Raw genomic sequence first — 57671 nt, 5'->3', positions numbered from 1 at the left:
CGACTCCACGGCGCCGGAGCGGATGGTGCCGGTCGCGGCGATCGCCGCCGCCGCCTCCAGCGGGACCCCGTTCTGCACGCGGCGCCTGTCGGGGCGCAGCGCGGTCATCAGCAGGACGGCGTTGCCGCGCCAATTGCCGTGGTGAATCACCTCCGGTACAGCAAAGGCAGTCGGCCGATGACGGGCCAGGGCCAGCAGCGTGCTGTGCTCATGGTCCACCAGCGCGTTCGTCAAGTCGTTAAGCCCCACCTTGGCGAACCCGATTTCCCGCCCCTCTGCCGTGTGGACGTTCAGGACCGGCTTCCGGTTCGCCCTCGCCGAGCCTACGGAGAGGGACAGCATCACCGGGGCGCCCACGACGTCGGCCAAGTAGTCGCTGATGGAGCCGGACCCGGGAGTGACGTTCAGCCCGTGCGGCATCAGCGCCCCGCCCACCGGCGACGCCAGCAGCTTGGCGAGCAGCCACCGCTGGGCCGAACGGCCGAACGAGTCGTTGGCGCTGGGCCGGTCGACGGCATCTGCCGCCGCCGCCCCGCAGCGGGCCGGGACCAGCAGGCGCGGCCGTCGCGGTCCGGGCACCAGGCGGAAGGCATGCCGTCCGGGGCCGGCGGGGCCGGCGCTGACGCGTGAATCCGGGAACAGTCGCTCCACGGTGGCCATCAGGTCCTCTAGGGGCGGGCTGTTGCTGATCGTCTTCATGAGACCGGCTCCTTCAATCGCTGCTTCCGGTGGCTCGCCCCGGGGTGGGGCGGATGCTGCTCCAGTTCCCGCCGCCACAGCAAGCCGACGCCTATCATCAGCGTCATCAGCGGGGCGGCGATGGTGTCGTAGAACGGCAGCACGCAGAAGAAAAAGAGGAAGACGTAGAGCATGGCGGCCGACTCCCGGTCCCGCGTCCGCAGCGCCGGCAGATACCTCCGGACAACGAACCACAGGAAGAAGAGCGTACCGAGTACGCCGGTGCAGAAGATGAGGTACCAGAGTGCGCCCTGGGTGCCCAGCTGGGGCGGTGAGCATTGGCTGCAATCGGCGGTAGCGCCGGCTGCGATGGAGTAGAAGTTGTTTTGTTGGGTCCGCGGGGCGCCGAAACCGATGACGGGGGAATCTTCCAGCATCGTGGAAATACTTCGCCTGGCCAGATTGAACCTGCCCTGGTTGCTGTGCGGATTTTCCAGCCGCGCCTGCACCAGGTAGCCCAAAGGAGTCAGCAGTACCGTCATCAAAGCGGTGACGAAAGCGGCGGCCATGGCTATGAGAACCAGCACTTTGCCGCGCAGGGCCATCCTAATGCCGGCCGCCAGGGCCAGGACGGCAAGACCTAGCCACAGTGCGCGGTTGAGCGAGAAAATAACCGGCGGCACCGAAGCCACCAATACCGCGGCCCAGAGCGCGCGTTGCCACCAGTTCCGCACATAGGCGTAGGAGAGCATAAAGAACGGCAGGAACATGCCGAAGTTTGCGCCCCAGGAATTCGCATACTCGAACGGCGCCTTCGGCCGCGGGTTATCGAATCCCAGAATGCCCTGCACTTGGGCCAGGCCGGGGTGGATCAAGCCGTTCAGGAATGCGTTCGAGGCAAGCTGGGCCGGCAGGGCCGCCTCCAGCAGGGACGGGAAGTCCAGCCGCGACAGGAACTGTCCGGCGTATCCGCCGGCAACCGTGATGACGAACATCCACGCCATCAGCAGCACGATCCGCCTGCGCGGAAGTTCCCGCTCGGAGGTGTTGCCAATGTACAGCATGACGATGGTCACCGCCACGAACCACGCCATCCGGTAGGCCCACGGCAGGAGGCGCTCGGGTCCTTCTTCGGGCAGCAGCCCCGGGACGGGAATCCAGAGCACGACGGCGCCGATGGCGGCTACCGCCAGGAACAACCACCAGATCCCGAAACCGTGCGGGAGCAGCACCGCACGCCTGCGCAGCAGGTGGTAGCCCAGGGGTGCCGCCATCAGCAGGAACCCCAGCACCCCGAACCCCAGGAGCCACCACACCGGAAACCCGGCAAAGAACACCACGAAGGGCCACGCATGCAGCGCCACCCGGTTTGCCCCCAACATCACGCTGCCCCCTGTGCCGTTACTTACCAGGACCATTCCCAGCCGTAGGCGCCCTCGAAGCCGCCCATCCGGAACGACGCCGAGCCATTGCCCTTTGGCACATCCAGGATGATCAGCCCCTCGGCGTCGCCGCCGGGATTCACCGGATTGGGAAGCAGTTCGGCCTCGGGCACACAGCCCGCGCTGTTGCCGACTGGATCCACTACCTGTTCGCCCTCGCCGTCCCAGGCGCGAAAGTCGTGCACGGACATGGCGAAATAGGGCCAGCCGGATTCCGGCAGCTCGGGGTGGGCCTTCACCGAGAAATTAATGGCGACGAATTGCCCGTTGATGCTCGGCAGCGCGGAGTCCGCCGTGCAGGTGAAATCGGCCTGGATCTCGCTGGCCTCCATTTCGGCAAACTTCTTTCCGGTCGGTTCGCCGAGCACTCCCGCCTCGCCGACCTCGGCGGGCAGGTTGCCGTGTTGGTTGAGGTCGAGTTCCGCCAGTGGATCCTTCTGGCTGGCCGCGCCAGGCTTGTCCTTCTTGACGGCCGCGTCAGGAGCTTTCTTCTTGGCGCCATCCGACGTGGCCGAGGGTGACGGAGTCGCCGTGGCCCCCTTTTCGTTGCCGACGCCGGACCGGGTTCCTTTGGCCGGAGCCCCGCTTGTCCTCCCGTCCGCCGAGGGCGGGTTGCCGGCCGCGGGATCCGCGCCATTGCTGCAGGCGGACATGGCCAGGATGAGGCCGAGCGCGGCACAGCCATGGGCAATCGTTCGTTTCATTCTTCCCCCCAAGAACCTCAACAACGAGGCTGCCGCCCCCGAGCCAACGCGCCGGGAACGAAAGTTGACCCGATCGTATGGCCATTGGCCGTGCAGAAAAAGGTTTCAAATACCCGGTCTGTCCCAACACCGTTACCGGGGTGGGAAAGAGCGGGTATTCGCCCCGTAGCGGTCCGGAGGAATGCGAGTAGGGCGAAAGAAGAACTGGTAGCGGCAAACGGCTGCCGAGTGTTTCCGGGTTCTGCGATCACCGGCAGTATTGGTGCAGCCTAGGGTCTTTTCTTTGATCTCGGGATGTGTTTATCCGGGATGCCGAATGAGGGGACCGCAGCTATTCCGCTGCGCAAGCGGAACCGGGGGAGAACAGGAATAACAATGCGAAGACTCTTATCCATCTTTTTGGGGCTATTGCTGGTCGCCGGCATGGGTTTGGCGACGCCCGGCGCGGCAGTGGCCGCCGACGTCAGCCACAACCAGGTCGTGCGGGCAAATCCCGTCAACTACACGCCGCACGTGCTCGACGGCATCGTGTTCTCCATCGCGGAAGCGGGGGACATGATCATTCTTGGCGGATCGTTCACGCGGGTGCAGGCGAGCACGGGGGGCCCCGAACTGGTCCGCAACCGCATCGTTGCGTTCAACAAGAACACCGGCGCGATCAGTAATTCGTTCGCACCGAACTTCAACAGCACGGTCCGCAGCGTGGTGGCGTCCGCGGACGGACAGTCCGTGTATGTCGGCGGGCAGTTCGGAACCCTAAACGGTGCCAGCGTGCAGAAGGTCACCAGGCTCTCGGTGAGCAACGGCGCCCGGATCACCGCCTTCAATCCGGGGCAGATCAACTCGGTCGTGCATGACATGAAGCTGGTGGGCAACCGGCTGTTCATCGGGGGTGAATTCGACACCATCGGCGGGCAGCAACGCAGCAAGCTCGCCGAGCTGGATGCCTCGTCCGGCGGGCTGCGGCCCACCGTGAACTTCCAGTTCGTCGGCGGCGCGACCGGCACCGGCGACGCCGGGATCAACGTCTTCGTCCACAAGTTCGACACCACCCCGGACGGGAACACCATGTTCATCACCGGGCACTTCGCCACGGTCAACGGCGCGGATCGAAACCAGATCGCGAAAATCAATCTCGCTGGCACCACGGCTTCCGTGGACCAAAACTGGCACACCGACCGCTACGATGCCCGCTGCAACTTCCAGCGGGCGTACTACGTGAACGATCTGGACTTTGCCCCGGACGGGTCAAACCTGGCCGTCTCGACGTTTGGCGGCTATGGCTCCGGCCCGCCCAGCCTCTGCGACAGCATCGCGCGCTGGGACACCGCCGCCTCCGGCCAGCAGCTCGACCCGACCTGGGTCAACTGGGTCGGCGGCGACAGCATCTATGCCCTGGAGCACGTCGGCGCGCACATCTACTTCGGCGGCCACAACCGCTGGACGAACAACCCGTTCGTGGGTGACGCGGTGGGGCCCGGCGCTGAAGTCCGCGAAGGCATTGGCGTGATCAGTTCTGCCAACGGCATGGCGCTGGCGTGGAACCCCGGACGGGACCGCGGCCGTGGAGTCTTCGACCTGCTGGCCACGGCGACCGGCCTCTGGGTCGGATCCGACACCGATCGCATCGCCAACTCCCAGTACCGGGCCAGAATCGCGCATTTCCCGCTGGCAGGCGGCTATGCGGCGGCTACGGCAAGCGCACCGAGGCTGCCCGTGGATGTCCTGAAGTCGGGAACCGGCGCGGTCCAGCAGGTCTACTTCGACGGCCGCAGGGCCACTCCGGTTACCGGGACGCCCTCCGGCAACGTGGACTGGGCCAATGTCCGCGGCGGTTTCGTGGCCGGCGGTTCCCTGTACCTGGCCATGGCCAACGGGACCATGGAAAAGCGGTCCTTCAACGGAACCCAGATCGGCGCGGCCGAGCAGGTCAACCTGCGGAACCTGAACAGGACCGATCTGGCGACGTTCGGCCGGCAGACCTCCAGCTACAAACTGGCCAATCTGGGCCAGGAGCTGCAGGGCATGACCGGCCTGTTCTACTCCAACGGACGGATGTACTACACGGTCCAGGGCCAGCCCAACCTGTACATGCGGTATTTCGAACTGGACACCGGCACCATCGGCGCCCAGCAGCACGTCATCACCGGCGCAGCCGCCGGCGTGGACTGGCGCAACGTGAGCGGCATGTTCCTGGCCGGAAACACCCTGTACTGGGCCTCCGCCAACGGCAACCTGAATGCCGTGAACTGGACCGAACCCGCCGGCCGTGATGGCCGGGTGTCCGGCACCACCGCGGCGGTCAGCGGCCCGGGCCTGGACGGCGCCAACTGGGCCGCCCGGTCACTTATCGCACGAACCAGCACGTCGGCTCCGCCGCAGAACCAGGCGCCGGTGGCGTGGTTCACGGCGGAGTGCAGCGGGTTGAGCTGCGTCTTCGACGGGTCGGGGTCATCCGATCCTGACGGTACGATCGCAGCTCATGCGTGGCGGGTCGCGGGCGGACCTTCGGCTACGGGCGAGGTGTTCTCGCACACCTTCACCGCTGCGGGCAGTTACGGGGTGACGCTGACGGTGACGGACGCCACCGGTGCAACCGCCTCGGTGACCCGGACGGTGACCGTATCGGGTTCCTCGCAGCCGCCTCCGTCTGCCAGGGTTGCGTTCGTGGGTTCGGTGGCCAGCTCCAATACCGGCTCGGCGATGAACCACAGCGTCCAGATGCCGGCGCAGGTAGCAGCCGGCGACGTGCTGGTCGCGGCCTTCTCGGCGAACTCGGCCACGGTCGGGCTGACGCCGCCGGCGGGGTGGACCCTGGCTGCGGAGGTAGGGACGACGTCCATGCGCTCGGTGTTGTACTCGAAGGTTGCCACGGCGCAGGATGCCGGGGCGACGGTCACGGTGCGCACCGCCGACTGGGCTCGTGGTTCGCTGGCGGTCTCGGCCTACCGCGGGGCGCAGGTCAGTGCCGCGTCCTTCGGGTTCGAGCGGGAAACCGTGAGCCGGGCAACCCACACCACTCCGGTGATGACTGCCGCGGCCGGTGACTGGGTGCTGTCGTACTGGGCGGATAAGACCGCTTCGACGACGTCCTGGACGGCACCTGCCGGTGTGACGGTCCGCCAGACCGGCGCCGGGACGGGCGCCGGACACCTGAGCTGGCTGGTCGCCGACAGCAACGGGCCGGTGTCCGGTACGAGGGCCGGTGGCCTGACCGCTACCGCTGACAGCGCCACCGCCAACGCCGTCATGGGGACCATCGTCATCCGCCCGGCGACGCCGTAGCAACAACCGGCAGCAAACAGGCCCCGCCGGCTCACCAGCCGGCGGGGCCTGTTTAGGTCAACAGGCCGTCGTCCGCCTCGATGGCCGAAAGGGCGATGTCCTTGTACCCAACCGATTCGAACAGGATCGTAATCCGGTCGGGCTGCGTGCCCATGACGATGCCCGGCCCCCACTCGCGGTGCTTCACCGGGCGCTGGATCTCATAACCAGCCGGCATCGACGCCTCCCGGGCTTCGGCCTCGGCCTCGGACCCGGCCTCGCAGTTGTCGCAATTGCCGCAGTAGCCGTCCGTCTCCTCGCCGAAGTAGTTCAGCAGCCAGTCCCGCCGGCAGCGGTCCGTCTCGGCATAGCCGCGGGCCATCTCGATTCGGGACTCGTCGATGCGGTGCCGCGTATCGGCTTCCGCCACTGCCTTTTCCGCCGCCGACGCCGGGTCTTCGCCGCCGACCGCGCGGTAGCCCTTGCGGTTCACGGTGACGCTGCCGCTGTGCTCCAGGAAGTTGAGCAGGCGGGACTGTTTCCGCTGCGACAGGCCGGTGTGTTCCCGCAGCGCAGCGGGCCGGAGCGGACCGTGTTCCCGGACGGCGCTGAAGACAGCCGCGAGCTCGTCCGGGTCCGGGGTGCCGCCGGCGAAGAAACGCTGCAGGCCCAGGTCCTCGGAGCGGTAATGCAGAATCGCCCGCGCGGGCTCACCGTCCCGTCCGGCGCGGCCGATCTCCTGGTAGTAACTGTCCAGCGAATCCGGGATGTCCGCGTGGACCACGAACCGCACGTCCGGCTTGTCGATCCCCATGCCGAAGGCGGAGGTGGCCACGACCACGTCCACCCCGTTCTCCTGGAAACGCTCGTGGATCGCCTCCCGGTCCGAGGCCTTACGGCCTGCGTGGTAGGCGTCCGTCCGCAGACCGCGCCCGGCCAGCTCGGCGGCGTACCACTCGGTGTCCCTGCGGGTGGACGTGTACAGCAGGCCCGGCCCGCCGAGTTCGGCCACCTGGTCCACCACGGCCCGCCGCTTGCCGCCGTCCTCGTGATGCCGCAGGACCTGAAGGTTCAGGTTCGGCCGGTCGAAACCCTGCAGACTGATGAACGGGTCGCGCATGCCCAGCCGGTCGACGATCTCGGCCCTCGTATGCGGTGACGCGGTGGCCGTCAGGGCGATGACCGGCGGGTGTCCCAGCCGCTTCACCACCGAGGTCAGCATCAGGTAGTCGGGCCGGAAATCGTGTCCCCAGGACGAGATGCAGTGGGCCTCGTCCACCACCAACAGCGAGATGTCCTGTTCGGCCAACCGCCGCAGGGTCTCTTCGCGGGCCAGTTGTTCGGGCGCCAGGAACAGGAACTTCGCCTCGCCGCCGGCCACCGCCTCCCACGCCGCCCGTTCCGCGGAGGACCTCACGTGCGAATTCACCGCGAAGGCCCGCTGCGCGCCCAGATCGCCGTTGATGGCGTCCACCTGGTCGTGCTGCAGCGCAATCAGCGGAGAAATCACGACGGCGGTGCCCGGCAACGCCACGGCAGGAACCTGATAGATGGCGGACTTCCCGTGACCCGAGGGCATCACGGCCAGGACGTCCAAACCGCGGGCGGCCGCCGCCATGGCGTCCAACTGCCCCTCGCGGAGCACGTCCCAGCCGAAGGATTCTTCGGCCACCCTGCGCAATTCGTCGTGGTCGGGCGTCTGGGAATGTTCGGGCATCAGGCTCCTCGGGACTCGGGCCGGCTGGTGGCCCGGCGTCTTTCCTTTGTACAGAGAGAGGGGTGCGGCTGCCAAGAGCACAAGCGGAGCAGGCGAGGGGACGCGCGGTGCCGTGACCCGTTGCGAGAACGGAAGTTTTCGGTCAAATATGACGCAGGAATGGCTCAAGATTCACCTAAAAATTGTCGTCGCCGCCCAGAGGAGCGTTGCTTGGGCTTTGGCTCAGCCGTACCGGGTTAGAGTTCGAAGATGATCCGGATTCTGACTGTCTGCACCGGCAACGTCTGCCGGTCGCCTCTGGCGGAGCGCTTGCTTCAAACCAAACTCGACGCCGTCCGGCCCGGGATGTTTGAGGTCAGCAGTGCCGGCATTCAGGCGCTGGCGGGAGCTCCGATGGACGCCCGCGCCGCCGGGCTGCTGCACGTTTTCGGCGGCACCTCCCACGGTTTCGTTGCCCGTCACCTGACGGAGCGTCACCTGGCGGATCCGGCGCTGGTGCTCGCCATGTCCACGGAACATCGTGACCGAGTGCTCAAACTGGCTCCCCGCCTCCTGAAGCGCACCTTCACTCTTCGGGAGCTGGCACGTATGCTCGATGCTGTCGAGGCGGATCCCGGCTTGGAGATTCCGGGCGGCAGCAGCGCCGAGGACGTAGAGGCGCGCTGGAAACGGCTGCCACACCTCGCAGCGCTGAAGCGTTTTGAGACCCGGGCCGGGGATCCCAGCGACGACGACATCGTGGATCCCTACCGCCGCGAAGACAGTGTCTACCAGCAGATGGGCCGCGAACTCGTTCCGGCCGTCGACCGGCTGGTCGCAGTGGAGCAGTCAGTACTTTCCTAGTGGGCCAGACGGAAGGATCCGTCTGCATAATACGAATTTTTGCGGGACAGTTACTAAAACACATGAAAGGCAACGGGGGATGGCAATAGGCTCGCGCATCAAGGAGTTAATCGATCCACCTGACGTGCAACCGGAAGACCGGGCCGAACCTGCCGAGGGCTCACTGCACTTGCGGTCATGGGGTCGGATCGTTCAGCGCCGCCTGATTGTCACGGACATGCTGGTGGTCGCCGGGGCCTTGCTCGCCGCCCAGATCATCCGCTTTGGAGTCACCGACGCCGACCTGAATTTCAGCGGCGTGGCCGGCGCTTACTGGATTGTTTCGTGTGTACTGGGCGCGTTGTGGATTTCTGCGCTGGCCATGACGCGAAGCCGGGCGCTTCCCGCTCTGGGGATCGGCAACGACGAGTATCGCCGCGTCATCAGCGCCACCATCGGGACCTTCGGGGTGTTTGCCATCGGTACCATGTTGGTCGATTTCCCCATCGCACGGGGATATCTGGCCATCGCCCTGCCCTTGGGTCTGGTCCTGCTGTTGCTGACCCGTCGTCTGTGGCGGCAGGAATTGCTCCGGCAACGCGCACGGGGCGAATACATGGAGCGGACGCTCATAGTCGGCGAGATGGCGGACGTCCGGTATGTGGCGCGGAAAGTTCTTAAGACCCCGGAGTCCGGCTATCTCTTGGCCGGTGCAGCGGTGAGGTCTGCCGTCGAGCGGGCGGTCGACCTGCCGGAGGGCATGGCCGTTCCCATCGTGGGCGGACCGGAGGACGTGGTCGCTCTCGTCAAGGAGCAGGGTTTTGACACGGTGATCGTGGCCGGCGCCCCGGTCGAAAGCCAGCGGTACGTCAAGGAGCTCAGCTGGCAGCTCGAGGGCACGCAAGCATCACTGGTCGTGGCCAGCAAGCTGGTGGACGTGGCGGGTCCCCGGATTCACTGGCGGCCGGTGGAAGGCCTGCCGCTGATGAGCGTCGAGCTGCCCCACTATGAAGGGTCGAAGTTCGCCTGGAAGCGCCTGTTGGACGTGGTGGTCAGCGCACTCGCACTGGTGTTCCTGTCACCGCTGATCCTGCTCATCGCGCTGGCCGTCCGGATCGACAGCAGCGGACCGGTCTTCTTCCACCAGGAGCGTGTCGGCGTCCGGGGCAGCCGGTTCCTGATGCATAAGTTCCGCTCCATGGTTCCAGACGCCGAAGAACGCCTGTACGAGCTCTCGGCCCGGAACGAGCACGACGGCGTGCTGTTCAAAATGAAGAGCGACCCCCGCATCACCAGGGTCGGGGCCTTAATTCGCCGCTATTCACTCGACGAGCTGCCCCAGCTGTGGAACGTGCTCGTCGGCGACATGTCCTTGGTCGGCCCCCGCCCGCCCCTGCCCCGCGAGGTGGAAGGCTACGAGCAGTACACGCACCGCAGGCTCCTCGTGCGGCCCGGCCTGACCGGTCTGTGGCAGGTCAGCGGCAGGTCCGATCTCTCGTGGGAAGACAGCATCAGGCTGGATCTTTACTACGTGGAAAACTGGTCCTTTGCAGGGGACCTGACCATCATGATGAAAACAGTCAAGGCCGTCATCGGCAAGGATGGCGCCTACTAGCCTGGATACGAGGAAGCCCCTCGCACCGTTTGGGTGCGAGGGGCTTCCTCGTCCATCAGCGCAGTCGCGAGGGCGACCGCTCGTCGCCGCTGAGCACGGCTTGGAAATCGTCCGCCGCGCGGGCATGCCGGACCGGGCCGGTCTTCGCCCTGGAGCCGCGGCGCTTGCTGGGCCGGCGTTCCGTGGCGGCCTCTTCTTGCTGGTAGTACTGGCCGTAGTAGCCGTACTGGGCCGCATCTGCGCCCTGGGTGGGCACGCGGTTCAGGATGACGCCGAGTAGGTTGGCGTCCACGCGGCGCAGGTTTCCCAGCGCCTTACCTACTTCGTCCTCGGTGGTCTTGCCGGCGCTGATGACCACCAGTGAGCCATCGGCAATCTTGGACAGGACGGCGGCGTCGGTGACCGGAAGCAGCGGCGGCGCGTCAATCAGCACGATGGCGTGTTCGGCGAGGCGCTGGAGCATGTCGCTCATCGCCTGGGAACCCAGCAACTCGCTGGGATTCGGCGGCACACGTCCCGAGCCAAGGACCGCGAGGGTGGGCGCCGGCCCCCACAGCTGGAGCACGTCTTCAAGTTCCGCGCTGCCGCTGAGCACATCGGTCACCCCGGCACCCGGAACCAGTCCGAACATGTCCACGACGACCGGCCGCCGGAGGTCGCCGTCCACCACCACTACCCGGTGGCCGGAGGCGGCAATCGTGACCGCCAGGTTGGCGGTGACGCTGGACTTGCCTTCGGCAGGCACCGAGCTGGTCACGACCATGATCCGCGGGGGATTATCCACGTCCACGAAGGTGAGATTGGTGCGCAGTTCGCGCAGTGCCTCGGACATGGCGTGTGCTGCCCTGTCCCCGTTGGATTCCAGGGAGCCGGTTTCCACCACCTTTCGGGAAGCCGCCAGCCGCTTGTCCTCGGGAAGCGTGCCGATCACGGAGACGCCGAATACGCGCTCCAACCGTTCCGCAGAGCGGATGCGCCGGTCCAGATGGTTGCGGATCAACGCGTACGCCAAACCGAGCATCAGTCCCAGGACTGCTCCGATTGCCAGCGTCAGGGGAACGTTGGGGGAAGCGGGGGAGGAAGGCAGACCGGCTTCGGCCAGCGGCGTGACCCGGACGCCGGCCTCGGCACCGGCATCTCCGCCCGTCTCGATGTCCTCCACCTGCTCCGCCAGCGCGGCGACCCAGGCATCGGCCAGTTCCCGGGCTTCGACGGCGCTCGGCGCGGCCGCCGTGATCCGCAGCTCTGCGGTATCAAGCGGGGTCTCCACGGTGATTTCCGCGATCAGATCCTCCGCGCTGACAGTCAGCCCGAGTCCGTCGATGACGTTTTCCGCGACCGGCCTGGATTCGGCCACACTGGCATAGCTCTTGGCCTTGGACTTGGCCAGATTGTCCGCGGCCAGCGCATCAATGTCTGCGTCCGCAGCAACAATGACCATGCCGGTGGACTGTGCCTCGTAGTTTGGCTTCTGCAGCAGGGTCCAGCCGAACGCCATCAGTGTGACCAGCATGGTGATGACAGCTATTCCGCGCCAGTGCGTATGGAGGACGTGCAGGTAATCTCGGAGTTCCAGGCCTTGAGGCTGTTCCTCGGTGTAGTTGTGTTCCACGACCCTGGTGCGGTCCTTCCCCTAGCGAACATGCCTCAAACCCTGCAAGTCTAGCCGAGAGAATGGCCGATTACGGCGACAAAAGCGCCTCCTGGTGAATCGTTGCGTCAGAATGCATGGAGGGGAGGAGCGGAACCGGCAACAGGGGAGAGAAAAGGATCGCAGAACAGGCGGCAGGGGAGAGGAGAGGAGCGCGGGGAAACGGCCCAAATGCCGCAGGTAAGGCAGGGCTCAGGTGACCCCGCACCCGCTGAAGTGGGATGATTAGCGCAGACTTGTCTTGCGTATTGTCGGCCAATAGCAGGACAAACCGGTTCCAGCCATCGATCCAAGGAGCACCTCAGGTGTCTGTGGTAACCACTCCCGCAACCCTCAAGCATGCCGCCGGCATGATCGACAATGCCGAAGCTCGGCGCATTCGCAACGACTTCCCCATCCTCGACCAGCAGGTGAACGGCTCGCCGCTGGTGTACCTGGATTCGGGCGCCACGTCGCAGAATCCGCTCTCGGTAATGGAGGCCGAACAGGAGTACTACGAACAGCGGAACGCCGCGGTCCACCGGGGTGCGCACATGCTGGCGGTCTCCGCCACCGATGCTTTCGAGAACGCGCGGGAAACCGTCGCCGGCTTCATCAATGCCGGCATCGACGAGGTGGTCTGGACCTCCAACGCCACCGAAGCCATCAACCTGGTCGCCTATGCCTTCTCCAACGCCAGCGCCGGCCGCGGCGGGGAGGCCGCGTCGCGTTTCGCGCTGGGGCCCGGCGACGAGCTGGTGGTTACCGAGATGGAGCACCACGCCAATCTGATCCCCTGGCAGGAGCTCGCCTTCCGCACCGGCGCCACGTTGCGCTTCATCCCGGTGGACGACGCCGGTGCGCTGCGCCTCGACGAGGCGGCACAGGTCATCGGTCCGCGCACCAAGGTCGTGGCGTTCACCCACGCCTCCAATGTGCTGGGGACCATCAACCCGGTAGAGGACCTGGTGGGGCTCGCCCGCAAGGCGGGCGCCGTCGTCGTGCTCGACGCCTGCCAGTCCGTGCCGCACATGGCCGTCGACGTGAAGGCACTGGACGTGGACTTCGCCGCCTTCTCCGGGCACAAGATGCTGGGTCCCACCGGCATCGGCGTGCTCTACGGCAAGGCGGAACTGCTCAACGCCATGCCGCCGTTCCTGACCGGCGGCTCCATGATCACCACCGTGACCATGGAGCAGGCCGACTATCTGCCGTCCCCGCAGCGCTTCGAAGCCGGAACCCAGCGCATCTCGCAGGCGGTGGCGCTGGCCGCGGCGGTCGAATACCTCCAGGAGACGGGCATGGACCGGATCCATGCGTGGGAGGCCGAACTCGGGCAGCGGCTGGTGGCCGGACTCTCCGCCATCGACGGTGTCCGGGTGCTCGGCCCGGCCGCCGGCGCCGAACGGATCGGTCTGGCCGCCTTCGACGTCGATGGGGTCCACGCCCACGACGTCGGCCAGTTCCTGGACGACAAGGGCATCGCCGTGCGCGTCGGCCACCACTGCGCACAGCCGCTGCACCGGCGTCTCGGCCTGGTGGCGACCACCCGCGTCAGCACCTATCTGTACAACACCACCGACGACGTCGACGCCTTCCTGGACGCCGTCGCCGGGGTCCGCCCGTTCTTTGGAGTTAACTGACGTGAGTGCTGAACTGCAGCAGCTGTACCAGCAGATCATCCTGGAGCACGCCAAGAAACGGCACGGGGCGCCCCTGGCGGATCCGCCGCCGGGAGACAAGTCCGGCGAGTCGCACATGCTCAATCCGACCTGCGGCGACGAAATCACGCTCCGCGCCGCCGTGCACGAGGACGGCGCCGAGACCATGCTCTCCGGCGTCAGCTGGGACGGCCAGGGCTGCTCCATCTCGATGGCCTCCGCGTCGGTGCTGAGCGACCTGGCGCAAGGCATGGAGCGGGAGGAGCTGCTGAAGGTGGTGGACAACTTCCGTGAGCTGATGCGCTCACGGGGGAGTGTCGAGGCCGACGAAGAAATCCTCGGCGACGCCGCCGCGTTCTCCGGCGTCTCCAAGTATCCGGCACGGGTGAAGTGCGCGATGCTCGCCTGGGTGGCGCTGGAAGAAGCCTTGCTGGCGGCGAACTGACCGGATGAAAAAGGGGCCGGGCGGCGCACTCGCGCGGCCCGGCCCCTCCTTTGGCTTGCTGGCGTGCGGTCTAGCCCGCGAGGCCGCGGGCGCCGATCACCAGCGTGGCGATGCCCAGGATCATGGAGGTGGTCGCCTTCATGAACTCCATGGTGAAGTAGCGGGTCATTGCGCCCTTGTCGTCTTTGGAGCGGGGATCCTTCCACACCCGGACGAGATGGGGGGCCCAGACCAGCAAGGCCCAGACGCCGGCAAGGATCAGCACCCAGGCCAGGGCAGCCGGAATATTCACTGCAGCGGCTCCCGGATCAGGCGCGGCCGGACAGCCAGGCCTCGGCCTGCTGCGCCTGGATGTTCAGCGCCTTGCCCAGCATCGGCTCGGCGGCAGCGGCGATCTTGCCGCCCAGGAACGGGATCGAAGACTTTACGTCTCCGCTGAGGTCCACCCGCGTATAGTCTCCGTCGGCCACGAGCTGCTGGACCGCGGTGACGTCCACCGGGGCCCCGGCCACCTTCATGCTGACGTCGGAGGTGCGGGAACCGTCGGCCGCGGGCGCCTGCCACCGTTCGGTCTGGGTGACGGTGAGCGAGTCGCCGAGCATCTTCTTCGCGATCTCCGGCAGCCGCGCACTGGGAACCTTGCGGACCACGGTCAGCGTGAAGGCGCCCGCAACATCGCCGTCGCGCTGCACGGACTCCAGCGTGCCGCCGACCAACTCGCTGATGTGGCGCAGGAACGCCTCGTCGGTGAAGGTTTCGGTGACCTTGGCTGCGGGATAGGGCAGGGTGGTGGAAGCACTGAGCGCCATGAAGACTCCAGACAATTAGGTTGGGGACAAAGAGCCAGCACTCATCTTACGCGGCAGCCGCAAACAACGGCTGTATAACTTTTCACCTGACCACGGCCGTTTTGGCGGATGGCCTTGTAGCTTCTTACACATTGGGTTACTCCCGCCGCTTGGGGAAAGTGCGGCGGCCGAACAGTGGGGGCTGTATGACGTTCAAGCAACTCACCCGCAAGTGGCGCCGGATGAACGGGGACAAGCAGCGCCGTGTTGCCAACGCGGTTGTTGCCGTGCTGGCCGTCTGCCTGGTTGCCGTGCTCGCCTACTCGCTGCTCCGGTAGCAATCCGGTATTCCTCCCGCCGAAGGGATACGGTTCTCGCGGTAAAGTTGAACGGTCGCCCCGGGGTTCTGCCGAACTTCGGGTGTTCGTGTTGCACGCTGACCGGGAGAATTAACCACCATGAGCCTCAACGGACTGCTGGCCGCCCTAGCCGAGGACAAATCATTCGCGAAGGTGCGGGTGCAGGCTGCCCGGCCGGTGGACGAGCGCAGCGAGGATCTGCAGATCGGTGCGCCGCCCGGGCTGCGGGCCGCCCTCCTGGCCGAGATGGTCCAAGGGCTGGAGGCGGGCGCCGGCAAGGGGGCCGCACCGGGCGACGGGTCCGGGCCCGGCGTCGTGCTGGCGGTGACCGCGACCGGGCGGGAGACGGAAGACCTGGCGGCGGCGCTGCGCAGCTACTTGCCGGATGAGTCGATCGAAGAGTTCCCCAGCTGGGAGACGTTGCCGCATGAGCGCTTGTCGCCGCGGTCGGACACGGTGGGGCGCAGGCTGTCGGTGCTGCGCCGGCTGAAGCACGACGACGGGGCGGCGCCGCTGCGGGTGGTGGTGGCCCCGGTGCGCGCGGTGCTTCAGCCGCTCGTGCAGGGGCTGGGGGATTTGCAGCCTGTCTCACTCACGGTCGGCGACGAGGTCGCCTTCACCGACGTGGTCCGTCGGTTGTCCGAAGCCGCCTACGCCCGCGTGGACATGGTGAGCCGGCGCGGCGAGTTCGCCGTGCGCGGCGGCATCCTGGACGTCTTTTCGCCCACCGACGACCACCCCGTCCGGATCGAGTTCTTCGGCGACGAGGTCGAATCGATGCGCTGGTTCGCCGTTGCCGACCAGCGCTCCCTGGCCGGGGAGAACGTCAAGCACCCCGCCCAGCTGTACGCCCCGCCGTGCCGGGAGCTGTTGATCACGCCCTCGGTCATGAGCCGCGCCGCCAAACTGAAGGGGCAGATGCCGGCGGCGGACGACATGCTGGAGAAGATCGCCGGGGGCGTCGCCGTCGAAGGCATGGAATCGCTGTCGCCGGTGCTGGTGGACGCCATGGTGCCGTTCATCGGGGAGCTTCCGCCCGGCTCCATCGCCGTCGTCATTGAACCGGAAAAGGTGCGCGGCCGCGCCCATGACCTCGAGACGACAAACGATGAGTTCCTGGCCGCCGCGTGGGCGACGGCTTCCGAGGGCGGGGACGCACCGCTGGACCTGGCGCTGCAGGGGGACCTGGAGCAGGCCGGCTTCCGGTCGCTGGGGGACACCCGGGCGACGGCCGGAGAACAGCAGGTGTCGTGGTGGTCCATCACCTCGTTCAACTCCGACGACGAAACAGTGCTGGACATTGACACGCTGACCATCGCGGCCAGGGAGCCGAGGGGCTACCAGGGCGATGTGGCCGAGATGATGGACTTCATCGGTTCCCGCGTGCGCGACCGGTGGCGTGTGGTCGTGGCGACCGAAGGCCCGGGCCCGGCCGCCCGCATGGCCGAACTATTCCACGATGCCCAGATCCCGGCCTCCCGCGTCGAATCGCTGGAGAGCGAACCGCAGCCCGGGATCATCGAAATCACCACGGCGAGCACCGGCAAGGGGTTTGTGTTCGAGGGGCTGAAGCTGGGCCTGCTGACCGAGGCAGACCTGCTGGGCCGGGCCACCGCGCGTTCCACCAAGGACATGCGCAAGATGCCGTCGCGGCGGCGCAACGCGGTGGATCCGTTGCAGCTGACCGAGGGCGACTTCGTGGTGCACGAGCAGCACGGCGTGGGAAAGTTCGTGGAGCTGGTGCAGCGGTCCACCGGCGCCGGACCCACCAAGGCGATGCGGGAGTACCTGGTGCTGGAGTACGCCTCGGCCAAGCGCGGCGCACCGGGGGACCGGCTGTTCGTGCCGACGGACCAGTTGGACCAGGTGACCCGCTATGTCGGCGGAGATGCTCCGGCGCTGTCCAAGATGGGCGGCTCCGATTGGGCCAAGACCAAGAGCCAGGCCCGCAAGGCGGTCAAGGAGATTGCCGGGGAGCTGATCCGGCTGTATTCGGCCCGGATGGCCTCCCGGGGGCACGCCTTCGGACCGGATACCCCGTGGCAGCGGGAGCTGGAAGAGGCCTTCCCGTACGTCGAAACGCCCGACCAGCTGACCACCATCAACGAGGTCAAGGCCGACATGGAGCGGGAAGTCCCGATGGACCGGCTGATCTCGGGCGACGTGGGTTACGGCAAGACCGAGATCGCGGTGCGGGCCGCGTTCAAGGCGGTCCAGGATGGCAAGCAGGTTGCCGTCCTGGTTCCCACCACCTTGCTGTCCCAGCAGCACTTCGAGACGTTCAGCGAACGCTTCTCCGGGTTCCCGGTCAGGGTCAAGGCGTTGTCCCGCTTCCAGACCGCCAAGGAAGCCAAAGACACGATGGAAGGCATCAAGAACGGCAGCATCGACGTCGTCATCGGAACGCACCGGCTGCTGTCCAAGGAGGTCCAGTTCAAGGACGTGGGCCTGGTCATCGTGGACGAGGAGCAGCGCTTCGGCGTCGAGCACAAGGAAGCGCTGAAGAAGATGCGGACCAACGTGGACGTGCTGGCCATGTCCGCGACGCCGATCCCGCGGACGCTAGAGATGTCCCTGACCGGCATCCGCGAGACCTCCACGCTGGCCACCCCGCCGGAAGAACGCCATCCGGTGCTGACCTACGTCGGCCCGTACACGGACAAGCAGACGACGGCGGCCATCCGGCGCGAGCTGATGCGCGAGGGGCAGGTCTTCTTCGTGCACAACCGGGTGTCGTCGATCGAGCGGCAGGCGGCGCGGATTCGGGAGCTGGTGCCCGAGGCGCGGGTGGAGGTGGCGCACGGGCAGATGAGCGAGTCACGGCTGGAGCAGATCATTGTCGACTTCTGGGAGAAGCGCTTTGACGTCCTGGTCTGCACCACCATCATCGAGACCGGGCTGGATATTTCCAACGCGAACACCCTGATCGTCGACCGGGCGGACCGGTACGGCCTCTCACAGCTGCACCAGCTGCGCGGGCGGGTGGGCCGCGGCCGGGAGCGGGCGTACGCCTACTTCCTGTTCGACGCCGAAAAACCGCTGGGCGAAGTTGCCCTCGAGCGGCTGAAAGCCGTGGCCGCCCACAACGAGCTGGGCGCGGGCATGCAGCTGGCCCTCAAGGACCTGGAGATCCGCGGCGCCGGCAACCTGCTGGGCGGGGAACAGTCCGGGCACATTGCCGGTGTCGGTTTTGATTTGTACATCCGGCTGGTCGGCGAAGCGGTGGCGGATTTCCGCGGCGAAACCGAGCAGAAGGTCGCCGAAATGAAGATCGAGCTGCCCGTCAACGCCCACCTGCCGCACGACTATGTTCCGGGGGAACGCCTGCGCCTGGAGGCCTACCGGAAGCTCGCCCAGGCAACCACGCACGAAGCCATCGACGAAGTGGTGGCCGAGCTCACCGACCGCTACGGCGAGCTCCCGGAGCCCGTCCGGAACCTCGTGGCGGTGGCGCGCTTCCGGGTCGAGGCCCGCGCCGCCGGGCTGACCGACGTGGCGGTGCAGGGCAACTTCATCAAGTTCGCGCCGGCGGCCCTGCCTGAGTCCAAGGTGATGCGGCTGAACCGGATGTACCCCGGGTCGCAGGTGAAACCGGCGCTGGACTTCATCCTTGTCCCCAAGCCCAAGACCGCCCGGATCGGCGGCAAGGACCTGGCCGACTTGGCCATCCTTGAGTGGGCGCAGGGCGTCATTGACGCGGTGTTTAAGACCGAGTAAAGCTCTTGGACCGTGGCGACAACCACGGGCCAAGAGCTTTATCACTTGCATCCCAGCTATTACCCGCGGATGCTTTCCAAGTTGTCCCGGTACCAAGCAACCGTCTTCCTGATGCCTTCTGCGAGACCGATTTGTGCGGTCCAGCCGGCTTCAGCGAGTTTTGACACGTCAAGCAGTTTCTGCGGTGTGCCGTCGGGTTTAGAAGTGTCCCACTCCATGGTTCCGGTGAACCCTACGGCGTCGGCGACAAGCTGCGCGAGTTCCTTGATCGTCACGTCCGTGCCCGTGCCGACATTGACCTGATCGGGGCCGTCGTAGTGCTCGAGCAGGTGGAGGCAGGCGGCGGCCATGTCATCCACGTGCAGGAACTCACGCCGGGGCGCACCCGTGCCCCAGTTCGTCACCGTCTCTGCGCCTGTCCTGACGGCTTCGTCGTAGCGACGGATCAGGGCCGGCAGCACGTGTGAACCCGTTGGGGAGAAATTGTCTCCCGGCCCGTACAAATTGGTCGGCATCGCCGAGATCCACGGCAAACCATACTGGCGGCGAACCGCCTGGATCTGCATAATTCCGGCGATCTTCGCGATCGCATAGGCATCGTTCGTGGGCTCCAGATGCCCGGTCAGCAGCGAGTCCTCACTGATTGGCTGCTCAGCGAACTTCGGGTAGATGCAGGATGATCCCAAGAACAGGACGCGCTCAGCCCCGTGTTCCCTCGCCGCGTCCAAAACGTTGACCTGAATCCGGAGATTGTCGCTGAGGAAATCCACCGGGTAAGTGTTGTTCGCCAGGATCCCGCCGACCTTCGCCGCCGCCAACACCACGTACCGGGGCCGGGAATCAGCGAAGAACGCGAAGACAGCGTCCCGGTCCTTCAAATCCAAGTCTGTCGAGGTACGGCCAACCAGGTTCGTGAAGCCGTTGGTTTCCAGGTTTCGCCAAATCGCGGAACCAACCAAACCGCGGTGCCCTGCAACGTAGAACGGCGCGGTCCGGTCCAGCTGGCCCGGCTTGTAGTCAACGTTGTCACCGGCACTGACCGCGCTTGTGTTGATCACGGACACGGCTACTTTCCCCAGCTATCGAGGGCTACCTTGTCGATCCATGGGCTGCCAGCACACCTGAGAGCCTCAATGTCGGCATCCACCATGATCCGGGCCAACTCCGGGGTTTCGACCGTGGCTTTCCATCCCAGCTTCTCGTGTGCCTTGGATGCGTCGCCGATCAGGGCATCGACCTCGGTGGGGCGCAGGTAACGTTCGTCGAACTTCACATGGTCTTCCCAATTCAGGCCGGCATGTTCGAAGGAGTGCTGGAGGAAGTCGCGGACGGTGTAACCGACACCGGTGGCCAGCACGAAATCCTCGGGTTCGTCGGCCTGCAGCATCCGCCACATGCCTTCGACATACTCGGCTGCATAGCCCCAGTCACGCACCGCGTCCAGATTACCCATGTAGAGGTGTTCTTGCTTGCCGGCCTTGATTGCGGCCACGGCACGGGTGATTTTGCGGGTTACGAAGGTTTCGCCTCGCCGCGGGCTTTCGTGGTTAAACAGGATGCCGTTGACGGCGAACATGCCGTAGGCCTCACGGTAGTTCTTTGTCACCCAGTAGCTGTAGACCTTCGCGGCGCCGTACGGGGAGCGTGGGTAGAACGGGGTGTCTTCACCCTGCGGCGGGGGAGTAGCGCCAAACATTTCCGAGGACGATGCCTGGTAAAAGCGCGTTTGGATGCCGGCCTGGCGAACGGCTTCAAGCAGCCGAATGGAACCCATGCCAGTTATGTTTCCGGTGTGCTCTGGCTCGTCGAAGGAGACACGAACATGGGACTGTGCCGCCAGGTTGTAGACCTCATTAGGTTCGATTTCGGCGAGGAGGGTCACAAGGCGCGCGCCGTCGGCTAGATCTCCATAATGGAGGAACAGCTTTGCGTTGACGTCATGAGGATCCACGTATAGGTGGTCGATGCGCGCGGTATTGAAGGTCGATGCGCGACGGATGAGGCCGTGAACCTCGTATCCTTTTGTGAGCAGCAACTCTGCCAAGTAAGAGCCGTCTTGACCCGTAATTCCCGTAATAAACGCGCGCTTAACCAACGCAGTTCCCCCTGTCGGTGAGTCCATATTTACCGCGTCGCGTCAAGGTGGAGCGCGACTCGTTCCTGATTGCAGCTAATTCTCGCAACCATTCTCCGTACTGCACTATAGCGGCGTCTTGAGACAACATGTTCTCGGCGTATATAGTCCCGGCTTGGCCCAACTGGCTAGAAAGCCTCCGGTCGGCCCCTAACGTCTCGGCTGCCTTCAGTAACTCCGCCGGCGACTGGGGTTCAACACGGACGCCGGCACGCGAGTAGGCAATTTCCCCGGCGGTTGTGCTGTCAGCTTCTGTTGCGGCAATCACGGGCCGTCCTGAGGAAAAATATGATGTCAACTTGCTGGGAACAGCCATCTCACGGAGCCCCGCCATTTCATTGACGAGCAGGATGTCGGCTGACATGAGCGCCGCGGTGAATTTCTCTTCAGGCAACGGAGCCATGAAGGAAATGTGATCTACGTCATGACTCAGTCTTTGAAGATGCTGCCTTTGGTTGCCGTCACCCATAAGTACGAAGCGGACTTTCGAGTTCTTCATCTCAGCAAGTTTCGCTGCTTCTACAACATTTTCGAGAGCCTGCTTCACGCCCATATTTCCTGCATGAAGCACGACCACTTCGTCACTTCCCCAACCGAAGCTGGCCCGAACATCCGCTCGACGGATAGGTCCGGCGGGCTCGATGTGAGCCCAGTTCCGAATCACGCTGACACTCTCGCCAGGGACCTCTAGTGTGTCAGTCAAGTATGCCTTGAACCTATCGTGGATCACGGTGACCATGGTTGCTGAACGCAGGATGAAGCCTTCGACCTTCTTCATTACCTTTGCGGCTTTTGCGCTTTTCGCGTCTAGTTCTTCGATGCCACGACTGTAGATGTCCTGAACCCATACACCTGTAGCGGGCCTGTGGACGCCGAATCTTGCGCGCATGAGCACGAGGGCCGTTGAGAACAGCGCAGGGCTGACGACTAGAATTACGTCCGGATTATGCCAACGAGCGAGCAACACACGCAAGCCAAAGCTTAGTTCCAGGTGCAACCGCTGAAGGCTGCTCACCTTGGCAGGGATGAAGTGGCGGAGACGCTTGACCCGAACGCCGTTAATGAACTCAACCTTGCGCCAGCCTGAGTACCCGTCTTTGAGCTTCCACTCCGGATAGTGAGGATATCCTGTGATCACCCGTACTTCATGTCCAGCCGTCGCCAAACTTTCGGCAAGTCGAGTCGTGTATGGGGCGATACCAGTCGGTTCAGGTGTGTAGTTGAGACCCAATATGGCTATTCGAAGCTTCCGCTCATTCACAGATGTAAGAATAGACGTGTTATGTAAGCCAACTCGACCAACCTGGGATCATGACGGACAAATTTGAAGAAGTTGCGATGGCTGTGGACGCCACTCCCGTCATTGACCTCTCCGAGGCTCCTGGTGAACATCAGGCCTGGGACAAACCAGGCATCCTAGTCTACCTATGGGCAGCATGCGAACTCTTGTTCGTGACTAACCCTTGGCAGATAAGTTCTAGGTTGCGGATCAGAGTCCTCCGCCTCTTCGGTGCCCAGATCGGTGACGGCGTAGTATTTCGTCCGCGCACGCGGGTTAAGTTTCCATGGAAGCTCCACATCGGGCATAGGTCGTGGATCGGAGAGGGCGTGTGGATTCATAATCAAGACGACGTATATATCGGGAATGACGTAGTCATCTCGCAAGAAACGATGCTAACGACGGGCAGTCATGCTCTGCGGCGTGACATGGGGCTCTTGACCCGTCCAATTCACGTTGAAGACGGTGTTTGGATAACTTCGCGCTGCATCGTACTAGGCGGTAGGAGGATAGGCAAGTCCGCGATAATCCCGCCAATGAGCGTGGTTGAAAGGGACGTGCCGCCGAACACGATTATCTCGAGATGTCAGAGTGGTTGCGATCGACAACGTTTTCCGCCGCAAAACCCCTGAGGAAGACATTCTCTAGGACGAGTCCCTTGGGGCGTCCACCGTTGGACAAGAACGGACAAGGTAAAGAAAATTGATGGAAAGCCAAAGGGGCGTTACGCGCACCCTTATAGTTGAAGGCAACCACGAGGGACATCGACTCTACTACGTTCGCTTGCTGGCGGAGTACGCATTAGCGCGCGGCGACAGGGTCTCGTTGCTGTTGGCCGAAAATGTTGAACATACTACTGAGTTTCATATTCATCTAGGTGATTTATCCTCCGACATCGAAACCCTTCACACTGACGATTTTAGCTTGAAAAGCGTTAGTTACTTTTCTAGAAACTTAGCGGCTATGCAGACAGTTATTTCCGATGGGGACGGGTATATACAAAGCTTGGCCCTCAAATCTGGCTGGAACGGATCTGGGCGCCTTTCCATACTTGTGATGCGAGAAAGCGCAAGTGCGTCAAGCTCGCCCTTAACTCATTTGTTAAAGACCAGCGTCAAAGCAGCGTGCATGCGAAAAATTGCGATGCACAGAAACGTTCGTGTTGGCGTGCTCAAGTCCGCCGTATGGCGCGGGCGATCCAAGTACAAGGTTGTCATCGATCCCATCTCTATATCCTCCTCTGTCCAAGATGCAATCCGTTTTCGAGGAAACAATGGACTTGATAGTGGGCGTTATTGGTTTGGGGTTTTGGGAAAGGTATCCGCACGCAAAAATCTTCCAGTCATCGTCGACGCACTTCGTCGCATGGACCATCCCGATGTGGGTCTACTAATAGCGGGGAACTGTGACGATGGCGTGCTGCAAGCCGCTGGATTAAATGGAACTGCAAACACAACGATGCCTTTCAAGACCGTCATTATCGACCGGGCGCTTTCCGATACAGAACTAGATTCTGCAGTTGCTGCCGTCGATTGTCTGGTACTGGCACATTCGAATGAAGGTCCAAGTGGTTTGCTTGGTAAGGCTGCGGCGCTTGGAACACGCGTCGTGGCTGCGGGGGCGAAGTCCCTTAAAGCCGATAGTGCCGTGTGGCCCGAGGGGGTTGAGTGGTGTCAGCTAGACCCTGAGGTTCTTATGGTGACAATGCGGCAGGCAACCCAGCTACCGCGACCGGGGCGACTGCCCCAAGTTGGCAACACACAATTTGCTCGGGCGCTGCTGTGACGCAGGCACCCGGCACTGCGCAGGGGACGGACAGAAGGATCGGCTTTCAACCGGTGGTTCTGGCCGGCGGGATGGCCTTTGCTCAGATCGTAATGGCGCTCATCTACATCCTGGCCGCCAGAGACTCAAGCCCCGCAGAGTTCGGAATGATTGTTGCCTCTCTGGCACTGGGGACAGTTGGAGCTGGCGTATTAGATTACGGCAGTAACTCGTTTTGGGTCCGACAACTGGCGCGTGGAGCGATGTCCGCCAACGATCTCGGACAAAATCAACTCTGCAAGCTTCTGATTGCAGCGTTAGTTGCGCTCAGTTGGTTGATTGCATGTGTGTTCTTAGTCCCTGCGACGTCGCTTTGGATGGCTTCACCTGTGATGTTTTCAGTCGTCGTAAGTCAAAGTACTCAAGTCATGTTACGGGGACTCGGTCTAATGCACCGGGTTGCTTGCGTAGTTCTGACGGAGCGCGTCGCGGCTGGAGCAATTAGCGTCGGCCTGTTCCTAGCGAGCGTTTCTGTTACGAATTTCCTGTGGCTCGCCCTCTCCCTAGGCTCGTTGTTGGCGGCAGCGGCGGCTTGGGCCCTGACACCAGCATCAGGGCGACCCAGTTTTAACCGACCACGATGCACTAATCCGTGGGCAGGCGCTGCTCACTTTGGAATAGCAGGTCTTGCGGTTAGTGTGCAGTCCCTGGACGTTCCACTCATGGCCACTACTGGAGGTAGCGCTGCGGCTGGGCTCTATGGAGCAGTGAGTCGATGGACACAGCCCATGGGTCTGCTTGCTGCCTCATTCGCAACGGCTGCCGCTCCGTACGTAGCGCGTTCTGATTCTTGGAAGGACACTTGGACAACAGTTCGGAAGTCTCTGTGGCTGCCACTCTTGGCTATCATGATGTGTGTCTTCGTTTTTTTGGGGGCAGATCCGATCGTAGCCATTCTAATCGGCAACAAATTTGAAGGATCAGCTGCAGTTCTTCAGCTCTTAGCGTTGGGTACGGTGCCGGCAGTTCTTAATCAGCCCCTATCTGTATTTTTGCAGAACCGCGGCTACGACAAGCCAGTGTCAAAGATCGTTATATCTACCGCGCTATGTCAGCTTCTCTTGGTTGGCGTCCTTGCTACTTATTTTGAAGCCATTGGAGGGGCGGTTGCTTACATTATGGTGCAGATAATGACTTTCATTCTCCTTGTGCTACTGATGATTCGAGCTATAAAGCGGGATTCTGAAAAGGCGCAGGTGCGTTGATATGCGCGTGACTCAGGTACTTCTCAGCCCTAGAATCGGCGGAGCCGAGACATTGGTTGCATCGCTCTCGGAAGAGTGGAAAAAACTCGGCATAGAATCAAGAGTAATATATGTTGATGACACCAGTGACACCTCTGGGAGTAAAGTTCGGAGGTGGTTAGAATTGGTGCGCAAGCTTCGATCGGCTAGTCCCGATGTTATCTTAAGCCATAGCGCCATCCCAAATATGTATGCGCGTTTGGCCGCACCACGGGGAACGCCCGTAGTTACCGTTTTACACAGCGCAGGCAACGATCATGTCGACCGAAAGCTTTATTTTGTAGAGAAGCTTCTGATCCGGCGCACGGCTGCAGTGGTGGCTGTGAGCCCGCTGCAGAAATTGAATTATGAACAAATGTTTGGCCAAGCGAGGCCAATAAGCTTAATTCCAAATGGTGTCAGCAGTGACCTGCCCAGGAAGCTTGATTACGCTCTGTCTCCGAAGCGCATCGTGTCGATAGCGCGGGTGGCACAACAGAAAAACCCTGCACTATGGGTGGACGTCATGCGTTCACTGGGTCGCGACAATGATTTGACCATGGAGTGGTGGGGTCCGTTAGCGGAAAAGGGCGTCGTGACAGGCTTCGAGGGACATCTTGACTCGGCTACTGTGGGGGGATTTCGCGGGCCAACTTATGAGCCCTGGAAAAAGCTTCTGTTGGCCGATATATTTTTTCACACTGCAGACCGAGAGGCGCACAGCATCGGTCTCCTAGAGGCGGTTGGTGTGGGACTTCCGATTGTTTGTTCGGATTCCGTGTCAGAAAGTCTTCCTGACGGCGCTGCAGTCGTCCCATTCACTACGGGGGACGCTTCTTCGGCCGTCGAGGCAATCTCGACTGCAGTGCGGCAGTACGAAACACTCAGCGAACGTGCTCAACGATATGCAGCTGTGGTGCATCGCGAGTTTTCGATGACTAGGACGGCGAAAGAGTATGCGAACTTACTATATGAAGTGGTTGGGCGCTAGTCGATGTCAAAGGGCAACGGCGTAATGAGAATCCTGAGAGTCGTAAGTTTGGCCAGTGAAACGGGAAGATACGGAGGCCCTTATGACACGTCCATGAGCCAGGCACGATTGGTGCATGAATATTCCGAATCTCCCGTGCGCGTCCTCGCTGGTCATTTAAAGGGAGACCGTCCGCTTGCAACAGAGGATGAAGTCGATCTGGTTACCCGACGAGTACGTCAATGGATACCATGCGTTGGGCTTTCAGGACTGGGGTCGCTTGGTATCTTCTATGCAATTGTGCGTGAGAGTTTCCGTGCGGACACCATCCATGTTAGTTTTTCTAGAGAGTTGATACCCTATGTAACTTCCTTAGCTGCTATCTGTTTCAGAAAAAGACTTGTACTGCAGCCTCATGGAATGCTTACGACACGAAAGAGCCCTCTGCATAGCCTGCTCGATGTGTTCGTGAAGCCCGTGGTTCGGAGGTCGAATGCGATAATCGCTTTAACGACGACTGAGCTTAGCGATCTGCAATCATGGCTCAAATCATCTCTCGTTGGGAAAACCGCCATCATCGGCAACCCCTTGCCCTTCCGAGCTCTGGACTCTGAGGTTCCGCCCAAGAGTAGCCGCGAGGCCGTGTTTGTGGCGCGATTGCATCCGCGGAAGCGCGTCAGCGTTTTTCTGGAGGCTGCCAAATATGCAGCTGCGAGAGGCTGGGCCGATATGTATGTTGTCGTTGGCCCAGATCACGGGGATGGTTCCTTGGTGAAGGAAGCCGCGGCAAGCGAGTCCAACGTCTATTACGAGGGAGCCGTAGCGGCTTCCGGCGTTCGGGATGTTCTTGCGGGCGCTGGCGTTTTTGTGTTGACTTCTGAAAATGAGCCGTGGGGTAACGTCTTGGTTGGTGCAATAACCCTCGGTATTCCTGTCATCGTGACTCGTTCCTCTGCTCTATCGAAAGAGATTGAAGAGAACAGTCTGGGTATAGTAGTCGCTGATGGGGACCCGTCGGGGACTGCCGCTGCAGTTCACAAGGTGCTTAGCGGTGAATGGCGATCGCCTGAGGAAGTGGAAAAGGCACGGTTTTATACAGCGGAGCGTTTCGACGAAACGTCTATTGCGAAATCACTGTGGGCGGTCTATAGCGGAGCAAAGAGTGCTGTGGGCGCTGAGCTGCAACTTGGTTTGAATAAATGACCTCTAGTGTGGGGCCTCATGGCCGGGACATGGCAGATCACAATGTGATGTGGCTGGCGAATCGTGCAGCACCTTACCGGAAGCCAATCTGGGAGGAACTAGGAAGATATTTTAATTTTTCTGTAACGCTTCTTGAGTCGCGCACCAGGTTCCTGGCTAATCCTGGCAATCGAGGAAGTGAATGGGCGTCAGCTGCTTCTGCTTTCTACAGTGTCCAGGAAGTGGACAGCTTCCGTTTGTCACGAGGTGAATCTAATTACTATCTAGCGCGGAGGCCACTATTTACTTTTGCCACTAAACCCGATGCCATTGTGCTCGGCGCCTGGGAGTCTCCCGCATATTGGCAAGCGCTCCTGCAGGCCAAGGCCATGGGGGTTAAGACCATCGGCTTCTATGAGTCAACGCTGGAGTCGCAGCGTCATTCGCACGGGTTCATCGATAAGGCACGACGTCGGTATTTCAACCTGTTGGATCGTGTTGTTGTTCCGGGAATCGCTGCCGAGGAGGCCGTTCTTGCAATGGGCGTGAAGCCTAGCCGTATACGGAGGGGCTTCAATGCCGTTGACGTTCAGTGGATTCATGACGTCAGTAATCGCACTCCGATCGATCCTAATGACGAATCAAGAAAAGCGAACGGCCATCGTTTTCTGTTTTTGGGACAGCTTATCGAGCGCAAAAATCCCATTCTACTGTTGGAATCCTTTGCGGCAATAAGTCGACCACACGATTCCTTGACTATTGTGGGTCAGGGTCATTTGGAGGAGCTTATAATTGAGACCATTCATCGTCTGGGGTTGGGTTCAAGAGTATCCGTCGTTAGAGCGTTTCCCTATTCAGAGATCCCTGCAGTTCTTTCAAAGCACCACACGCTAGTGTTGCCGTCGAAGGAAGAGGTTTGGGGACTCGTTGTCAATGAGGCATTAGCTGCTGGCCTCCATGCAGTAGTCAGTTCTAGGTGCGGCGTTGCTGCGTCTGTAGCCGGTATGCAGGGTGTATTCGTTGGTCCGCCCTCTGTTGAGGCAATCAGTACTTTGATGCTGCAAAGCAGGGCAACATGGTCGGGAAAAGTTGCATCTCCAGAGATAATGAAATTCACCCCTCGCGTATTTGCCAGTGTTTTTAGGGACGCTATTGTTGACTAAGGATGCGTAATTGCCTCTCTACTACTACTAATGAGGAAAATTTGTCATCAATGCGCCGAGTGATCGAAATGACGATGGGCGAGTTTCGGATTTCTGTTGCTAGAACCGTTCCCATGCTTCTGAGGCGACAGCGTGTCTTGGTTGGTCGGCGCTTTCGTGTGGTGGGCGGAGAAAACATATCCCTATCCCATGCAGCGCGGCTGACTTTAGGGCTACGGTACTACGGCTTCATAGACAGACGCAGTGGCGGCCTGTTACGGATACGAGGCCGGCTGCACATAGGAGGACCCGTAGCGGTAGCGAGCGGAAACAGGTGGGATATAGGGCCTGGCGCGACCTTATCAATCGGTGGCGGTTCATACTTTTCTCCAGATAGCCTTATTGTTGTCAGTAATGGGCTTGAGGTGGGAGATAATTGTGCTATTGGCTGGGGCGTTCAATTTTTGGATGACGATTTCCACAGAGTTGACAACAATAGAGGCGCTGTGACGTCTGCGCCTATCATTTTGGGCGACCGTGTTTGGGTTGGAAGCCAGGCGAAGATATTCAAGGGCGTAAGCGTGGCGTCGGGATGTGTCATTGCAGGCGGCTCTACCGTAACTCGTTCTGTGTTGGAAGAAAACTGTTTGGTGGGTGGCAACCCAGCACGTGTTATAAGGCGCGGTGTCCAATGGGAATAGTTAGAGCCTCGCATTGGTCTACAGTACGCAATGCTAATCAACCGTCTCCGAAGGTGACATTATGAACCTTCCTCTCGTTGTTGCATTAGTGGCATGCGTGGTTTGGGCGGTTCTACTGAAAAACCCGGCGTATTCGTCAGCGCGCCGATGTCGCACAGAATATTGGTTCCCTTTTGCTATTGTCATGGGCCCCGGTGTCGCGATGGCTCTTGAGATTGCGGTGCCTGCGTCATCGCGTGACGATTACTGGATAGAAATCGTTCCACTATTACTGCTCACCGCAGTACAAGTGATCACCACTATGATGCGCGGCGCAGTCTTGAGGTGGAGCGGGTTTTTCTTGGCGGGTGCTGGATTTTTGAGTCTTGCTTTCGTTCTCACTGGAGATGCTCTAGCGATGCCGCTTCTTTCCTTCGGCATTGTAGTGTCAGCGATAGTCCTTCCGCGCGATGGTTATTCCCTTGAATCCGTTATGAGAGGGACGATAGATTCGGTACGGCTTTATCTCGTTATGCTTGCAGGGCTAATCGCCTACTTTAGAGATACGATGATTGGGGCATGCCGCTTAGATAAGTGTTCCGTCTTTGGGTCCGCTTTGGGGCCAGAGGGTACCGGCAATTCTCTTGGGTTACTGTTAGCATTTATTGGCGGCCTATCAATTATGCTCGTTTCCCACAAGGGAGCGGCTTTCGTAGTTGCATGTATGTCAGTTCTTCTCACTGATCTAACTAGTAGTCGGTCAGGACTTATCGCCCTTCTGATTACTCTCGTTGCCGCTTCAATCTGGAGGCTGCTGCCAGCGAAGTTGGCCCGTCTCAGTATGGTTCTAATCATGGTTGGGCTCGTGACTATGATTTCGATTGTTGCGCTTTATGCATGGAAACCAGCTGACTTCACTGGCCGTGGAGCCCTTTGGGGGCGTGCGCGCGACCTCTTTATACAACGGCCAGTTTTTGGACATGGACCGTCTTATTGGGTCCGCCAGGAAGCGACCACTGCTATAAGTGCAAATTACTCAACCCATAATCTGCTCTGGGAAATTCTTGTAACTGGAGGCGTATTACTATTGCTTACGCTTGCATTGTCTATGTTCTTCTTGGTCCGCCAAGTGTCGCCAGGTGCCTTCGGTTTTCTCGCCGTTGCGATAATCGGGTGGTTGGGTTCATCGCTACTGGAAGTTACTGCGGCGCCCGGCAGAATTTATCTTCTTCCTGGTCTCATGGCATTTATGTTTATTGTTGGTAACTGCATGCCAGATTTACAAAGAAAAGAACTATCCCATCCTAGAGTTCGGTCTGCGCCCACTTTGATCTAGCCTTCAATCCGATGGCGATGTGGATCGGATAGGTCGCGTCCCATTGCATCTTGCCGCTTTGAGTACCTTGTGCTGGTAGGGCCTTTATTTAATTTGGTTGGTTCTTCCGACGCAGCCCTTCAATACCAGTGATCGATTTTCTCAGGGGGGAGGAAGGAGATTGCTGACCGCCACAACGCGTTGCTAGAGCCTGTGCAGAATCTTATTGCCGTCGCGCGCTTCCGGGGGCAAGCCCGTGACGCCGGGCTGACTGATGTGGCGGTGCAGGGCTACTCCATCAAGCTCGCGCCGGCATCTCTGTAGGAGTCGAAAGCAATTTGACTGAGCCACATGTGCCCGGATCGTAGATGAGACCGGCGCTCGACTTCATGCCCATCCCGAGCCCAAAAGACACGAACCGGTGACCGGGCCTTGACTGACCAGCAGATCTTGGAGTGGCCCCAAAGGGCATCGGACGCGGTGTTCAAGGATTAGGACGCTACTGACTGTTCAGTGCCCCTCAGGCTTAGTTGTCTGCGGACAGTGTTAGCCAGTATTCATCGAGCGCGCCGTTGCCCAGGGCCGCTGTGATGTCCTTGATGGCTTGCTCGTCTTTGAGCACGATGGACTGGCCGTCGTCGGATAAGCCGGTGCCGTTGGTGGGCAGCGTGAACATATGGATGTCGTCCTTTCGCACGCTGCTGAGGCTTATGCCCAGTGATCCGATGGTTCCGGCATTCAAGCCCTCATCCACCGTGACGTACGGGGCGAATTCATCGACCGTGGAGCTGATCCGTGTTGGGTTGGCCAGCGTGTCAGCGGAGAGAAATTTGGAGATGACGGCACCGACGAAGGCACGCTGGTTGCGGACGCGCTGGTAGTCGCCATCGGAGTAGGCGTAGCGTTCGCGGACGAAAGCAAGGGCTTCCTCGCCGTTCATGAGGGTAGGGCCAGCAGCGAAATGCCTGCCGCCCAGATGTGATGAGTTGAAGGCTGGATTGACGTTGATCTCCACCCCGCCGAGCGCGTCGGTCAGGCCACGGAAGCCTTCGAAGTCGATGATGGCAACGTGGTCGATCCTGGTGTCGAAGAGTCCCTCCACCGTCTGGACCGTCAAAGGGACCCCGCCCAGCGCGTAAGCCGCGTTGATTTTGTGCTCGCCGTGGCTGGGAAGTTCCGTCCAGATGTCGCGCATGATGGACACGACGTAGACGCCAGAGCGGTCCGAGGGCACATGCAGCAGCATCAGCGCATCAGTGCGGGCATCTCCGGGGGCGCCTTTTAGGGCGTCTTCCGCGCCGTCCCCGCCGCGGGTATCTGATCCCATCAGCAGGATGTTCACGGCGCCGTCGGCCTTTCTTGCCGGCCGGGTCGACTCCTCGGGGAATGCGTCGGCAATCTTTTCGCTCTTGGCATCAAATGAATGCGCCATGTTCCAGAGGTATCCTCCGGCGGTCAGCCCGGCCACCAGGAGCAGGCCGACAAGAATGGAAACGGTGACCAGGACCGGACGCTTCATCAATCGATTCACGGGAAACAGTCTACGGGCGGGGGATGCCGCAGACGACGGCACGAAGACTTCCCTACTGCTATTGCGTCTCAGGCAGCGAGCGCCGCGTAGCGGCCGTCGGCGTCGAGCAGGGACTCGTGCGTTCCCTGTTCGACGATCCGGCCGGCCTCGAGGACGGCGATCTGGTCGGCATTCCGGACAGTCGAGAGCCGGTGGGCGATGGTGATGGTGGTGCGGCCGGCGGCCAACCGGTCGAAGGCCTGCTGCACAGCGTGTTCGGTCTGGGTATCCAGCGCACTGGTTGCCTCGTCCAGCACCAGCACCGGGGGATTGCGCAGCAGGGTCCGGGCGATGGCAATCCGTTGCTTCTCGCCGCCCGAAAACCGGTGCCCCCGGGACCCGACGACGGTGTCGTAACCATCCGGCAGCGCCGCGATGTGGTCGTGGATCTGGGCGTCCCGTGCGGCCTGCTCGATGTCGGCATCGCTGGCATCCGGCTTGGCGTAGCGCAGGTTTTCCCGCACCGTGGTGTGCAGCAGGTAGGTGTCCTGGCTGACCACTCCCACGATGGCCGCCAGGTCGGCCAGGCGCAGCGCGCGGAGGTCGACGCCGTCGATGGTGACGCGACCTTCCGTCGGATCCTGCAGGCGGGCCACCAGGGCGGCCAGGCTGCTCTTCCCCGATCCGGTCGGGCCCACCAGGGCCAGGCTGGAACCGGCAGGGACGGCCAGGTCCACATGCTCGACGGCCGGTGTCTCGCTGTCCGGATAGCTGAAGCTGACGTTCTCGAAGCGGACGTGGCCGGCGACCTTCGACGGATCCACCGGGGCGGGGGAGGCGGGCTCGGCGATCTCCACCGGCAGGTCCAGATACTCGAAAATCCGGGCGAAGAGCGCCAGCGAGCTGGTGACGGTGATCGTCACGTTCAGCAGTCCGAGCAACGGCCGGAAAAGGCCGCCCTGCAGCGCGGTGAACGCCACCACCGTGCCGATGCTGATGTTCCCTGCGGCCCCCGGCAGGCCGGCGGCGAAGTAGATGACGGCGGGTACGGCGGCAAAGATGATGCTCATGGTGGCCATCCGCCAGCGCCCGGCCAATTCGGAACGAAGTTCCAAGTCGGTCAGCCGCTCCGACGAGGCGGAAAACCGGGCGGCCAGGTCGTTTCCGGTGCCCAGGGTCTTGCTCAGCTGGATTCCGCTGACCGAGAGTGATTCTTCGATGGTCACATTCATGTCGGCCAGTTCCCGCTGGCGGCGGGCGGTCAGCTCCCGGCGCACCTTGGCCACCTTGCGGGTCAGCACAATGGCCGGCGGCATGACCAGCAGCGAGATCAGCGACAGCTGCCAGGACAGCGCCGCCATGGCCACTGCCGTGGCGACGACGGTGGTCAGGTTGGTGGCAATGCCTGTAGCGGTCGAGGTGACCACCGATTGCATGCCACCGATGTCGTGTGTGATGCGGGACTGGATTTCCCCGCTCCGTGTCCGCGTGAAGAAGCCGACGGACTGGCGCTGGAGGTGCGCGAAGACCTCGGTCCGCAGGCTGTGCATGACGCGTTGGCCCACCCGGGTCGCGATCCACGTCTGCAAAACGCCGAACAGGGCCGTAATAGCCGCGACCGCCAGCATCCCGGCGGTCAGCCAAGCCAGCAGCGGGAGCTGTTGGCGGGGCAGGGCCGTGTCGATCACCGCGCGCAGGAGGAACGGCGAGACCATGGCGGCGGCAGAGGAAGCGATGATGATGCCGGTGACGAGGGCCAGTTGTCCCCGGTACGGGCGGAACAGGGCGGCGATCCGCTTTAGCGGTACGTGCCGGGCTTGTTCTTTGTCTGCGGCCGTCGGCTCCCTGACGGGCCCGCGGCCGGCGGTTATTCCGAAGGTTTCCGTCGGAACCACCTCGATCCGTGATGAAGGGGGCAACGTGCGCCGCCCGCATTGCTGAGGTTACCTCAATATGAGGTTACAACAGGAAAACTTGGTAGCCTATTCCCGTGGCAGATGAAAGTTTACTGGACGCGTTCTGGGCCGTGTCGCGTCAACTCAGGAGGGGCGCCCGGGAGGAAATGGCCCCACTCGGCGTCGCCCCGTCACAAGCGAGGGCGCTGCGCATGCTCCGCCAGCACGGCCCGCTGCGGTTGGGTGAACTTTCCGAGCGGCTTCGGATAGCGCCGCGATCGGCGACCGACATCGTCGATGGCTTGCAGGAGAGGGGCTGGTGCTCGCGGGAGCCAGATCCGGCGGACCGCAGGGCCACGGTGGTCGTCCTGAGCGAGGCTGGGCAGGAGATGGGACGGGCCATCCGGGAGGTCCAGGTGAGGCATGCGGAGAAGTATTTTGGCGCCCTGTCTGCAGCCGAGCGCTCCGAACTTGCTGCGCTCCTGGCCAAGCTCACGTCGGGGGAGGACTAGGGAGGGCTTACCGCAAGAACGCGAACCACACGGCGGCGACGGCAGCAAGCACGACGACGGTGCTGACAACCCAGCCGGTCCTGACCGTCTTTCGGGGTGCTTTAGAGCGCTGCGTGGACCGGGAGGAGCCGGACTGCGGCTTCTCGATGCGAACATACTGGGTAGGACCGGCCGCTTGACCGGCCGCCGGTGCCACCACCTGGATGAGGCCGGTGCGCAGTTCACGCCGCGGCGGAAACGGATCCCCGGAAGGCTTGGCTACCAGCGGAACCACGGGAATCATGCCCGTGGGAGGCGCAGGATCGGCTGCGCCCGTGCGGACATCACGGCGGCTAGGCAGACGAGTGTCATCGGCAGGGGGGGTCATCATCTCGACTTTCAGCCGCCGATCCGGAACGGGACAAGGCATACATGCGGCATTGACATCATAAGCATCGGGGTGGGAGCGGCGCGGGAGGCGGGAGCGCCGTGTCGTTTTACAGCGGGCGCGGCCGTCTGAAACCCTTCCGTTCCAAAGGACCGGGCATAGGGCTTGCTTTATCTACAGTGCGTTGGCCGGAGCCATCCGGTAACCAAAGCCGCGAACGGTCTCCAACCACTTGGGGGAGCGGGGGTCGTCGCCGAGTTTCCGGCGCAGATTTGCCATGTGGACTTCAATGGCGCGTTCGTCGGAGGCGGAAATGAACGACCCGGTGTCGTAGTCCTCATAGCGCAGCCACCGCACCAGGTCCTGCTTGCTGCGCACATTTCGTCCGCTCTCCATCAGGGCGTACAACAAGTCGAATTCCATCCGGGTCAGCTGCTTCGGGACACCGTCTGCCGTCACGGTCCTGGTGGGGTAGTCCAGGCACAGCCCATTGTGGATATAAGTGGCCTCTGGTTCCTGCAACTGAAGGATAGAAAGCGGGCCATTTTGCGCGGACTCGGCTGCGACCGCTACCGGTGAGGTTGCGGTCGGAAAACCGGAGAAGTCATCGGACCCCGCTGTCGACCCCGCAGAGGTGCGTTGCCCTACCGCAGGCGGGGCTCCGGCGTCGTGAATCGATTCACTGCTGCGGGAACGACGCAGCATTGCCGCCACTCGCGCGCGTAGTTCGAAGGTACGGAACGGCTTGATGATGTAGTCATCTGCGCCGGACTTGAAGCCCAGCACGGCGTCGATCTCCTCGGCCCGAGCGGTCAGCATGAGGATGTAGGCATCGCTGAAGAGCCGGATCTGGCGGGCGGTCTCAAACCCGTCGATGTCCGGGAGGCCCACGTCCAGGGTGACGATCGAGGGACCGTGTTCTCGGACGGCGGCCACTCCGGCTTTTCCGTTCCGGGCCGTATGGACCTCAAATCCGGACTGTCTCAAGACGTTTCCGACCAGCGCACAGAGGTCTTCGTCATCTTCAATGACCACCGCTACCCGCGAAGGATCCACAAATGCCTCACCTTTCTGACGGCCGCTCCAAAGAACGGTTACGTCCGAACCCAAATTATAGTGCGCTTGCTTCACATTTGACGGAACTTGAGCTTGGCGATCGGCGGAGGAGTCGTGGGAAAGCAATCGGGAGAACATTTGCCCGTTATCGTTGCTGGCCGTTGGGTGTGATGGGCGTGTTAAGGGTTGTCTACGCCGATCTGTTTCGGCCGGTCTTTGGTTTGTCTTGAGGTTAGAGTCTGGCGCAGTGCTGAACCGGCGATTTCTTCCGGAACGTTTGGGAAATAGAACCGTTCATCTTCAGGTGCGTTGGCGAGATTGGATATATCGGCGAGAACGAGGTGCCGAGTCAGCCAAAAACAAGGGGTCAAAGATGAACAAGATGGTCAAGGGAACTCTGGCAATCGGTGTCGGCGCGGCGCTGCTGCTCGGCGGTGGCGGAACGCTGGCCGTCTGGAACGCCGAGCAGAATGTCGGAATGGGCGCCGTGGCCGCTGGCGACCTGGACCTGAAGAAGGTCGAGCAGGGCTACTGGTCCAGCAACCTCGCTCCCGGAACCATCAAGAACATCGCCGGCCACAAGATCGTGCCCGGCGAGACCCTGACCTACACGCAGAAAGTGGATGTCATCCTCGATGGCGCCAACATCAAGGCCGTCCTGACAGCCACCGACACCACGGATCCCAACAGTTCGTTTAACCCTGCCAATATCACTGTGTCCCCCGTGGAGTTGAAGAGCGGCGGCAAGGTTTTGCCTGAGCCGCTCACCACGACGGTCAGGGACATCACCGCCACGGTGACCTTCGAATTCAAAGCCGATACCGCACGCCGCGACAGCACCAAGGCCACCTACGACTTCAGCACGGTAGCATTCAAGCTGGATCAGGTGGCTCCGAAGCCCGTCAATGCTGCAGCGGGCAGCTGACAGCTGTCTAAATTTTCAAGACCAGTGGTGCGCGCCTGACCCCGACGCGCACCACTGTAGCCAGGCGGAGGCCGAAGATGCGGAACCGGCAAGCGCTAAAAGCCGCTGCTCTGCTGGCTGCTGCCGTGATGCTGGGGATGCTGGCCGTACAAGGGTCGTATGCCTTGTGGAACGCCGCCGCACCGCTCGACGCGGGCACCATCCATGCCGCGGATTTCAGGGTGAGCCTCGGCTCTGGCGACACTAGCGTGGACATGACGATGGAAGACGGCACGCCGGCAACCCTGGCGCTCGAAACGGCGCCGGCCGGAAAGCTCCTGCCGGGCAGCGCGGTCCGGGCCGGAGTCAAGCTCACCAACCTGACCGACGCCGGTGGGGAGTTCACCATCAGGGCGCACATCACGTCGGCGCCCACCATCGCGTCCGCGACTCTCGCCGAGTACCTGAACATCGCGGCAACTGGAGCCGGGAGCCTTGAGGAGTGCGAGGATCCCGCCCTCTTCACCGCGGCCGCAACAGGCAGCCTGCCTTCGATCGATCTGGCCAAGGGCGAATCGGGCGTTATCTGCCTCCAGGCGACCCTTTCCCAGCACGCGCCTCCATCTCTGCACGACACCACGACGACTATTTCCATTCCGCTCGCCGCTGAGCAGATCTGAGAGGAATGTTGGTGAACGTTTTGCGCCTTGTCGGCCGCGGGATCGCCTACCTGGCCTTTCTCACTGTCACGCTGGCGGCCTTGGTCCTGGTGGTTGTACCCCTGGTCACCGGTTCGCAAACGTACACCGTGCTGACTAGTTCGATGGCACCAAAATACGCGCCGGGCACCTTCCTGGTGGTCAAACCGACCCCCTTCGAGGATCTGCGCACCGGGGACATCATCACATATCAGGCCGCGTCCAACAGCCCGGTGGTGATCACTCACCGCATCACCTCGATTATTGCTTCGCAGCAGGGGGAGCGGCTGCTGGTGACCCAAGGGGACAACAACGGCGTGGCGGACGAGCTCCCCGTCCGGGAGATGCAGGTCCGCGGAAAGCTTTTCTATGCCGTCCCGAGCGTGGGGTTCCTGGCCAATGCCTTGGGGCAGGGGGACCGCGGCCTAGTCCTTAAACTTACGGCCATCGCGCTCATCGGCTACGGCGCTTACTCCCTCGTCAAGGGCGGACGCCAGCGGAAGGCGAAGAAGGAAGCAGCGGACCGTCAGGCATTGGATCGAGGGTCCGCGACGGTCGGCGTCGAAGTGCCTGCTTACGCGCTTGAACCGTGCCCGTCCAAGGACTCCCTGGCCGAAGACCCAACAGCAGAAGCGCAAGTGGTGCCGGCGGAGTTTCCGACCCGGCGGTCGCTCCGTCAGCGGTCGACGTCGTGATCCGGCCATGAAGAGTCATCATCAACAGTTGTACCGGGCGATGATCAACCGCGCAGGAACGGTATTGCTGTTGCTGCTGATTTTGTGGGTTCCTGCCCAGCCAGCACAGGCGGCCGACGAGCGATTGCAGCTGAGCCTGGACGGACACGACTACGCTGCCGAGCTGTCAACTCCCTTATTTGACCGGACCGGCCCGTTGGTCCCCGGCGGATCCATCGCCACCGAGTTGTGGGTGCGCAACAACAGCAGCGACAACGCGGCACTTTCGGTGGCGGGGGTCGTGGGGGCAGCCGACGTCGAAATTACGGGGAACCTCGTGCTGAGCGTTGCGCAAGCCGGTGGTGTCAGCGAAACCGTGCCGTTGAGCGGTCCCTGGTCCTGTTCAGCTCTAGCGCAAACGTGGACGTTGTCACCCGGGGAAGCAATTCCTCTCAGCCTCAAGCTGCGGTTGGCGCCCGGCGCGACGAATGAAACCAAGCGCCAGCGCGCGGAGGTCGATGTCGCGTTCGTGCTGCAGACTGCAGCCGAGGGACTTGTCGTCGCCGGCGCTTGTCCGGAAGACAGCGAGGGCGGCTTGCCTGCGGGGACGGACAGCCCGCCCGCTGATGGTGAAGCCCTGAACCCGGTTTTCCTGCCGGAGCGGCCCGCGCTGGGTGGCCCCGCCGCAGCGCCTGAGGGCAGCGGGGGAGCACCGAAGCAGGCAGGCTGGATCGAGGGCAACGTCTTCGCGGACAACCGCACGTGGCTGGCCGTTCCCTTGTCCGTCCTTGGCATTATCTTCCTGGCCCTGACGAAACGACGAAAGAAAAACCAGTGACGAACGACGTTGAGAGGACGGCCGGACCCGGGATCTGGCGGCGGGTGCGGTCCCTGCCGGGGTTTATGGGGGCCGCGATTGCCTTTTTCCTGGTGGTGTTGCTGGGAGTGGGCACGCCTGTTGCTGTGGCGAAGTGGCGCCAAAGTGCTACAGCAACCATGAGCGTCACGGTCGGGGCTCCGGAGGCCCCGCCTTCCGGCTCCGCCGATGCACGCCTCACCGCCGGTGCCCAGCTGAAGATACGCCCGGACGGGCCGAGGAAGGACTCAGCCCAGTGCAGGGTGGCCAAGTCAACCGCCCAGCTGGAGAATCTGGACAAGCTGGACGTCAGCTTCACGTGGGGTCGGGCACAGAATGTCACGCATTACGTTGTGACACTTTCCTCCGGCGACCCGCGGTACGCACAGGCGGCCGACGTGAAGGGCGAACAAGTTACCTTCACCATGCCCCGGACTCCTTCGGACCGCCTGGGCAATCCGCTCAAGGGCGCCGGCACCGACGCGGCCCATTACGCGAAATACAGCCTGAGGCTTCAGCCGATGAACGGTGCCACCGCCGGCGACGCCATCTATCTGGTGTACAAATACGAGCACTATTCGGTGGACAATTGCTTCCGCGACGGGAAGGCATACCCGCCGCTGGGGCCGGTGACAACGGTCAATTACAACGTCAGCGCACCGGTCAACGACAAGAAGCACGCCGCTTTCTCCTGGAAGGCGTCCTCCGGGGCTACTTCCTACGAAGTGTCTTTGGCCAGTCCCGCCGGTTGGGGCGCCGAGGCGACGGTCAGTCAGCCTTCCGCCGTGTTCGAATTGCCGTTCTCCACGTCAGACAGCGCGTTCTTCACCAATTACCGCCTCCGGATCCAACCGATGAACGGAACCGTTGCCGGCGACCCCGTCTACAAGACCTTCCAGTACGGCCGCTGGAACACCGACCTCTACTACGCGGCGCCGCCGCCGTAGCACAATCCGCGGAGGCGGATGCTTCCGCAGCCCCTGCGCCACGGCGTGGGCCAGGGGCAGGCTTCCATGCCGAGCATCAATGCCCGCGGCTGCTCTTGTGATGGTTTGCCCTGTATGTTCCCGGGGCCGACGCGTATCCTGACCCTAGGGGAACGGAGTAGAAAAGCCATCGTTCCGTCGTGATCGAAGGGGTGCTTTCATCATGGTAGATATGGGCTTGGCATGGCTGTTTGGGCTGCTGTTGTTGGCGATTGTGGCGTTGCTGGCGGTCCTGGTGATTCGTGCGTTCATGGGGCTGAGACCGCGCGACGTGGAAGATGCTCTGGCCGCGGCAGGCGGTCAGATACAGCAGTCGCACCGGCGGAGCACCGCCCGGCAGATCCTTGACCAGAGGTTCGCGCGCGGCGAGCTGACGGCAGATGCGTACCGCGAAGGCCTGCGGGTCCTCGGCGAAGACCGCTAGCCGAAGACCGGCTAGCCCGAAGACCGGCTAGCCCGAAGACGGCAAGCCGGTCGGAGTCGCTGCCGGGTCACTCCCGGTCCGCCCTGCGCGGCGCCTTGCGGCTACAGGACCCCCGGTTTCCCAGCCGTCGATACAAAGGCTTTGAAGAGTGCCCCAAGGTCTTTGCCGGCGACATCCTCGGCCAGCCTTTGAAAATCGGCCGGCTTGCCCGATCCGTCCCGGACCCAGGTCTTCAGGAGCCTGAAAAAGTCTTTGTCGCCCACTGTGTCCCGCAGGGCGTGCACTGCCATGGCGGCCCGGGTCTGGACATTGCCGGCGAAAAGTTGATCGACGCCCGGATCCGATACCCGCACCTGCCAGAAGTCGTCGTCGGCTGGGATGCCGGCGTAGAAATCGAATGTATCCTCGGCGCTGCCCAGGTTTTGCTGTTCGTTCCAGAGCCACTCGGCGTAGGTAGCAAGGCCTTGGTTGAGCCAGCTGTCCTGCCACCGCGGCGGCGGCAATTGCGAGTCGGTCCACTGATGCGCCAATTCGCGGGCGATCATGGCATCTCCGCTGGCCTCGCTGTAGAAGCCGTCCATCGGATAGACGGGCCGGCCTTGCATCTGCAGGGCATAGCCAAGGTTTTCCGAGGAGTCAATGATTCCGCCGGCGCTCTTGAGCGGATACTTGCCTAACACGGTGGACAGGAATTCTATGATGCGGGACTGCTTGTCCAGCGACTGCTGGATCTTGTACGCCTGCGAAGGCGGCGCGGTTGACCCGGCCGTCCAGCCGTTCGCGTTCTCCGGACTGCCGTCCGGCGCATGCTGCGCTTCCCAACCGTCCCAGCGGTCGCCGTCGTTGTCGAAGGACGTCGACCCTTCACCTCCCGGCCCCTTAATGTCCTCCACGAACACGCCGTCGTTCTGCCCCGTGATGTCGCTGGCGTAGGTGATGGACAGCTCCACGTCTTGGCCGGCGTAGTCGCCCAAATCGAACTCCCAGTGCTCCCAACCCTGGCTGGCGCCCGTGGCCGCCCACCAGCGGCCGGTGGTGCCTTCGGCACTGCACGAACCGCCGCCGTCGTCCGTCTGGTAGTGCTTTAGGAAGGGATGCACCTGGTGCCACGCGGGACAGGAATTGCCGGTGGACTCCCGCGCGTGTCCGGTGGTGTCCTTGAGCGTGGTCCAATCATTCTTGCCGGGTGTCCTGGCCTCCACGAAGGCATAGTCCCAGCCCGGTTCGGTGTCGCGCAGCATCCAAAAGGATAGGTCTCCGCCGGCATCCGGCACCATGATGGTGCGGGTGAGCCGCTTGTAGCTGGCGTTGTCGCTCTGCGACCATGCAAGCCCGTCGCCGTTGCGCGGGACCACCGCCTCCTTCAACACCGGATCCATCGCGTCCACGTAGCTGATGCCGCCTTTGGTGCGCTCCGCCACGTCAAAGTGCCCGACGGCGATGGTCGCCAGATGCGGCGACAGCGGCTCGTCGGCCTTCCAGGTGTAGACGGTGCGGCCGGACTCGGCCTCCCTGCCGTCCGGCACGCCGTTGGCCACCGCCTGCCAGCCGTCGGGGACCGAGATGTTGAAGGTATAGCCGGCACGGTCGCTGGGATGGTTGTTCACCGGAAACCAGGTTGGCGCACTCACCGGATGGCCGGTGACGAGAGCGCCGTCGTCGGTATGGATGAACCCGGCCCGGCCGGGGAGGGCGAGGGTTCGGGGAGTGCCGGAATACGCCACGACCACGGTGAAACGGTCGCCGTTCGGGACCCCCCGGGTGGGGGTCACAGCGAGCTTGGTGCCGGTCCGGGCAAATCGTGCGTCCCGCCCGTCGACGCTGACGGAGTCAACGGCCAGGCCATCCAGGTCCAGACTGAACGCCGAAAGGTTTTGCGTGGCCTGTGCCGTGATCGTGGCGGTGCCCTCCAGCCGGTCCGCGGGCGGGTCGTACAGCAGCTCCAGCCCATAGTGGGACACCTGGTAGCCGCCGTTCCCGGCGTCAGGGAAATACTCGTCATGCAGGGTGGCGGAGCCAGGTTCGAAGACGTGCCGGCCGGGATCGGGTGCTGCGGCGGCTGGGGCGGCGGGCAGGCTCAAGCCGGACACACCAACGAGCGCGGCCGCAACCAGGGCAAGACCCCTCCGAGCCATCATGCAACGTCCCCCCATCGGCCAAGGCTGCACGGACCCGTGGATATGCGGGGTCGGCGGCTTCACGCGCTGGCCATCTACATAAGATGCTCCTGTTCGGGGCCACTGTCAACGGATACGACGATGGGCCCGCACAACCTGGCTGTACGGGCCCATTCTGGAAGGCCGGGCTTGGGAAAACGCTAGGGGCGGCCGATGCCCTTGAAGGTCCAGCCGGCCTGGCGCCACGCTGCCGGGTCCAGCACGTTGCGTCCGTCCAGGATGTTCTTTTCGTCCACCAGGTTTCCGACGGCGACCGGATCCAACTCTCGGTATTCATTCCACTCGGTCACCAGCACCAGCGCGTGGGCGCGGGCGATAGCCGTCTTGGCATCCGGTTCATAGCTGAGTTCCGGGAAGCGCTGCTTGGCGTTGGCCAGGGCCTCCGGATCGGTGACGGTGACCGTGGCTCCCTGCAACTGCAGTTGGGCGGCAACGGACAACGCGGGAGAATCACGGACGTCGTCGGACTGCGGCTTGAAGGCGGCTCCGAGCACGGTGATGCGTTTGCCGATCAGCGAGCCGCCGCAGAGCTCTCGGGTCAGTTCCACCACGCGCGTGCGGCGGCGCATGTTGATCGCGTCTACTTCACGCAGAAATGTCAGGGCCTGATCCGCCCCGAGTTCGCCCGCCCGGGCCATGAAGGCCCGGATGTCCTTGGGCAGGCAGCCGCCGCCGAAGCCGACGCCGGCGTTGAGGAATTTGCGCCCGATGCGCTCGTCCATGCCGATGGCGTCGGCCAGGGCGGTGACGTCGGCGCCGGCGGCTTCGCAGACTTCCGCCATGGCGTTGATAAAGGAGATTTTGGTGGCCAGGAATGAGTTCGCCGCGGCTTTGACCAGTTCGGCGGTGGCATAGTCGAGCACCAGCCGCGGCGTGCCGTCGGCCAGCGGCGTCGCGTAGACCTGGTCCATGGCCGCGGTGGCGGCTTCACCGGGTGCACCCGCGGGCACGCCGTAGACAAAGCGGTCCGGAGTCAGCGTGTCCTTGACGGCGTGGCCTTCGCGCAGGAACTCGGGGTTCCACGCCAGGATGGCTCCCGGGGCGATTTCCCGGATCTCCTCTGCCAGCCGTGCTGCCGTTCCCACCGGCACGGTGGACTTGCCGACCACCACGTCGCCCGGGCGCAGGTGCACGGCGAGGGACGTGAAGGCGGCATCGACATAGCGCAGGTCGGCGGCATTCTCGCCCTTGCGCTGCGGGGTGCCCACGCACACGAAGTGCACTTCGGCTCCTGCCGCGTCGGCCATCTCGGTGCTGAACGTCAGCCGGCCGGTCTGCTGGACCTCGGCGAGCAGGTCGGGCAGGCCGGGCTCGAAGAACGGGGCGCGGCCGGCCTGCAGCTCGGCGACCTTGCGTTCGTCCACGTCGATACCGACCACGTCATGCCCAAGCTTGGCCATGGCCGCAGCGTGCACGGCCCCCAAGTAGCCGCAACCGATGACGGAAATTCGCATAGTAATCCTTTGCACGTGCCTGAGTAGCGATTACTTCTGACTTTAGCGCGTTACAGGTGCCGGTTTTGCCGGTTCCAGCGCGTTACCGGTGCCGGTTTTGCCGGTATTCCAGCCACGCATAGGCCAGCACCGTGCCGAGGGCCGCGCCCAGGGTGTTGGTCCAGACATCCTGCAGCGAGGCATAACGGCCGGGGAGGAACGCCTGTTGCGCCCACTCCACGGCACCGGAGAGCAGGAAGGCTCCGGCGGGCGTCAACCAGCGCCAACTGGCCGGCATCAGGAGGGCGGCCAGCAAACCCAACGGCACGAACATCAAAACGTTGGCCCCGGATTCGACCAGGTTGTAGTCGATCCAGCGCGGCGCGCCTGCTTCGTGCAGAGCCGCGAGAACTGCCTGGATGGTGCTGTTTGCGCCGGCATCCACCGGGGTAGGCCACAAGACGGCGACGGCGACCAGGAGGGCGTAACCGGCCAGCAGGCAAAAATGCAGCAGGCGGGCCCGCTCCCGGGACGTGCGAAGCCGCATTCATCTTCCTCTCCGGTGGGGGCGGACGCGCGCCCGTGCGCCGACGACCGAATGCCATGGTACCGGTGCGCCACCAAGGCCGGGTGCTCAGCGGCTCCGGCGGGGCGGCGTGGGGCGTTAGCTCACCGGCCCGGAGAGCGGCAGTTTGCAGGGCTGAAATAGTTGTTTCAGGTGTTTGTGAGGGAAATCACTAGCTGGCTCTGTCGCTTTCCGGGGCCATGGGATAGCTTCCGGGCAGGATCCTGCTGCGGGGACAGCGGGATTCTTTCATCCACACCTTTGGAGGAACCAGCATGCGGACCCACAGTTTCAGGCGCGGTGCGGCCATCGCTGCCGCGACCGCATTGGCGTTGGGGGCCGGGCTGCCGGCCCGCGCCGACAACGGGACAGACACCAGCACCCTGCGGAACGCGGTCACAGCCGAGAACATCGTCACCCACTTGCAGGCCCTGCAGGACGCGGCCAATGCCAACGGCGGCAACCGCGCTGCGGGCACTCCCGGCTACGAGGCATCCGCCCAATACATCGAAGCCCAGTTGTCGGCCGCCGGCTACACGCCCGTGCGGCAGGTGTTCTCCTACGAACGGTTTGTGCTTCACGGCGCAGAGTTCGAGCAGGTCGCCCCGACGCCGACGGTCTACACGGCAGGGGAGGAGTTCATGGCCATGGATTACTCCGCCTCCGGCGACGTCACGGCACAGGTGACCGCGGTAGATATCAACCTCGCGGGCGACAGGGCATCCACCAGCGGCTGCGAGGCGACCGACTTCGCAAGCTTCCCCGCCGGAAACATCGCCTTGATCCAGCGCGGTACGTGCGATTTCGCCACGAAGGTTTCGAATGCCGCGGCAGCAGGCGCCGTCGGCGTGGTCATCTTCAATCAGGGCAACGGAGGCACTCCCGACCGGCTTGACCTGTTCGGCGGCACGCTGGGAACGCCGCAGGCCATCCCGGCCGTCAGCACCAGCTTCGACTTGGGGGCCGAACTGGCCGGGACCGCCGGTGTGGAACTGCGAATCGCGGTGGACGCCGAGATCGTCGTGACGGAGACGTTCAACATCCTCGCCGACACGGCCGGGCGCGCGGACCGCACCGTGGTGGTCGGCGCCCACCTGGATTCGGTATCCGAGGGCCCGGGCATCAACGACAATGGCTCCGGCAGCGCAGCGATCCTGGAAACGGCGCTTCAGATCGCAGCATCGGGGGACGCGCCCGAAAACCGGGTGCGGTTCGCTTTTTGGGGCGGTGAAGAGGACGGGCTGCTCGGCTCGACCTACTACGTGTCCCAGCTGAGCCAGCGTGAGATCAAGCAACATGCGCTCAACCTGAATTTCGATATGGTCGGTTCGCCCAATGCCGTGCGCTTCGTGTATGACGGCAACGGCGACGCCTTTGGGCTCGCCGGGCCCAACGGTTCTGCCACCATCGAGCGCGTCTTCACAGAGTACTTCGCCTCACAGGGGCTCGCCTCGGAGCCGACGGCCTTCGACGGCCGCTCGGACTACTTCGCCTTTATCACCAACGGCATCCCGGCCGGAGGCTTGTTTACCGGCGCCGAGGAGATCAAGACCGAAGAACAGGCGGCAATCTACGGTGGCACGGCTGGCGTGGCTTACGATCCCTGCTACCACGAGGCCTGTGACACGCTTGCGAACGTGGACCTGGTGGTCTTGGAACAGATGGCCGACGCCATTGCGCACACCACGCTGACCTTCGCCGAAACGAGCTCAGCGGTGAACGGCACGGCCAAGGGCAAGGGAACGGGCAGCACCAAGATGCAGTTCAAGGGGCCGCAGTCCGTTCGCTGACCCCACCGGACCGGCGCTGACTCCTAAGGCAGCAGTTGGCCCAGGGAGGCCGCCTCCGGGCGGCCTCCCTCTTCGCTGCGCTGCGGAATCGCGACGCTGAAGGTCGTGCCCGCGCCCAGGACGCTCGTGAAGGTCAGCGTGCCGCCGTGTGCTTCCACGATCGACTTGCTGATGGCCAGCCCCAACCCCAGCCCGGGGATGGCCGCCTGACGGACGGAACTGGTGCGGAAGAACTTGGTGAAGATTTCAGCCTGATCCGCTTCCGACATGCCCATCCCGGTGTCGCTGACCTCCAGGAGGACGGCGCCGTTGGCCGCCAGGGTCCGTACCGTGACCCGGCCGCCGTCGGGCGAATACTTGATGGCATTGGACAGCAAGTTGTCCAGCACCTGGCCCATCCGGTTGGGATCGACCTCTGCTTCCAGCCCGTCGGCGGCGTCGATGACCAACTCCACGCCCGCGTGTTCTGCCCGCGGCATGGCCGACGCAACGCTGGTAGCGACAAGGTCGGCCAGCACCGTACGGCGGGGCTCGATGCTCAGCGTCCCGGAGGCCGTGACGAGCAGGTCTTCCACCAGTTGCAGGAGCCGTTCAGAATTGCGCATGGCGATGCCGAGCGAAGCGGTGACGTGTTGTGGCAGCTGGTCGGCGTCCTCGAGCGCGAGGTCCAGGTAGCCCATGATGGATGTCAGGGGAGTGCGGAGCTCGTGCGAGACACCGGCGACGAACTCCTCCTTCACCGTCAACGCATTGACCAGGTCGGTGACGTCGCTGAACGCCATCACGGTGCCGTCGAACTGGCCGACGTCATTCTGCATGGGGCGTGCCGTGCACAACATGGCGCGCTGCCTGTCCCCGTCGCCGATCCACACCAGCCGGTCGGAAAAAGACTCCCCCAAGATGGCACGGCGAATGGGGCGGTCTTCGGGGACCACCGGGGTCACCCGGTCAGCTTCGAAGACCAGCAAGTCGGCCTCGTCCGGATTATCGATTCCGTGGGGCATGGCCAGCGAGCGGTCCCGCTCCTGCTGCACGTTGCTCAGAATGTCACGGCCGTCTGCATCGGTGACGAGCACCCCCACCGCGACGGCGTTCAGGACGGTGTCCAGTCGGCGCACGTGGACCTTGCTTTCTTCCAGCAAGGCCCGCAGCTCGCGGTCTTTGCGGGCAAGGGCTTGCTGCTGCGCCGTCATGCTCAATGAGAAAACGGACGCGGTGATGGAGACCCCCAGGGTCACGATGGGGACCAGGATCGGGCCAAACAGGGCTTCCGGCGTTACCGGCTCCGGGCCGGTGAACACCGGAATCCAGACGATGAGCAGCGGCGCGGCGAAGCTGATGATGCGCGCGGCGGCGGTGGCAATCTCCGACCAGGCCATCCAGAACACCGGGAAGACCGCCAACAGCCCGACGCCGTAGAGTTCCCTCCCGGCGCCTTGGTGCAGGGCCCCGATGGCAACGAAGTCCAGCAGCGGGATCACCCAGTACGACGGATAGGGCAGCCGGTCCCACGGGATGGCGGCGCCGAGGATCCACAACGCGGCAATGCCGATGAGCCCGCCGGTGAATTGCGCGTTGCCCAGCAGTTGGGGGAAGAATGCGGCGGCGATCGCCGCCGTCAGCGTCACGGAAATGCAGAGCGGCAGATGGCTGAGGAAAACGCGTGCGCGCAGGGGCAGTTCATGGAACTGCCGGCGTCTGGTAAGCCAGGACAACAGCGGGCTTGGTGCGGCAGACATGATCGAAGGTCCCCTTACTCCGGGCAGCCCTCGTTGTCGGTTGCGTTGCGGAGCCGGGCTGGCCATGACTGGTTCAGTATGGCACGCGTGTTGGCCCGCGCCGTGGAACTGTGCGGTCTGTGACGCAAGTCGCAGCGGCGCGGGGTGGGGTGCGGCAGGCGGGTGGCGGATCAGTCCGCTGCGCGCCGGTCCCTTTCGAACCCGGGACAGGGTTGGACCCTTAAATACGCCGGGCGCCCGGCCGGGTGAAGCAGGACCTGCCTGCCCCCTGGCTGAGCGCCCGGGAAAGCCCGCGAGTAACGTCAGGCGTTGTGGTGGGTGTCGGAACGGCCCATGAACTGCTTGGGAATGAAGAACGCCAGCGTGAACAGGCCGAGCCCGATGGCGAAGGCCGGGATGGCGCCGATGACCGGCTCCAGGCTAAAGGCGTACAGGGAACCGAAGAACATCAGCATAATGATCGCGAAGGCGACCAAATTGCTGACCAGGTGTCCCTCGCCCGAATGGGTGCGCTGCTTGGGGTGGGCCATGGGGTGTTTCTCCTCAATAGTGCGATGCGGCGTCAGTAGCCGCCGGCGGCTTGCTCGCCTTTAACAATAGCCACTGATGAGCTGGCGCCAATTCGTGTTGCGCCGGCCCGGAGCATGGCGCGCGCGTCGTCGACGGATCGCACGCCGCCGGAGGCCTTCACGCCCAGGCGCGTCCCGACGGCGTCGCGCATCAGGGCGATGTCCTCCACGGTGGCGCCGCCACCGCTGAAACCGGTAGAAGTCTTGACGAAGTCCGCCCCGGCCTCGGCGGCGGCTTCGCAGACCATCCGCTTTTGCTCGTCGTTCAGGAAATGGGTCTCCAGGATGACTTTGAGGATGGCGCCGCCGGCGTGGACGGCTTCGGCCACCGCCGCGATGTCCTCGAAGATCGCGGCGCGGTCGTTCGCCCGGGCCGCGGCGATGTTGATCACCATGTCGATCTCGTCGGCGCCGTCCAGGGTGGCGCCGCGGGCCTCGTGTACTTTCACATCGGTGGGAGTGGCACCGAACGGGAAGCCGACGACCGCGCAGGTCTTGACCCCGGAGCCCTTGAGCGTGCTGTGGACCAACGCCGTCCAGACAGGATTCGCACACACGGCGGCAAAGCGGTACTCGACCGCCTCCTGGCAGACCTTGAGGATGTCTTCGCGGGAAGCTTCCGGCTTCAGCAGCGTGTGGTCGATGACCGAAGCGATCGACGTCGGATCGTGATAGGTCGCGCTCGGAGCGGATCCGGATGTGATGTCTTCAGACATGGCCATCCCTTTCATCTGCTGGGGTTCGAAGGAACTTCTATCCTTGCATACCGGTCAGGCGACGACCGGACCGGCGCACCGGCCTGCACGGCCGCCGGGGCGTTGCCGAACCGGGCAGGGGTCAGTACGGGCCGCCGGTGGAGTGGCCCTCTTCCTCGGCCGCACGGCGGTGCTCCTCGAGCTTCTCCTCGGCTTCCTGCCGGCGGTGCGCGATGGCCCGGGCGTCGTCGGCAGGAATGTGCTCTTCCGAGGCCTTGTGCGCCGGCTCTTCCTCAGGGCTTTGATGCCCCGCCCCTGCGGAGCGCGGCACCTGTTCTTCGATGCCCATGGCTGCATCGTCCCACATGGCACCAGCGTCGAAAAGGTGCGGAAGGTGATCAATCAGTGGGGGTTGCGCCCCCGGTCAGGGCGTCTGTCGGGCCCGCGCTGGCCCGGTCTATGCTCCGCTTTGCGTGCCTCGCCCGCCGAACCATTCCGGACCGGGGTGGGCGTGTCCCGTCAGGCGGCCGGGGGATGACTTTTCAGCGCGGACGTTCTGCTCGCGGCGCGTGCCATGGCTTCGGCGAGCCGGCCCCGGAATTCGTGAGGCCGGCTGAGCTGTGCCCAGTCCACACGGATGAAGTTCCAGTGGATTTCCGATAAGGCGTTCTCTCGCTGTCGTTCCTCAAGCAGTACCTGTTCCGTCGGTCTGTAGTCGAAGTATTTGCTCCTGCCATCGAATTCCAAAATCAGCATGATGTCCTCCCACGCGAAGTCGACGCGGTGCTTGCCCAGCCTGGTGGTCAGTTCAACCTGCGGCACGGGCATCGGAATGCCGAACGTGCCCAGCAACAGCCTGGTGCGGGTTTCTCCCGGCGACTCGGCCCGGCCATCAAGCAAGGCGACGGCAGTTCGGGCGCGGCGGACTCCCGGTGAACCCGGCATCGAATCGACGATCTCGTTGATCCGCTCGAGGACCGCGCCGCTGCGAAGTGCGTGATCGCCGATGATGGCAGCCCGGTCGAGTTGCATGGTCCTGGCACAGTCCACAACCGTCCGTTCCAAGCTGGTGACGGGCACCGGCTCACCGCGCGGACCACGCACTGTCGTGACTTCATCGGGGGGCAAGACAAAGTAGTGCGGGCGGACGTCCGGGCTTCTGGTGTGCCGGGTGGTGGGAAATGGCTGGGTGAGATGGACAGTTGCCGGAACATCCCAGACATGCAGCCCGTGCAGGCGCGCAGCGGAGGCGTGGCTGTAGGTGCCGGCGGGACCGGTCACCAGAGAATGGGCCTGAATGCGGAGCAGATTCCGTCGCCTGGAATTGCTGGCCATCCACCGCGGACCCAGGACATACGCGCCGTGCCGAATGCGGATCAAAGCACCCTGACGAACAGCATCACGGATCAAGCGCTCGCCGGCACCGTGCTGTCGGAGTTCTTGGGCGGTCAGGACGTCATACTGCTGCGGCCAGAGCGCTGCCAGTCGAGAGTCGAGAACTTCACGAGCCATGGCACCAGTCTTGGCCAGCGGCATGAAAGCGTCGCCCGCCTCATGGCCGGTTGTGGATACCGCCACTCCCGAAGGAACGCTGGCGGACCGGTGGTGTTGGCTGACCGGCGGTGTCGGTAGTCCGGGTGCCGGGGGAGGGCCGGGATCCGTGCCCTTGGACAGGGCCGGGGTTCCCGGGTGCGCCTCGGGGGAGGGCCGGGATCCCTGCGGATGAACCGGGCCGGGGTTCCCGGGCAGGCTTCAGGGCGGCCGAAAGTCGACACAGGCCCGTCGGTTAAGGCCGTTCTCGCACAGCTCGGCCGCCCTGGAGATGGGAGCACTTCCCGGTGTGAACACCGCGGTCCTCGGGCGGCGGAGGATTGCCGCCGGTTATCCGGGCACCCCGAGGGTGGCGCGGATGTCGGTCTTGATGGCCTCCAGCAGCCGGGCTGCTTCCGCGCGCTCCTCCGCCAGCCGGTCCGCGCCGGCGACCGGCCGGATGACCTCCAGGTAGCACTTAAGCTTGGGCTCCGTGCCGCTAGGCCGCACGATGACGCGGGTATCGTCCTGGCCCAGAAACAGCAGTCCGTCGGTCGGCGGCAACGCTTCGCTGCCGAGGGACAAGTCCGTGCTGGTCACCACCGGGGAACCCGCCAGCGAAGACGGCGGCCGCTCCCGGAGTTGGTACATCATCGTCCCCATCAGGGAGAGGTTGTCCACCCTGATGCTCAGCTGGTCCGTAGCGTGGAGCCCGTACTTCAGCGCGAGGTCATCGAGGACGTCGAAGACGGTCCGGCCCGCGGCTTTGACGTCGGCGGCGAGCTCGGCGAGCAGCAGGGCGGCGGACATCCCGTCCTTGTCCCGGACCAGATGCGGTGCCACGCAATAGCCCAGGGCCTCTTCATACCCGTAGGCCAGGCCGGGAACGCGGGAAATCCACTTGAAGCCGGTCAGTGTTTCCACGTGGGCTACCCCTGCGTCGGCCGCGATCTTGCCCAGCAGCCGGGAAGACACGATCGAGTTGGCGAAGACCCGGGACGCAGCCGCGCTGTCAGCCGGTGCATCGATCGGATCGGGTGAGGCGTCCTGGTCCGCGCGCAGCCGGTCCCGGCCTTCGAAACGGGCCGCCATGTGCGCGCCGAGCAGCGCACCGGCCTCGTCGCCGCGGAGCATCCGCCAGGCCCCGGTTGACGAGTCCTTGGCAGCCAGCGCCGCGCGGTCCGCGTCGGGATCGTTCGCGATGACCAGGTCCGCGTCGATCTCTGCTGCCGTCTCCAAGGCCAGGTCGATCGCTCCGGCTTCCTCCGGGTTGGGGAAGGCCACGGTCGGGAAGTCGGGATCCGGCTCCGCCTGGGCGGCTACCAGCGTCACATCGGTGAATCCGGCCTGCTCAAAGACCGCCCGCATGGTGGCTCCGCCGACGCCGTGCATCGGTGTGAGCACGATCCTCAGGTCCCGTTGCGGGAACAGCCGCGGGTCGGCCAGCGCCGTGACCGCGGCGACGTAGTCTTCGGCGATGCTGTCCGGCAGGACGTTCCAGCCATCCTCGGCCAGCGGGATAGAGTCCAGCGGCGGGGCGTAGTCAATCCGGCCGGCGATTTCGGCGTCGTAGGGTGCCACAATCTGCGCTCCGCGGCCGCCTTCGTCCACGGCACGTCCGCCCAGGTAAACCTTGTACCCGTTGTCGTGCGCGGGATTGTGGCTGGCGGTGACCATCACGCCCGCTTCGCAGCCCAGCGCCCGAACGGCGTACGCCAGCACCGGCGTGGGCAGGGCGGAAGGCATCAGGAACGTCTCGATGCCGGCGGCGGTGAAGACGGCGGCGGACTCGGCGGCGAAGACATCCGAGTTCCGGCGGGCGTCATAGCCGATCACGGCGCGCGGCGCATAGGCGCCGGCGGCTGTGTCCAGCAGGAAGCGGGCCAGGCCGGCGGCCGTCCGGCGCACCACCACCCGGTTCATCCGGAAGGGGCCCGCGCCGAGCGCGGCCCGCAGCCCGGCGGTACCGAAGGCCAAGGTTCCGGAGAACCTGTCCGCCAGTTCGGCCCGCGCCGCGGCGGCTTCCGGCGCGCCGCCCTCGGCCGCTGCCAGCAGGTCCCGCAATTCCCGCCGGGTCTGCTCGTCCGGATCGGCCTGCAGCCAGGCCTCCGCCGCGGCCTTCAACTCCTCGGGCGCTGCGGTCATGTCGCTGCCGTTCACAGTTTGGCGACAATTCCGGCCAGCAGCCGCGAGATCCGCGGCCCCGCTGCCCGGCCCGCCTCGATGACCTCGGTGTGGCTGAGCGGAACGTCGCTGATGCCGGCCGCCAGGTTGGTCACCAGCGAGATTCCGAAAACCTCCATGCCGGCGTGGCGGGCGGCGATGGCCTCCAACGCCGTCGACATGCCGACCAGGTCGGCGCCGATCCGCTTGGCGTACTGCACCTCGGCCGGGGTCTCGTAGTGGGGGCCGGGGAACTGTGCGTAGACGCCTTCGTCCAGGCTGGGATCCACCTCCCGCGCCAGGGTGCGCAGCCGTCCCGAGTAGAGGTCGGTCAGGTCAACGAAGGTTGCGCCTTCCAGCGGGGAGGCGGCCGTGAGGTTGATGTGGTCGCTGATAAGCACCGGCGTCCCTGGCGCCCAGGCCGGGTTCAGCCCGCCGCAGCCGTTGGTCAGCACCAGCGTCCCGCACCCGGCCGCCGCCGCAGTCCGGACGCCGTGGACGACCGAGCGCACGCCCTTGCCCTCGTAGTAGTGGGTGCGGGCACCGAGCACCAGCACGCGCTTGCCGTCGGGCGTCCGGACGGAGCGGATGGTGCCGACGTGGCCTTCGACTGCCGGGGCGGAGAACCCGGGAATTTCCGTGGCCGGGATCGAGTGGGTCGTCTCGCCGATGAGGTCGGCGGCTTCGCCCCAGCCGGAGCCGAGCACCAGCGCGACATCATGGGCGGCGACACCGGTCTGCCGGGTCAGGAAAGCGGCTGCCTCGGCGGCCAGTTCAAAGGGGTCTGTAGTCACAGGACCTAACCTACCCGCTGCCGAACTGCTGCCGAAAGCGTCGGGCGGGCGGCGCCGTCGTCGTTCCGGGCTTTGGGGATGTCCGCGCGGGTACTGGCGGCCGCCGCGTGCGGGCAGCGGGCGCCTGCTTCACGCCGTGCCGGCAGGTTGAGGCGTTGCGGGGCATGCGACAGAATGAAGTCCGTGACTAGCCAAATAGATTTCAGTGCCCCGCGTCTGGCGATCCTGGGCGGGGGCCCCGGCGGGTATGAGGCGGCCATGGTGGCCAACTCGCTCGGCGCCAAGGTGACCATCATCGAACGGAAGGGCCTCGGCGGTTCGGCCGTGCTGACCGATGTGGTCCCGTCCAAGACCCTGATCGCGACCGCCGATGCCATGCGGCGGGTAGCGAGCGCCCACGACCTCGGGGTCCGCTTCGACGAGGACTCCAAGGCCGCCTACGCCGATCTGCGCACGGTCAACGACCGCCTGCTGAAGCTGGCCGAGAGCCAGTCGGCGGACATCCACCACGGGTTGGAGCGTGCCGGGGTGCGCGTGATCCTGGGCGAAGGCAAGCTCTCCGGCCCGAACACCATCGCCGTATCGACGGACACGGGGACCGAGACGATTACGGCGGATGCCATCCTGGTGGCCACCGGCGCAACGCCCCGCGAACTGTCCACGGCCAAGCCGGACGGTGAACGCATCTTCAACTGGACCCAGGTGTACAACCTGACCGAGATCCCGGAGCACCTGATCGTGGTCGGTTCGGGCGTGACGGGAGCGGAGTTCGCCTCCGCCTACCGGATGCTTGGCACCAAGGTCACCCTGGTCTCCTCGCGGGACCGCGTGTTGCCGGGCGAAGACGCCGACGCCGCCGAGGTGCTCGAAGACGTTTTCGCCCGCAGCGGCATGACCGTGCTGTCCAAGTCCCGCGCCGCCAGCGTGGAGCGAACGGACGACGGCGTGCTGGTCACCTTGGCCGACGGCCGGGTGGTCGAGGGCTCACACTGCCTGCTGGCCGTGGGCGGCGTGCCCAACACCGCCGGCATCGGGCTCGAAGAAGCCGGGGTGGCCCTGACCGAGAGCGGGCACATCAAGGTGGACGGCGTCTCGCGCACCACCGCCTCGAACATTTATGCTGCCGGCGACTGCACCGGCGTGCTGGCTTTGGCCTCGGTGGCCGCGATGCAGGGCCGCATCGCCGTGGCCCACCTGCTGGGCGACTACGTCAAGCCGCTGAAGCTCAAGCAGGTGGCGTCCAATATCTTCACCAGCCCGGAGATCGCCACCGTGGGGGTGACCGAGGAGGAAGTCGCCGCCGGAAAGTACCAGGGCGACATCATCAAGCTTTCGCTCAACACCAACGCGCGGGCCAAGATGATGAACGTCTCCGACGGCTTTGTGAAAATCATTGCCCGGCGCGGTTCCGGCACGGTTATCGGGGGAGTGGTGGTGGCCCCGCGGGCTTCCGAACTGATCTTCCCCATCGCGCTGGCGGTCAGCCAAAAACTCCACGTGGACGATCTCGCCAACACGTTCACGGTGTACCCGTCGCTGACCGGTTCCATTTCCGAGGCGGCGAGGCGGCTGCACGTGCATCTCTAGGCCGCAGATTCCGCCGTTATTTCCCCGCTGATTATTTCGCCACATTGTTTGTTCTTGGGACTATGATCATTCAATAGCTATGTAATGAAACGATGAACCGAAGTTAGTCAGTTGGGGGATAAAGGATGAGCGAGCAGCGTACTGCCGTCATTGTGGAGGATGACCTGGACATCCGGGAGTTGATCTCGACGGTCCTGTCCAGTTCCGGGTTTAGGGTGCACACCGCCTCCTCCGGGATGGAAGGCGTTGCCGCCATCAAGCGCCACAATCCCGATGTCGTCACCCTCGACCTCGGCCTGCCGGACATCGATGGCTTCGAGGTCGCACGCCAGGTGCGCCGTTTCAGCGACACGTACATCATCATGCTCACCGCGCGGGCCGAAGAACTGGACACTTTGCTGGGCCTGGAGACCGGTGCGGACGACTACCTCACCAAGCCGTTCCGCCCCCGGGAACTGCGCGCCAGGATCACCGCGATGCTGCGCCGCCCGCGTACCACCAAGGGCAACGACGGCGGTCTGCCGGAGGACGGCGGTGCCCGCGGGGGCGCCCCGACAGGACCGGCCGGAGCCGGCGCAGCGGCGACCGCTCCGATGCCAGAACCCGTCCTGCAGGGAGCGGGGGTTGGCGCCGGAGGGCATCCAGGCCTGTCACGGTCGACGTCCGGTGCCGTTTCGGCAGCGGCGCTCGCAGGAGGCGGCGGGGTGCCGGCCTTCGCAGCCGAGACCGGGGCCGGGGCGGCGGCTGCCGCGGCCGGGGCGGCGAGCCCGGCCGGCGACGGCGTGCTGGAGCACAACGGCATCGTGGTGGACCACCGTGCCCGCACGGTGATCCGGTCCGGGCGCGAGCTGGAACTGACCCGCAGCGAATTCGACCTGCTGTACGCCCTGATGGAAAGCGGCCGGGTGGTGCGGACCAAGGCGGATCTGGTCCGCCGGCTTCGCAACGAGCCCTACAACACCGGCGGCTACATTTCGGACTCCGACGAACGCACGATCGAAGTGCATATGGCCAACCTACGCCGCAAGCTCGGGGACGACACCAAGTCACCGCGCTGGATCAAGACAGTGCGCGGGGTGGGCTACAGCCTGGCACCGAAGCGGTGACGCCGCCCGGGGACGCCTTTCCCGCCTGACGGGCGCAAGCGGTGACGCCGCCCAGGCATGCCTTTCCCGCCTGGCGGGCGCGCTACTGCAGATGCAGGCTGCGCAGCTGTGACGTCGTCGTCATCCCGCAGTTGCGCAGCTCGTCCAAGAGAGTGGCCGCCGCTTCAAATAGCCGGCCGTTGACCAGGCCTTCGAGATGTTCTGCCATCTGGCCAAGCCGGCCTGCCCCCACCATGCTGCTGGAGATCTTCAAACTGAGGATTGCGTCCATGGCGTCTTCAGCGTCCCGGGCGAGTATGGCGCTGGAAACCCTTCCATAGCGGTGTTCCCACAGCCCCACGTAATTGCCGATGAAGCGGCGGCGCATGCTGCCGTCGTGGTCGTCGAGGTCTGTTGCCAGTTTTTCCAGCACTGCCGGCGAGACCAGGGGCATTTCCGGCGAAATGGCCGTCACGAGAAAGCCTTAGGACCGGATGTGGAGGACTGCCCGGAAAAGAGCATCGGGCGGCGCCCCTTTCAAACCGTTGCGACTTCGAAGTACTTACATCGTAAGCGACTGCCGGGGCCAATCGGCGCGTGCAGGGGCAACCTTGGGTAACTCTTGAGCACCGATGCCTGCTGCCGGCGCTCCTGGTTGAGCGGACCGACAGGCATGGTCCGCGGCGTCGCCGGAAGGGGGCAGGGGCCTCGGAGCACCAGGCAGGTTCCTTAGGCCAATGCTGAGCAAATCTTCAGCGAAAGCCTCCGCAGCCTTAAGCGACGTCGGTCACAGTGTTGTCTGTGGTTTCAGACCCCGTGCCCGGGGCCGGAGGCACACGCTCCATTAGTCCACCATCCGGTGGGAACAGCCCCAGTACCCTGCCCTCGTGTCCGGAGGGAGTGCTCCGGACACGAGGGAGAGGTGCTGGGGCTGTTCCTGTGCTAGCCGCCCAGGCCCGCCCGCCTAAGTGCCTCGGCCATTGCCGTGTCGGCGGAGCCGCCCTGGCCCGGAGTGGGGCCGGCGCCGCGTGCCGGCTTGCCGCCGTCGCCGCGCCCCGGCTTGCCGCCGTC

50 protein-coding genes (1 of these 50 running past the window's edge) are annotated in these 57671 nt (G+C 63.8%); 25 read left to right on the top strand and 25 right to left on the bottom strand.

The window, feature by feature from the left end:
* The 3 genes in view from AC5RUP_RS13545 to AC5RUP_RS13535 are tightly spaced (at most 23 nt apart) and all read right to left on the bottom strand, a layout consistent with a single transcriptional unit that may run on beyond the window.
* Nucleotides 1-699, bottom strand: partial view of a hypothetical protein gene (locus AC5RUP_RS13545; protein ID WP_494158649.1) — the 5' portion only. 540 nt of this gene lie to the left of the window's left edge; 699 of the gene's 1239 nt are visible here — the first part of the coding sequence; it begins with the start codon at nucleotides 697-699; its stop codon lies beyond the left edge, outside the window.
* Nucleotides 696-2060, bottom strand: a complete 1365-nt coding sequence (locus AC5RUP_RS13540) for an O-antigen ligase family protein (RefSeq protein WP_494153752.1) — start codon at nucleotides 2058-2060, stop codon at nucleotides 696-698. Before AC5RUP_RS13540 ends, AC5RUP_RS13545 begins: the two co-directional genes overlap by 4 nt.
* Nucleotides 2061-2083: 23 nt before the next feature.
* The gene (locus AC5RUP_RS13535) at nucleotides 2084-2824 is read right to left on the bottom strand and encodes a hypothetical protein (protein WP_494153751.1); all 741 of its coding nucleotides are present in this window, start codon (nucleotides 2822-2824) and stop codon (nucleotides 2084-2086) included.
* Nucleotides 2825-3199: 375 nt separating this feature from the next.
* Here AC5RUP_RS13535 and AC5RUP_RS13530 point away from each other — a divergent pair, with 375 nt between their 5' ends.
* Complete coding sequence (locus AC5RUP_RS13530) at nucleotides 3200-6109, top strand: PKD domain-containing protein (protein WP_494153750.1); 2910 nt, start codon at nucleotides 3200-3202, stop codon at nucleotides 6107-6109.
* A 52-nt stretch (nucleotides 6110-6161) separates the two neighbouring features.
* On the opposite strand, the gene AC5RUP_RS13525 is transcribed toward AC5RUP_RS13530, so the two are convergent.
* A complete protein-coding gene (locus tag AC5RUP_RS13525) occupies nucleotides 6162-7805 on the bottom strand; it encodes a RecQ family ATP-dependent DNA helicase (RefSeq protein ID WP_494153749.1) in 1644 nt (547 codons plus the stop codon).
* A gap of 249 nt (nucleotides 7806-8054) precedes the next feature.
* Between AC5RUP_RS13525 and AC5RUP_RS13520 the strand changes: the two genes are divergently transcribed.
* The gene (locus AC5RUP_RS13520; protein WP_494153748.1) at nucleotides 8055-8648 is read left to right on the top strand and encodes an arsenate reductase/protein-tyrosine-phosphatase family protein; all 594 of its coding nucleotides are present in this window, start codon (nucleotides 8055-8057) and stop codon (nucleotides 8646-8648) included.
* 79 nt (nucleotides 8649-8727) lie between these two features.
* Nucleotides 8728-10242, top strand: a complete 1515-nt coding sequence (locus AC5RUP_RS13515; protein WP_494153747.1) for a sugar transferase — start codon at nucleotides 8728-8730, stop codon at nucleotides 10240-10242.
* A 55-nt stretch (nucleotides 10243-10297) separates the two neighbouring features.
* Here AC5RUP_RS13515 and AC5RUP_RS13510 read toward each other — a convergent pair whose 3' ends face one another.
* Entirely contained in the window at nucleotides 10298-11854 is a 1557-nt protein-coding gene (locus tag AC5RUP_RS13510) for a tyrosine-protein kinase domain-containing protein (protein WP_494153746.1), read from the bottom strand.
* Between the two features lie 344 nt (nucleotides 11855-12198).
* Here AC5RUP_RS13510 and AC5RUP_RS13505 point away from each other — a divergent pair, with 344 nt between their 5' ends.
* Together AC5RUP_RS13505 and sufU are read left to right on the top strand one after the other, a co-directional pair.
* Nucleotides 12199-13515: a cysteine desulfurase gene (locus AC5RUP_RS13505; protein ID WP_494153745.1), complete on the top strand. Its 1317-nt coding sequence runs from the start codon at nucleotides 12199-12201 to the stop codon at nucleotides 13513-13515.
* A gap of 1 nt (nucleotide 13516) precedes the next feature.
* On the top strand, nucleotides 13517-13978 hold the full coding sequence (sufU, locus tag AC5RUP_RS13500) for a Fe-S cluster assembly sulfur transfer protein SufU (protein WP_494153744.1): 462 nt from the start codon (nucleotides 13517-13519) through the stop codon (nucleotides 13976-13978).
* A 70-nt stretch (nucleotides 13979-14048) separates the two neighbouring features.
* On the opposite strand, the gene AC5RUP_RS13495 is transcribed toward sufU, so the two are convergent.
* Nucleotides 14049-14270: an SCO4848 family membrane protein gene (locus AC5RUP_RS13495; protein WP_494068135.1), complete on the bottom strand. Its 222-nt coding sequence runs from the start codon at nucleotides 14268-14270 to the stop codon at nucleotides 14049-14051.
* Nucleotides 14271-14286: 16 nt separating this feature from the next.
* Nucleotides 14287-14787: a DUF2505 domain-containing protein gene (locus AC5RUP_RS13490; RefSeq protein WP_494153743.1), complete on the bottom strand. Its 501-nt coding sequence runs from the start codon at nucleotides 14785-14787 to the stop codon at nucleotides 14287-14289.
* A 185-nt stretch (nucleotides 14788-14972) separates the two neighbouring features.
* Between AC5RUP_RS13490 and AC5RUP_RS13485 the strand changes: the two genes are divergently transcribed.
* Nucleotides 14973-15104 carry a hypothetical protein gene (locus tag AC5RUP_RS13485; protein WP_494153742.1) on the top strand — a complete coding sequence of 44 codons (132 nt, stop codon included), beginning with the start codon at nucleotides 14973-14975 and terminating at the stop codon, nucleotides 15102-15104.
* A 120-nt stretch (nucleotides 15105-15224) separates the two neighbouring features.
* Complete coding sequence (mfd, locus tag AC5RUP_RS13480) at nucleotides 15225-18842, top strand: transcription-repair coupling factor (RefSeq protein WP_494158648.1); 3618 nt, start codon at nucleotides 15225-15227, stop codon at nucleotides 18840-18842.
* 59 nt (nucleotides 18843-18901) lie between these two features.
* On the opposite strand, the gene AC5RUP_RS13475 is transcribed toward mfd, so the two are convergent.
* The 3 genes from AC5RUP_RS13475 to AC5RUP_RS13465 are packed head-to-tail and all read right to left on the bottom strand — an operon-like array spanning nucleotide 18902 to nucleotide 22237.
* A complete protein-coding gene (locus AC5RUP_RS13475; protein ID WP_494153259.1) occupies nucleotides 18902-19900 on the bottom strand; it encodes a GDP-L-fucose synthase family protein in 999 nt (332 codons plus the stop codon).
* A gap of 8 nt (nucleotides 19901-19908) precedes the next feature.
* Entirely contained in the window at nucleotides 19909-20937 is a 1029-nt protein-coding gene (gene gmd / locus AC5RUP_RS13470) for a GDP-mannose 4,6-dehydratase (protein ID WP_494153262.1), read from the bottom strand.
* The gene (locus tag AC5RUP_RS13465; RefSeq protein WP_494153258.1) at nucleotides 20930-22237 is read right to left on the bottom strand and encodes a glycosyltransferase; all 1308 of its coding nucleotides are present in this window, start codon (nucleotides 22235-22237) and stop codon (nucleotides 20930-20932) included. The genes gmd and AC5RUP_RS13465 overlap by 8 nt, the downstream gene beginning before the upstream one ends.
* A gap of 723 nt (nucleotides 22238-22960) precedes the next feature.
* Here AC5RUP_RS13465 and AC5RUP_RS13460 point away from each other — a divergent pair.
* The 8 genes from AC5RUP_RS13460 (at nucleotide 22961) to AC5RUP_RS13425 (ending at nucleotide 30915) form a co-directional block, all read left to right on the top strand.
* On the top strand, nucleotides 22961-24040 hold the full coding sequence (locus tag AC5RUP_RS13460) for a glycosyltransferase family protein (protein ID WP_494153257.1): 1080 nt from the start codon (nucleotides 22961-22963) through the stop codon (nucleotides 24038-24040).
* Nucleotides 24041-24807: 767 nt separating this feature from the next.
* Nucleotides 24808-25284 carry an MATE family efflux transporter gene (locus tag AC5RUP_RS13455; protein ID WP_494153256.1) on the top strand — a complete coding sequence of 159 codons (477 nt, stop codon included), beginning with the start codon at nucleotides 24808-24810 and terminating at the stop codon, nucleotides 25282-25284.
* A 1-nt stretch (nucleotide 25285) separates the two neighbouring features.
* Nucleotides 25286-26293: a glycosyltransferase family 4 protein gene (locus AC5RUP_RS13450; protein WP_494158647.1), complete on the top strand. Its 1008-nt coding sequence runs from the start codon at nucleotides 25286-25288 to the stop codon at nucleotides 26291-26293.
* Between the two features lie 93 nt (nucleotides 26294-26386).
* Entirely contained in the window at nucleotides 26387-27475 is a 1089-nt protein-coding gene (locus tag AC5RUP_RS13445; protein WP_494153254.1) for a glycosyltransferase family 4 protein, read from the top strand.
* Between the two features lie 29 nt (nucleotides 27476-27504).
* Nucleotides 27505-28617 carry a glycosyltransferase family 4 protein gene (locus AC5RUP_RS13440; RefSeq protein WP_494153253.1) on the top strand — a complete coding sequence of 371 codons (1113 nt, stop codon included), beginning with the start codon at nucleotides 27505-27507 and terminating at the stop codon, nucleotides 28615-28617.
* 2 nt (nucleotides 28618-28619) lie between these two features.
* Nucleotides 28620-29297 carry an acyltransferase gene (locus AC5RUP_RS13435; RefSeq protein WP_494153252.1) on the top strand — a complete coding sequence of 226 codons (678 nt, stop codon included), beginning with the start codon at nucleotides 28620-28622 and terminating at the stop codon, nucleotides 29295-29297.
* A gap of 61 nt (nucleotides 29298-29358) precedes the next feature.
* Nucleotides 29359-30612 carry an O-antigen ligase family protein gene (locus AC5RUP_RS13430; protein WP_494153251.1) on the top strand — a complete coding sequence of 418 codons (1254 nt, stop codon included), beginning with the start codon at nucleotides 29359-29361 and terminating at the stop codon, nucleotides 30610-30612.
* Nucleotides 30613-30747: 135 nt separating this feature from the next.
* Nucleotides 30748-30915 carry a TRCF domain-containing protein gene (locus tag AC5RUP_RS13425; RefSeq protein ID WP_494153261.1) on the top strand — a complete coding sequence of 56 codons (168 nt, stop codon included), beginning with the start codon at nucleotides 30748-30750 and terminating at the stop codon, nucleotides 30913-30915.
* Nucleotides 30916-31117: 202 nt separating this feature from the next.
* On the opposite strand, the gene AC5RUP_RS13420 is transcribed toward AC5RUP_RS13425, so the two are convergent.
* Nucleotides 31118-32122: an LCP family protein gene (locus AC5RUP_RS13420; protein ID WP_494158646.1), complete on the bottom strand. Its 1005-nt coding sequence runs from the start codon at nucleotides 32120-32122 to the stop codon at nucleotides 31118-31120.
* Between the two features lie 68 nt (nucleotides 32123-32190).
* A complete protein-coding gene (locus AC5RUP_RS13415; protein WP_494153249.1) occupies nucleotides 32191-33996 on the bottom strand; it encodes an ABC transporter ATP-binding protein in 1806 nt (601 codons plus the stop codon).
* 95 nt (nucleotides 33997-34091) lie between these two features.
* Between AC5RUP_RS13415 and AC5RUP_RS13410 the strand changes: the two genes are divergently transcribed.
* Nucleotides 34092-34508 carry a MarR family winged helix-turn-helix transcriptional regulator gene (locus tag AC5RUP_RS13410; RefSeq protein ID WP_494158645.1) on the top strand — a complete coding sequence of 139 codons (417 nt, stop codon included), beginning with the start codon at nucleotides 34092-34094 and terminating at the stop codon, nucleotides 34506-34508.
* A 7-nt stretch (nucleotides 34509-34515) separates the two neighbouring features.
* On the opposite strand, the gene AC5RUP_RS13405 is transcribed toward AC5RUP_RS13410, so the two are convergent.
* Both AC5RUP_RS13405 and AC5RUP_RS13400 read right to left on the bottom strand, forming a co-directional pair.
* Entirely contained in the window at nucleotides 34516-34782 is a 267-nt protein-coding gene (locus tag AC5RUP_RS13405) for a hypothetical protein (protein WP_494153247.1), read from the bottom strand.
* A gap of 267 nt (nucleotides 34783-35049) precedes the next feature.
* Nucleotides 35050-35931, bottom strand: a complete 882-nt coding sequence (locus AC5RUP_RS13400; RefSeq protein WP_494153246.1) for a response regulator transcription factor — start codon at nucleotides 35929-35931, stop codon at nucleotides 35050-35052.
* A 373-nt stretch (nucleotides 35932-36304) separates the two neighbouring features.
* Here AC5RUP_RS13400 and AC5RUP_RS13395 point away from each other — a divergent pair, with 373 nt between their 5' ends.
* From AC5RUP_RS13395 to AC5RUP_RS13370, 6 genes are all read left to right on the top strand, one after another.
* Nucleotides 36305-36856 carry an alternate-type signal peptide domain-containing protein gene (locus tag AC5RUP_RS13395; RefSeq protein ID WP_494153245.1) on the top strand — a complete coding sequence of 184 codons (552 nt, stop codon included), beginning with the start codon at nucleotides 36305-36307 and terminating at the stop codon, nucleotides 36854-36856.
* 77 nt (nucleotides 36857-36933) lie between these two features.
* Nucleotides 36934-37515 carry a hypothetical protein gene (locus AC5RUP_RS13390; RefSeq protein WP_494153244.1) on the top strand — a complete coding sequence of 194 codons (582 nt, stop codon included), beginning with the start codon at nucleotides 36934-36936 and terminating at the stop codon, nucleotides 37513-37515.
* Nucleotides 37516-37526: 11 nt separating this feature from the next.
* A complete protein-coding gene (locus AC5RUP_RS13385) occupies nucleotides 37527-38228 on the top strand; it encodes a signal peptidase I (protein ID WP_494153243.1) in 702 nt (233 codons plus the stop codon).
* A 7-nt stretch (nucleotides 38229-38235) separates the two neighbouring features.
* Nucleotides 38236-39045, top strand: coding sequence for a hypothetical protein (locus AC5RUP_RS13380; protein WP_494153242.1), 810 nt, complete (start codon nucleotides 38236-38238; stop codon nucleotides 39043-39045).
* 158 nt (nucleotides 39046-39203) lie between these two features.
* Complete coding sequence (locus tag AC5RUP_RS13375) at nucleotides 39204-40010, top strand: hypothetical protein (protein ID WP_494158644.1); 807 nt, start codon at nucleotides 39204-39206, stop codon at nucleotides 40008-40010.
* 211 nt (nucleotides 40011-40221) lie between these two features.
* On the top strand, nucleotides 40222-40473 hold the full coding sequence (locus tag AC5RUP_RS13370; RefSeq protein ID WP_494001353.1) for an SHOCT domain-containing protein: 252 nt from the start codon (nucleotides 40222-40224) through the stop codon (nucleotides 40471-40473).
* Nucleotides 40474-40574: 101 nt separating this feature from the next.
* Here the strand turns inward: AC5RUP_RS13370 and AC5RUP_RS13365 are convergent, their stop codons facing one another.
* The 3 genes from AC5RUP_RS13365 to AC5RUP_RS13355 all read right to left on the bottom strand — a co-directional run bounded on the left by AC5RUP_RS13365 (nucleotide 40575) and on the right by AC5RUP_RS13355 (nucleotide 44630).
* Nucleotides 40575-42611 (bottom strand): M1 family aminopeptidase, encoded by a 2037-nt coding sequence (locus AC5RUP_RS13365; protein WP_494158643.1) that lies wholly within the window; start codon nucleotides 42609-42611, stop codon nucleotides 40575-40577.
* Nucleotides 42612-42790: 179 nt separating this feature from the next.
* Complete coding sequence (locus AC5RUP_RS13360) at nucleotides 42791-44104, bottom strand: UDP-glucose dehydrogenase family protein (RefSeq protein ID WP_494153239.1); 1314 nt, start codon at nucleotides 44102-44104, stop codon at nucleotides 42791-42793.
* A gap of 82 nt (nucleotides 44105-44186) precedes the next feature.
* Nucleotides 44187-44630 carry a VanZ family protein gene (locus tag AC5RUP_RS13355; RefSeq protein WP_494153238.1) on the bottom strand — a complete coding sequence of 148 codons (444 nt, stop codon included), beginning with the start codon at nucleotides 44628-44630 and terminating at the stop codon, nucleotides 44187-44189.
* Between the two features lie 293 nt (nucleotides 44631-44923).
* Between AC5RUP_RS13355 and AC5RUP_RS13350 the strand changes: the two genes are divergently transcribed.
* Entirely contained in the window at nucleotides 44924-46438 is a 1515-nt protein-coding gene (locus AC5RUP_RS13350; RefSeq protein ID WP_494153237.1) for a M28 family peptidase, read from the top strand.
* Between the two features lie 23 nt (nucleotides 46439-46461).
* On the opposite strand, the gene AC5RUP_RS13345 is transcribed toward AC5RUP_RS13350, so the two are convergent.
* The 7 genes from AC5RUP_RS13345 to AC5RUP_RS13315 form a co-directional block, all read right to left on the bottom strand.
* Nucleotides 46462-48177, bottom strand: coding sequence for a sensor histidine kinase (locus AC5RUP_RS13345; RefSeq protein ID WP_494153236.1), 1716 nt, complete (start codon nucleotides 48175-48177; stop codon nucleotides 46462-46464).
* Nucleotides 48178-48479: 302 nt separating this feature from the next.
* On the bottom strand, nucleotides 48480-48707 hold the full coding sequence (locus tag AC5RUP_RS13340) for a hypothetical protein (protein ID WP_494153235.1): 228 nt from the start codon (nucleotides 48705-48707) through the stop codon (nucleotides 48480-48482).
* 32 nt (nucleotides 48708-48739) lie between these two features.
* Nucleotides 48740-49462 (bottom strand): deoxyribose-phosphate aldolase, encoded by a 723-nt coding sequence (gene deoC / locus AC5RUP_RS13335; protein WP_494153234.1) that lies wholly within the window; start codon nucleotides 49460-49462, stop codon nucleotides 48740-48742.
* Between the two features lie 121 nt (nucleotides 49463-49583).
* On the bottom strand, nucleotides 49584-49808 hold the full coding sequence (locus AC5RUP_RS13330; protein ID WP_494153233.1) for a hypothetical protein: 225 nt from the start codon (nucleotides 49806-49808) through the stop codon (nucleotides 49584-49586).
* 152 nt (nucleotides 49809-49960) lie between these two features.
* Nucleotides 49961-50953, bottom strand: a complete 993-nt coding sequence (locus AC5RUP_RS13325) for a type IV toxin-antitoxin system AbiEi family antitoxin domain-containing protein (RefSeq protein WP_494158642.1) — start codon at nucleotides 50951-50953, stop codon at nucleotides 49961-49963.
* A 369-nt stretch (nucleotides 50954-51322) separates the two neighbouring features.
* Nucleotides 51323-53116: a phospho-sugar mutase gene (locus tag AC5RUP_RS13320; protein WP_494158641.1), complete on the bottom strand. Its 1794-nt coding sequence runs from the start codon at nucleotides 53114-53116 to the stop codon at nucleotides 51323-51325.
* 11 nt (nucleotides 53117-53127) lie between these two features.
* On the bottom strand, nucleotides 53128-53928 hold the full coding sequence (locus AC5RUP_RS13315; RefSeq protein WP_494158640.1) for a purine-nucleoside phosphorylase: 801 nt from the start codon (nucleotides 53926-53928) through the stop codon (nucleotides 53128-53130).
* 183 nt (nucleotides 53929-54111) lie between these two features.
* On the opposite strand from AC5RUP_RS13315, the gene AC5RUP_RS13310 reads away from it, so the two are divergent.
* Together AC5RUP_RS13310 and AC5RUP_RS13305 are read left to right on the top strand one after the other, a co-directional pair.
* Nucleotides 54112-55515 carry an NAD(P)H-quinone dehydrogenase gene (locus tag AC5RUP_RS13310; protein ID WP_494155007.1) on the top strand — a complete coding sequence of 468 codons (1404 nt, stop codon included), beginning with the start codon at nucleotides 54112-54114 and terminating at the stop codon, nucleotides 55513-55515.
* Between the two features lie 125 nt (nucleotides 55516-55640).
* On the top strand, nucleotides 55641-56621 hold the full coding sequence (locus tag AC5RUP_RS13305; protein ID WP_494158639.1) for a response regulator transcription factor: 981 nt from the start codon (nucleotides 55641-55643) through the stop codon (nucleotides 56619-56621).
* 82 nt (nucleotides 56622-56703) lie between these two features.
* Here the strand turns inward: AC5RUP_RS13305 and AC5RUP_RS13300 are convergent, their stop codons facing one another.
* Nucleotides 56704-57075, bottom strand: a complete 372-nt coding sequence (locus AC5RUP_RS13300; protein WP_494155199.1) for a hypothetical protein — start codon at nucleotides 57073-57075, stop codon at nucleotides 56704-56706.
* Nucleotides 57076-57671: the final 596 nt, after the last annotated feature.

Source organism: Arthrobacter sp. Y3223151, from assembly GCF_059091125.1.
The sequence above is the reverse complement of the archived record's forward strand: the minus strand, read 5'-3'. Positions and strand labels throughout refer to the sequence as shown.

What these genes read in the sequence shown, in the direction of transcription:
- AC5RUP_RS13435 (WP_494153252.1), top strand. Translation starts at nt 28,620, where the DNA reads ATGCGTAATTGCCTCTCTACTACTACTAATGAGGAAAATTTGTCATCA.
- AC5RUP_RS13330 (WP_494153233.1), bottom strand. Translation starts at nt 49,808, where the DNA reads ATGTGGGACGATGCAGCCATGGGCATCGAAGAACAGGTGCCGCGCTCC.
- AC5RUP_RS13540 (WP_494153752.1), bottom strand. Translation starts at nt 2,060, where the DNA reads ATGTTGGGGGCAAACCGGGTGGCGCTGCATGCGTGGCCCTTCGTGGTG.
- AC5RUP_RS13360 (WP_494153239.1), bottom strand. Translation starts at nt 44,104, where the DNA reads ATGCGAATTTCCGTCATCGGTTGCGGCTACTTGGGGGCCGTGCACGCT.
- AC5RUP_RS13365 (WP_494158643.1), bottom strand. Translation starts at nt 42,611, where the DNA reads ATGATGGCTCGGAGGGGTCTTGCCCTGGTTGCGGCCGCGCTCGTTGGT.
- AC5RUP_RS13345 (WP_494153236.1), bottom strand. Translation starts at nt 48,177, where the DNA reads ATGTCTGCCGCACCAAGCCCGCTGTTGTCCTGGCTTACCAGACGCCGG.
- AC5RUP_RS13350 (WP_494153237.1), top strand. Translation starts at nt 44,924, where the DNA reads ATGCGGACCCACAGTTTCAGGCGCGGTGCGGCCATCGCTGCCGCGACC.
- AC5RUP_RS13535 (WP_494153751.1), bottom strand. Translation starts at nt 2,824, where the DNA reads ATGAAACGAACGATTGCCCATGGCTGTGCCGCGCTCGGCCTCATCCTG.
- AC5RUP_RS13340 (WP_494153235.1), bottom strand. Translation starts at nt 48,707, where the DNA reads ATGGCCCACCCCAAGCAGCGCACCCATTCGGGCGAGGGACACCTGGTC.
- AC5RUP_RS13440 (WP_494153253.1), top strand. Translation starts at nt 27,505, where the DNA reads ATGGCAGATCACAATGTGATGTGGCTGGCGAATCGTGCAGCACCTTAC.
- AC5RUP_RS13490 (WP_494153743.1), bottom strand. Translation starts at nt 14,787, where the DNA reads ATGGCGCTCAGTGCTTCCACCACCCTGCCCTATCCCGCAGCCAAGGTC.
- AC5RUP_RS13450 (WP_494158647.1), top strand. Translation starts at nt 25,286, where the DNA reads ATGCGCGTGACTCAGGTACTTCTCAGCCCTAGAATCGGCGGAGCCGAG.
- mfd (WP_494158648.1), top strand. Translation starts at nt 15,225, where the DNA reads ATGAGCCTCAACGGACTGCTGGCCGCCCTAGCCGAGGACAAATCATTC.
- AC5RUP_RS13460 (WP_494153257.1), top strand. Translation starts at nt 22,961, where the DNA reads ATGGAAAGCCAAAGGGGCGTTACGCGCACCCTTATAGTTGAAGGCAAC.
- AC5RUP_RS13390 (WP_494153244.1), top strand. Translation starts at nt 36,934, where the DNA reads ATGCGGAACCGGCAAGCGCTAAAAGCCGCTGCTCTGCTGGCTGCTGCC.
- AC5RUP_RS13375 (WP_494158644.1), top strand. Translation starts at nt 39,204, where the DNA reads ATGAGCGTCACGGTCGGGGCTCCGGAGGCCCCGCCTTCCGGCTCCGCC.
- deoC (WP_494153234.1), bottom strand. Translation starts at nt 49,462, where the DNA reads ATGTCTGAAGACATCACATCCGGATCCGCTCCGAGCGCGACCTATCAC.
- AC5RUP_RS13515 (WP_494153747.1), top strand. Translation starts at nt 8,728, where the DNA reads ATGGCAATAGGCTCGCGCATCAAGGAGTTAATCGATCCACCTGACGTG.
- AC5RUP_RS13370 (WP_494001353.1), top strand. Translation starts at nt 40,222, where the DNA reads ATGGGCTTGGCATGGCTGTTTGGGCTGCTGTTGTTGGCGATTGTGGCG.
- AC5RUP_RS13530 (WP_494153750.1), top strand. Translation starts at nt 3,200, where the DNA reads ATGCGAAGACTCTTATCCATCTTTTTGGGGCTATTGCTGGTCGCCGGC.
- AC5RUP_RS13355 (WP_494153238.1), bottom strand. Translation starts at nt 44,630, where the DNA reads ATGCGGCTTCGCACGTCCCGGGAGCGGGCCCGCCTGCTGCATTTTTGC.
- AC5RUP_RS13320 (WP_494158641.1), bottom strand. Translation starts at nt 53,116, where the DNA reads ATGACCGCAGCGCCCGAGGAGTTGAAGGCCGCGGCGGAGGCCTGGCTG.
- AC5RUP_RS13395 (WP_494153245.1), top strand. Translation starts at nt 36,305, where the DNA reads ATGAACAAGATGGTCAAGGGAACTCTGGCAATCGGTGTCGGCGCGGCG.
- AC5RUP_RS13430 (WP_494153251.1), top strand. Translation starts at nt 29,359, where the DNA reads ATGAACCTTCCTCTCGTTGTTGCATTAGTGGCATGCGTGGTTTGGGCG.
- AC5RUP_RS13520 (WP_494153748.1), top strand. Translation starts at nt 8,055, where the DNA reads ATGATCCGGATTCTGACTGTCTGCACCGGCAACGTCTGCCGGTCGCCT.
- AC5RUP_RS13305 (WP_494158639.1), top strand. Translation starts at nt 55,641, where the DNA reads ATGAGCGAGCAGCGTACTGCCGTCATTGTGGAGGATGACCTGGACATC.
- AC5RUP_RS13445 (WP_494153254.1), top strand. Translation starts at nt 26,387, where the DNA reads ATGAGCCAGGCACGATTGGTGCATGAATATTCCGAATCTCCCGTGCGC.
- AC5RUP_RS13525 (WP_494153749.1), bottom strand. Translation starts at nt 7,805, where the DNA reads ATGCCCGAACATTCCCAGACGCCCGACCACGACGAATTGCGCAGGGTG.
- AC5RUP_RS13380 (WP_494153242.1), top strand. Translation starts at nt 38,236, where the DNA reads ATGAAGAGTCATCATCAACAGTTGTACCGGGCGATGATCAACCGCGCA.
- AC5RUP_RS13325 (WP_494158642.1), bottom strand. Translation starts at nt 50,953, where the DNA reads ATGGCTCGTGAAGTTCTCGACTCTCGACTGGCAGCGCTCTGGCCGCAG.
- AC5RUP_RS13455 (WP_494153256.1), top strand. Translation starts at nt 24,808, where the DNA reads ATGGGTCTGCTTGCTGCCTCATTCGCAACGGCTGCCGCTCCGTACGTA.
- AC5RUP_RS13485 (WP_494153742.1), top strand. Translation starts at nt 14,973, where the DNA reads ATGACGTTCAAGCAACTCACCCGCAAGTGGCGCCGGATGAACGGGGAC.